Raw genomic sequence first — 56,731 nt, 5'->3', positions numbered from 1 at the left:
GCACCGAGGAGCTGCTCGCGGAGATGGACGGGCTGCTCACGCGCAACCGCATCTTCGTGGACCGCACCAAGGGCACCGGCGTCATCAGCGCCGAGGACGCCATCGACTACGGGTGGACGGGCCCCGCGCTGCGCGCCTGCGGCGTGGACCACGACCTGCGCCGGGTGCAGCCGTACTGGGTCTACGACCGCTTCGACTTCGAGGTCGTGGTGGGCCAGCACGGCGACAACTACGACCGCTACCTCGTGCGCCTGGAGGAGATGCGGCAGTCCATCAAGATCATCCGCCAGGCCCTCGACACCATCCCCGCGGGCCCCATCATCGTGGACGACTGGCGCATCGCGCTGCCGCCCAAGCCCGAGGTGTACGGCACCATCGAAGGCGTGATGGCCCACTTCAAGCTGGTGATGGAGGGCATCCAGGTTCCGCCCGGTGAAATCTACGACGCGACGGAAGCGTCCAACGGCGAGCTGGGCTGGTACCTGGTGAGCGACGGCCGCGGCCGTCCGTACAAGGTCCACGTGCGTGCCCCGGGCTTCCCGGTGCTGTCGGCGCTGCCGCACATCATCCAGGGCAAGATGATCGCGGACCTCGTTCCCACCTTTGACACCATCAACATGATCGGCGGCGAGGTCGAGCAGTGAGCGACAACGACACGAAGAAGCCCACCGGTGACGCGCAGACGCCCCCCAAGGGCGCGCCCACCGACACGCCCGCGGCCAAGGTCGGCCCGGAGCCGTCCAACCCGCCCGCCGGCGCGAAGCTGGACTCGCCGCCCGCGGCGCACAGCGGCCCCACCGGCACGCCTCCGCCCAAGCCGGCGGCGCCCGCCGGCGGCCCTCCGCCCAAGCCGCAGCCCAAGAACCCGGGCTTCGTGACGGCGGTCATCGACGGCAAGGAAGTCGTGGTGAAGCCGGGGACCAACATGATCGAGGCGGCCAAGACGGTCGGCTCGGAGATCCCCTACTACTGCTACCACCCGCGCCTCTCCATCGCGGCCAACTGCCGCATCTGCCTCATCGAGGCCTCCAACGCGCCCAAGCTCGTCCCCGCGTGCCAGACGCCCATGGCCGAGGGTCAGGTCATCAAGACCACGACCCCCAAGGTCAAGGAGCAGCAGCGCGCGGTGATGGAGTTCCTGCTGCTGAACCACCCGGTCGACTGCTCCATCTGCGACCAGGCCGGTGAGTGCAAGCTGCAGGACTACTACATGAAGTACGACTACAAGCCCTCGCGGCTGGAGGGCACCAAGGCCCTCAAGCACAAGCGCAAGGTGCTGGGGCCCCGCGTCGTGCTGGACCAGGAGCGCTGCATCATCTGCACGCGCTGCGTCCGCTTCATGAATGAAATCCCGAAGGAGCCGCAGCTGGGCGTCTTCGGCCGTGGCAGCCACGAGCGCATCGACGTCTTCCCGGGCAACGAGCTGGACAGCAACTACTCGCTGAACACCGTGGACGTGTGCCCGGTGGGCGCGCTCTTGTCGCGCGACTTCCGCTTCAAGGCCCGCTCCTGGTTCCTGTCCGCCACGCCGTCCGTCTGCACGGGCTGCTCGCGCGGCTGCAACATCTCCGCGGACTGGATGTCCCAGGACACCTACCGCTACCGCCCGCGTGAGAACGAGGCCATCAACAAGAGCTGGATGTGCGACCAGGGCCGCCTGTCGTACAAGGACCTGAACGTGGGCCGCGTGCTGTCCGCCCGCGTGGGCCGCGGCCTGCAGGCCGCCGGCACGGTGCAGCCGGTCCTCACGCGCAAGGACGCCGTCGCCGGCGCCCTCAAGGCGCTCAAGCCGCTGGCGGGCTCCAAGCAGCTGGCCGTGCTGGCCTCGCCGCTCGCGTCCAACGAGGACCTGCTCGCGGGCCTGACGTTCGCCAAGAAGGTGCTGGGCGTGACGTCCGTGTTCGCCGGTGGCCGGCCGCAGGGCAAGGCGGACCACTACCTGATGACGGCGGACAAGAACCCCAACCGCCAGGGCCTGGCGCTCATCGCCAAGGGCCTGGGGCTGTCACTCAAGGGCTTCGACGAGCTCACCCCCGCCATCAAGGCCGGCCAGGTGAAGGCGCTCTACGCGCTGGGCACGGAGGTCCCCACGGACGCGGCCGCGTTCGCGGAGGTCGCCGCGTCGCTGGAGGTGTTCGTCGCCCAGGCGCAGAACGAGTCCCCCGTGACGGCGCAGGCCACGGTGCTGCTGCCGGCTTCGGCGCACATCGAGGACGAGGGCACGTTCACGCAAGCGGACGGCATCACCCAGCGCTTCCGCAAGGCGTACCCCTCCAAGGGGGACGCGGTGCCGCACTGGAAGTGGGCCACGGAGCTGACGCGCGAGCTGGGCGGCGAGGCCGCCGCGGCGTCCGCGCGTGACGTGTGGCGCGCGCTCTCGGGCCAGGTGTCCGAGTTCGCCGAGTTCAACTGGGACAAGGCCTCTCCGCCGGACCGGGAGAAGCCGGGCATCAATCCGCTGCCGTCGGGAGCCGACGGCCGTCCGCCGGGCTACCGCGAGTTCGGCGCGCCGCGCGTGAGGGGCATCTGACCATGAGCCGCATCCTGAACATGCTGTTCGCCATGGCCTTCATCGTCTTCGCCGTCGCCGGCGGAGTGGCCTCGGCGTATCTGGTGGGCTACCTGGCGGAGGAGTACCTCTTCGAGGGCGCCAGCCGCCTGACGAACATCATCTTCCTGATTCTCGTCTTCGTGATGATCACCGCGACGCTGCTGACGCTCGCGGAGCGCAAGTGGTCCGCGTTCATGCAGGACCGCGTGGGTCCCAACCGCGCGCGCCTGTCCGCCATCCCGGGCCTGGGCAACCGCTCCCTGGGCGGCATCCCGCACATCATCACCGACGTGCTGAAGATGCTGACCAAGGAGGACTTCGTCCCCGGTCAGGCCAACCGCTTCCTGTTCAACCTGGGCCCCATCCTCGCCTTCGCCCCGGTGTTCGCGCTGTTCGCGGTGGTGCCCGCCGGCCCCACGGTGAACGTGTTCGGCAAGACGGTGGACATGGTGGTCGCCACGCCGGACTTCGGCATGCTGTACCTGCTGGCCATCGCGTCGCTCGCCGTCTACGGCACGTCGCTGGCCGGCTGGTCCTCCAACAACAAGTTCGCGCTCTTGGGCGGCGTGCGCGCCTCCGCGCAGATGATCAGCTACGAGGTGGCGCTGGGCCTGTCGCTCGTGGGCCTGTTCCTGGCGTTCTCCTCCGTGCAGCTGCCCGTGCTGGTGGGTGACGTGGGCAACGCGCTCGTGTCCGGCACCGGCCAGGCGAAGTACCTGTGGCGCACGGACGGCGGCTTCGACCTGGGCCTGCCGGCGTGGGGCATCTTCATCCAGCCCCTGGGCTTCATCGCCTTCTTCGTGGCGTCCTTCGCGGAGACCAAGCGCGCCCCGTTCGACGCTCCGGAAGGCGAGTCCGAAATCATCGGCTACTTCGTGGAGTACTCCGGCATGAAGTTCGGCATGTTCATGATCTCCGAGTTCGTGGAGGTCGTGGTGCTGGCCGGCGTGACGACGTCGCTCTTCTTCGGCGGTCACCACCTGCCCTTCGGCGGCGAGTGGCTGGCGGCGCAGCCCTTCTTCCAGGAGCACGGCTGGGTGTACGGCACGCTCTTGGGCACGGTGTTCTGGATCAAGGTCATCCTGCTCATCTGGGTGCAGCTGGTGATCCGCTGGACCTTCCCGCGCTTCCGTTACGATCAGATCCAGAACCTGGGCTGGAAGATCCTCCTGCCCGCGGGCCTGGCCAACGTGTTCATCAGCGGCGCGCTGGTGCTGTGGGATCCGTCCCTCCGCGCGCTGGGCGTGGTGGGCCTCCTGGAGATCGGCTTCGTGGTCGCCCTGACGATGACCGCGGGCACGAAGCCGGCGCACGCGCACGACGCCGCGCATGGCCACGGGCACGACGCGCATGGCCACGGACACGATGCGCACGGTCTGTCGGCGCACGCGGACCCCCACTCCCATTCCCCGGCGGGCGCGCACTAGCGCGGTCCGGAAGCGAGACAAGTCACCATGGCGTTCAATGCCTCCCAGGATCCGCGCACGGACCTCCGCGAGCGGATGTACATCCCGGAGCTGCTGCGCGGTCTGGCCATCACGACCAAGCACTTCTTCCGCAACATGTTCGGCACGCGCGACCCCAACCCCCAGGTGGTGGACCGCACGGGCACGAGCCTGATGACCACGGTGGAGTACCCGGAAGAGAAGCCCATCTATCCGGAGGGCTACCGCGGTCTGCACCGGCTGGTCCCGCGCGACGACGGCAAGCCGCGCTGCGTGGCCTGCTACATGTGCGCGACCATCTGCCCGGCGCAGTGCATCTACATCGAGGCGGGTGAGTACGAGCGCGAGGGCACCGACAGCGAGTCGGCGGTCATCGAGAAGTACCCCACCCAGTTCGTCATCGACGAGCTGCGCTGCATCGTGTGCGGCCTGTGCGTGGAGGCGTGCCCCAAGGACGCCATCCGCATGGACACGTACATGCACACGCCGTCCGAGTACAACCGGCAGAACTTCGTCTACGACATCCCGAAGCTGCTCAAGGGCCCGCCGGTGTCGCACCCGTCCGACCCGTGGAACAAGCGCGACAGCTCCAAGGAGCCGGCCCACGTCCACAAGGAGGCGCACACGCGCATCGGCGAGGGACACGAGGGCCACGACGCCCACGGCCACGCGAAGCAGCTGGGCGCGGGCCACGGCCACGCCAAGGCGGGCGCCGGGCACGCGGTGGTGACGCAGCAGGGTCCCATCCAGGTGACGAAGTTCATCAAGTAGTCCGCTGTTTCGTCCTGCGACGGGCGGGGCTCCACCTCCGCCCTCCGCACGCATCCCGGCCCGCCTCCTTCCCGCCGCTTCCGGGGAAGGGCGGGCCGGAGCCTTTTCCGGGGGCATGTGGTGATGCTGCACCTCTTCAATGCGCATGGTGCCGGCCTGGCACGGGGAGCCCCGCCGTGAAGCGCTACCGGATGTCGGTGTGCAAGGGCTCCAGCTGCCGCGCGGGCGGCTCGGACGCGGTGCACGTGGCCGCGCGTGAGGCGCTGGCGGACAAGGGCCTGCAGGCGCGCTGCGAGCTGTACCGCGGCGGCTGCTACGGCTTCTGCCACATGGGGCCCAACGTGGTGGTGCGCGAGGACACGGGCCGCAAGCGAGACCCGCTGTCACCGGAGGACTACCAGCTCATGGGGTGGCCCGGAGAGGTGTACTACTCCGACATGACGGCGGAGAAGATGCGCCGCGTGGTGGCCGAGCACATCCAGGACGACGTGCCGGTGCGTGAGCTCTTCGGCCAGCCGGACTCCGGCGACGACGACTGACATGCTTCGCGCCTCCCCTGCCCTGCTGGGCCTGCTGCTGCTCGGCGCGTGTTCGCGGCCCGTGGCTCCGGCGTCCCCGAAGGTGCTCGGGGCGCATGCGGACGCGGACAGCCCCCGCGTCGTGGGCGCGGCGCTCGTGCGGGACGGCGGTTCGCGTGAGGAGCTGCTGCGGCGCCATCCCCGCGTCGAACCCGATGCCGCGCTGAAGGCCACCCTGACGGACCTCCTCGCGGACGGCGGGCAGCACCTGCGCTGGAGCGCCGCGCCCGTCGAGGACCTCGCGTGTGACAACGGCGGCGTGCGCTTCCGCATCCAGGTGCGCACGCCGCCCGCGTGCCGGGAGCGCACGTGTCCCGTGCTCGCCTTCTACACGACGGGCTGCCCCCGGCCGGGCTACCACTGGCGCCCGGAGTTCTTCCTGCGCGCGGGCTTCATCTACGCGGAGCCCGCGGTGCGGGGCACCGCCTGCTCGGAGGACTGGGCCCGCGCGGACAACGGCCCCCTGCGCGTGGAGGCGGCCACGGACCTGGAGGCCGCCAGCCGCTGCCTGCGCCAGCGCTTCACCCGTGAGGGCGTGGTCCCCAAGCTGGGCATCCTCGGGTGGAGCTACGGAGGCAACCAGACGCTGGTGGGCATGACGCGCTTCGCGGGCAGCTACGACGCGGGCTTCGCGCTCGCGGCCAAGACGGACCTGGGCTCGTTCCTCGCGCAGCAGACGCCGGAGGTGCGACGCGCGCGGGCCGACGAGTACGGAGACCCGGAGCGGGACGCGGAGCGGCTTCGCGCCATCTCACCCGTGACGTGGGTGGACCGGGTGAATGCCCCCATCGCCGTGATGCTGGGCGCGAGGGACCCCAAGGTGTCGCTGTCGGACGCGCACGTCTTCGTGCGCAAGCTCCAGGCCCGGGGCCAGGACGCGACGCTGATGATCATCCCCGAGCACGCGCACCTCACGGAGCGCCCGGAGGAGATCGCGTTCGAGCACGCCCACCTCCTCCAGTTCTTCACCTCGCGCTTCGCCCTGCCCCTGCGCGTCGACACGCGCCCCTGAACTAGCGGGAGTCCGTGCTGCGCCGGCCCCAGCGGATGACGCCGTCCCAGTCCGCGGGCGGCGGCGTCTGGATGAGGCTCTGGCAACGCTGGACGTAGACGCGGGCCACCGGGTCGCCGTGCTCCACGGTGCAGCGGCGGAACAGCTCCTGGGCCAGGATGAACTCGCGGCCGTAGTAGGCGGTGAGGGCCTTCTCGTAGAGGGCCATGCCCGCCTGCTTCTCCTGGGAGAACTCGCCCCGCCGGCCCAGCAGCTCGTGCACGCGCACGGGCTGGGGCTTGTCGCGCAGGAGCACGCGGTCCACCTCGCGGAAGACGTAGGCGTCGCTGGCGAGCTGCGCGGTGGTCTGCCCCACCAGCACCTGGGTGCCGTACTGCTTGTTGGCCGCCTCCAGCCGCCCGGCCATGCTCACCGCGTCGCCCATGACGGTGTAGTGGGACTTGAGCTCGCTGCCCATGTCGCCCACCAGCAGGTCGCCCGTGTCGATGCCGGCTCTCACCGACAGCCGGTGGCCGAACTGCTTCTCCCAGAGGGGCTGCTTCTGCGCGAGCGCCGCCTGGAGCTTCAGCGCGGCTTCACAGGCCAGGTGCGCGTGGCGGTCCGTGCGCACGGGCGCGCCCCAGAAGGCCATCACCGAGTCGCCCATGTACTTGTCCACCTGCCCCACCGTGGCGCGCACCACGGCGGTCATCTCCGTGAGGAAGGTGTTGAGCAGCGGCACCAGCTGCTCGGGCGGCAGCGCTTCGGACAGGCGCGTGAAGCCCTCGATGTCGCAGAGGTACACGGTCATCTGCCGGCGCTCCGGCTTCATCAGGCTCACGTCGCGCGCCACCAGCCGCGCCACCTCCGGGCTCACGTAGCGGCCCAGCGCGCTGTGGACGAACTCGCGCACGTCCTGTTCGGTGCGGAAGGCGTAGAGCGTCGTCACCAGGAACGCGAGCCCGCCGGACCACAGCGGCCCCGCCACGGCGATCCACAGCTTGTCGTGGACGAAGACGTACCCCGCCGCGCCCACGTAGCCCGCCCCGGCCGCCACGGCCACGCAGACGAAGAGGAACGCGCCGCCCACGGAGCGCAGCAGCCAGCTGCAGGACAGCGCCAGGAACGCGCCAATGAACGCGAGCGCCATGGTGGCGAGCATGTCCACCTTGGGCGGCGCGCGGGTGATGCCGTCCGACGCGAGGATGTTGGCGAGCGCCTGGCCCAGCACGGCGCCGTTGGCGATGCCCGGGCCAATGGGCGTCACCCGCCGCTCCGGGGCGTAGCTGCTGGTGTTGGTGAGGATGACGGCGCGGCCGTCCAGGTCGTGGTCGAAGCGGGCGGGCCGCGCCTCCTGCGAGTCGAAGAGGTTGAGCAGCACGTTCCACGCGCGGATGGAGCGGGCCAGCGGGCCGCGAGCGCCCCGGGTGGCGGACGGGGCCTCCCAGCGCAGGAGCGTGTAGCCGGACGCGTCCATGGGCACGGAGTACTTGTCGCCGATGTAGAGCCGCCCGTCCGCGTACCGCAGCTTCTGCGTACCCGCGAGCCGCATGGCGGCGGCCAGGGGCAGCGAGGGCAGGATGTAGCGCTCGCCGCCGCGCGGGCTGTACGCGACGAGGTGGGGCACGCCGCGCACCACGCCGTCGGTGTCCGCGGGCAGCGTGGTGGCGCCGTAGCCGCTGGCCGGGCTGAGCAGCGGCGTCACCGGATGTTGGAGCTGGCGGACCTCCAGCAGCTTCTCTGGATCCAACCCCTGCACCTGCACGGAGGCCAGGGCGAGGAACAGGTCCGACGGGGCGACGCGGAAGGCGTCATCCGCGGCGCGGCGCTCCTGGATGGCCGCGGCGGCGGCGCCCAGCTGGTCGCCCAGGCTGCGGCCCTCGCCCTCGTCCGCGACGCCGGCCCAGACCTCCAGGGCCTTGCCGGCGGGGATGACGAACGCGGGGCGCTGGAGGGCGAGGACGGACTGCGCGCGGGCGCGGGCCTCGGTGATGCCGGGGTAGCTGCCCAGGCGGACCCGGTAGGGCCACAGGCGGCCGGTGGGGGGCAGCGTGCGGGTGCCCTCGGCGCCCCAGCGGAAGGCGAGCACGGAGTGGCCGGGGTCCTGGTCCAGGAGGGCCCGGAGCGCGTCGTCGTCCTGGGACAGGGCGCCGCGGCCCGAGCGCGTGGGGGTGACGCAGGCGCGGGGGCTGAGCTCCGGGTAGGCGAAGTCCAGCATCACCACGGAGGCGCCCTCCTCCACCAGCCGGTGGACCATGCCGCCCATCACCTGGCGCGGCCACGGGTACGCGGCGATGTCCGCGCGGGGGCCCTGCTGGGCCTCGGCGAGCGTGTCGTCGTCGATGGAGACGAGCACGACGCGGTCGGAGCGCTCGGAGACCTCCCCCAGCTGGCGGATGCGCCAGTCGTAGAAGGCGCGCTCGCCGCCGTCGAGCGCGTGGGAGATGGCGTCGATGAAGCCGGAGGGCGACAGCAGGGGGGCGGGCGTGTCGTCCGGCCGCGAGGGACGGGTGACGCGCTGGGAGACGAGCAGGCCCAGCAGGCAGCCGAACAGGGCCGCCATGACGAGCGAGAAGCCGAGCCGGTGGAGGAAGCGGCGGCCGGAGGAGTGGATGCGGAGGCGTTGCACGAGCGGCGTGCAGGATACCTCGACAGGGCCTCGCGCCCACCTGCAACACGCGGGGTATGGTTGGCCGCCGTCACCCGTGCCCCGTTCAAGAGAGTGCCCATGAAACGCCTGTTGCTGTCCGCCCTGGCCACCGTGTCCCTGCTGTCGCCGCTCGCCTGTGACCTGGAGAAGACGACGAACCAGCTCACGGCGGACCACGTGATGGTGGGCACGCTGCTCGCCACGCCGCAGGTGGACGTGTCCGCGTCCGCGATGGCGGGGTACGACGCGGGGACCTTCGGAGGGCCGGACGGCGGGGACGTGGTGAGCTTCCCCGGGCAGACGGCGGCCTTCGTCTTCTTCGGGACGAAGAAGGGGGAGAACGCGCAGCCGGAGGGGCTGAGCGGGGCCACCGTGACGTTGCGCGCCGGGAGCGCGGCGGGCGTGCCGCTCAACGGCCAGGGTGGCGGCAGCTACGGCGTGACGAGCGACTCCACGGACGACCTGAAGTACACGTCCGGCGAGACGTATTCGTTCTTCGCGGAGCAGAACGGGACGAAGTACGAGGCGCGCGTGGAGGACTCGCCGACGAAGGAGGCCATCCCGGCGTTCCACCCGGCGGAGGGCTTCGTGCGCATCAACGCGAACACGGAGTTCGGCTTCGACCGGCCGGCGCCTCCGGCGAACCAGGACCGCACGCTGGGCTTCGTGACGGTGGTTCCGCTGGGTGCGAACGGAGAGAAGGGCCAGGCCACCTATTCGAACGTGCCGACGTCGCCGGTGGAGTTCCTGCAGCTGGCGGCGACGCCCGCGACGTTCCGGTCCGCGCGCGTGACGATTCCGGGCACGGCGTTCCCGAACCCGAAGCAGACCTACCTGATCATCTTCCAGGCCGTGCGCATGGGAGGCCCGGAGTCCGACAACCTCTTCCTGGGCAGCGTCGTCCTGGCGGGCACGGCGGAAGTGGGCATCGTGCGGACGAACTGAGTGGGCTTTAGCCGGCCTCGATGTCGAGGCCGATGCGCTCCTCCAGCTTGAGGCGCAGGATGTGGCCCGCGAAGCGTTCCGACTCTTCGCGGGAGAGGATGCTGCGGAAGGCCGGACCGTCCGCGATCTCCACCTCCATCACGGCGCCTCGCTGGAGGAGGCGGAAGAAGTCCTCCCCTCCCCCGGGCCTGGGCACGCGCAGGGGGATGAAGCCCTTGAGCGGGACGACATCCGTGCTGGCGTCGATGACGCGCAGCAGGCCGGGGGCGTCCGGGCGGATGGCGTCGGAGGCGACGGACTCCTCGGCGTAGAGGGGCGCGGGTGGGAGGGACAGGTCCTCGGTGGAGTCGTCGAAGAGGAAGCCGTAGCGGGAGGGCACTCGCTGCGTGAGGAGGTAGCAGAGCAGCACGGCTTCATCCGGCTGCACGCGCGCGACATGGAGGATGGAGCGCTCCGCGCCGACGCGGCGAAGGAGCAGCGTGAGGTGGGGCCGGCTGCGCTGGAGGTAGCGCTGGACGCGGTCCAGGAGCGTGGTCCGGACCTCCGTGAACGCGGCCTGGTAGCGGGCTTCACTCTCCGCTTCGCGCTGGGCGACAGCGTCACGGGCCTTGGCGAGCTTGGCTTCCGCGTCGCGAAGGAAGTCACTGGCGGCGCCCTGCTGCTGGAGGCCCGGGGTGGTGGAGCTGGAGTCCATGCCTGCGGCGCGCACAGCGCCCAGGAGGAAAGAGCCCTGCTGCGTGAGCCGGGCCTGTTCCTCGCGGAACTGGATGACGGAAGCCGCGTGCCCGCGCTTCAGTTCCTCCCAGGCTTCGTAAGCGGACTCCAGTGTTTCGAGCGCACGCAGCTGTCCCAGCGCGCCCTCGGGACCGGAGGCCAGTCCGGTCCACGGCGTGTCTGTGTTTCGCGCGGGAAGCGCGGGGAGTCCGTCCACAGGGGTGTCGTGACGCATCGACCGTGCATCATGCTTCGATGCGCCCAGCGGCGGGGGACGTTTCTTCGTCACTGCGGCCACCCTGGATAGTGGGTGACTTGACCAAACCGACCTACAGCCCAGATGTCATCGGGTCGATTGCCAGCAATCCCGTAAACCGACGCAGCGCAACGCACCACCCTCCAAGACGCACCGTCGTAACGATAAATACACCCATCATCACTGGTGACGTAGATTGAGTGGGTTCCGAAAGCCAGCACGCCCGTCAGATTCGCGTCGGGTGAATTAAACCCTGAAACAGGAGACCAGGCTCCATTCCACCGAAGAAGCGTGCCTCGGGTTCCAACAGCATAGGCCAGTTTGGGATTCACGACATGGACCGCATTCAAGCTCGCACCGGAGGGCGCGGTCCCATCCGCTCTCCAGAACCCAAGGTCAGGATCATAGCGGTAGATAGATGACGACACGGACCCTCCGACCGCGAACATGACCTGGGGAGAAATCCCGTAGACACCGCGAAACTGGGTCGTGTTGATGGTCTTGATCGATATGGTCGTGAGCCCCCCATTCCACAGGAAGGTGCCCCCATTGCCCTTCGCGGTATCTGTCACCACGCCGTGGATGTCGACCCCTCCATCCGCAAGGACCCCTTGAAGCCCCATGACCGTTGCACTCGATGAAGAAAGCAAAGTTCGTGGGGTGCAATTCGCACTCTCGGGCGTCTGCACAATCAGCTTTCCTTGATCGCGACCGATAAATGCGACACCTGTCTGAGGATGAGCCCAAACGCTCAAGAGCGACTGGGGACTCGCGCCATCCGTGCACGCACCGGGAAGCACAGAAAACACTTTCGACCCTGGCGTTTTGACCATGCGAGTTGAATCCTCTCCCACGACCCAGACCCCACCATCCCCATACACCGAAGCGGCATGAAGACTTATTCCATCCCCTGCTGGCACCCGAGTATCCCAGCTCGGAACACCACCTACGCACACGCCATTCTCATCAACCAGGCTATCGCAGTTATTGTCCTGTTCGTCGCACAGCTCGGGCGCACTGACATGGATGAAGGGATTGCCGTCATCACAGTCGCCACTTTGCGGCACGAAGCCTTCGTCCGGCCTCGCACATGACGCAATGCCGCCATCCGGCGCGCCGTAGGAATCCAGGTCGTCGTCCGGATACCACGTGGGCGGAGCACTATTGGGTTTGCAGTAGGTCCTATTTCCCGAGGGGTCGCACTCAAACAATCCCACGCACTGCGTCTGGGAGTCGGCGCATACGGTGCCCACGTTGAAGCCTTCGTCCGTGTCTCCCGAGCAGTTGTCATCCATGCGGTTGCAGAGTTCCGGCAACCCGGGATGCACGGAAGCCCGGCTGTCATCGCAGTCGTTATGCGGTGCGGAGAGCGGGAGCCGGTTCGAGGGCAACTCGGTCGTGCACACCGGCACCTGTCCCCGCGACGTATCTCCATACCCATCCTGGTCCTCGTCCGCCCAGGCGTACTGCACGATGGGTCCCGCGAAACACACCACGGCTCCATTTTCGCCGCAGGTGTTGCTACCCGTGCACCCGTTGCTGGCGATGCACGTCTCTCCCACGGGTATCCCCTCGTCACGCACGCCGTTACAGTTGTCATCCTGGAAGTTGCAGAGCTCCGTGGCTGCGGGATTTATCGCTGGATTCGCGTCATCGCAGTCCGAGCCGTGCGTCGCCGCGCTGACGAAGCCATCCCCGTCCGCATCCGTCGCCCTCAGCAAGAACGCCAGGTCGGAGATGTCCCCTTCACGCAGTACGAATCCCAGCTGCTGATTCGCCACGGCTGCCCCGTCACAGCCCTGCTCGAATCCATCGACCGTCACCGTCACGCCGAGCCCCCAGTCCTTCGGCGGAGAGAACCCCTGCGTCAGCGTCCGGCCCGCCCGCTCCGTCCCCCTGTAAGGAATCGACATCGAGAGCACCGCGTCGCGGTCACCGTCCCGCGCCGTGATGCGCAGACACCCCGGCACGAACCCCTGTGCATCCACCCGGATGCGCAACATGCCGCAGTCTTCATCCCCCACCGCGCAGAACCCCTTCTCCCTCCAGAGGTCCTCCAGCGACGGCACGGTGCACCGCACCAGGCCCAACCCCAGCAATGCCACCCAAAGCAGACGGAAACGGGACATGGCCGGAAATCCTACGCCATTCCCCTCTCACCTCGCGCAAACACGAAGGCCCCTCCCCGCGGTCAGCGGGAAGAGGCCCGTGTGCGAATCAAGGCACTGCGCCTGGAATCAGGTCGTGCGCTGACCCGGCGGCACCGTGGAGCCCGCGCCCTGCTGGCTGTCGCCGCGCGCGTTGTTGATGGCCGTGGTCAGCTTGTCCTGGCCGCCCTGGATGCGCTGGCGCAGGTCGCCGCGCAGCTGCTGTCCCGGCTTGTCCGCCATGAGCAGGCCCACGCCCACGCCCACCAGCAGGCCCGCCGCGAAGATGCCCAGCGCCGGCAGCGCCGTCTCCGCCGTCGTGCGGCGCGTCTCCAGGCCGATGAGGTCCAGCACGTCGTCCCTGTCCAGCTTCTTCAAGTCCTTCAGGCTCAGCATGTCCGACTCCGGGGAAATGACTTCGGGGAAAGACGCGGGGTGCTACTTCAATCCTAGACGCTGCCCGAGGGCGGCGTGCCCCGGCCCGTCTGATAGCCCTGGAAGGCCGACTCCGCCATGCCCAGCAGCTCATCCTTCACGAAGGGCAGCGCCGCCAGCCGCACGCCCAGCTTGAGGATGCGGCCCGTCAGCGGCGTGAAGAGACCGCCGCCCAGCACGTAGCCCACGCCCACTGCGATGGCCAGCGTGCCATAGGGGTTGCGCTCCACGCGCCCCTTCAGGTCCAGCGTCTGCCCCAGGTCCGACACCGCGCTGCGCGCGTTGTCGATGAACTGCTGCGCGTCCGAGCCCAGCTGATCCACGCGCTGACCAAAGCCCGCGTCCTCGCCGTGCCCCGTGCCGTTGCCCGTCGTGCCCGAGTAGTTCGTCATGTCCGTGCTCCCTCTTTCAGGCAACCGGTTAGCGGGACGCGATGCGGCCCACGATGAAGCCCACCGCGATGGCACCCAGAAGGCACGTGCCGGGGTTGGCCTTGATGAACCCGACGACCTGACGGTTCAGGTCCACCAGGTTCTGCCGCGCCTCGTCCATGTCCGGCAGCTGCTCCTGAAGCTGCCGCGCCCGGTCTGCCATCTGCTGCGGATTGATTTCCATGGAAGCCCTCTGCTTTTTCGTTTTCCGATTGCGTCTTGAACTGTGTGCATCCAGGCCCGGCCGCGCACTGCTTCAGCGCCGCGAGCCCACCAGGTAACCGACGAGGAAGGCGGTCCCCACGCAGGCGTAGGGATGCTTGCGCACCCACTGGCGCCAGTCCGTGACTTCCGCCACCTCCACCCGGAGCGCGCTCACCGACGTGGCCAGGTCGGCCCGGGTGCGCTCGATTTCCTCGCGAAGCGCCGCGCTCGTGCGCGGCAGGTGTCCATTGCTAGCGGCCATCCCGCGGCTCCTTGAAAGCCATTCCCGTCGTGTCCTTCAGCGTGTTCACCCCGGGCGCCGCCACCGGGACCCGCGGAGGGGCCGAGGTGAGCGCCGCCATGCTGCGCGACAGCTCGCTCACGCTGTCATCCATCATCTGGCGTGACTTCATCCGCTTCACCGCGCGAAGGATGCCCAGGCCACCGCCCACCAGGTTCACCGCGCCCACGATGGCCAGCGCCCCCGCCCACCCCGTCCACGGGGCGAGCACGGCCGCCAGCGCCCCGCAGACGAAGGCGTAGCCCACGAGCAGGAAGGGCACGAACACGGCGATGCTCGCCACGTCCAGGCCCATGGCCTTCGCGTCCTCCGCCAGCTCCACGCGCGCCAGCTGCAGGTGCTGCGTCACCAGGCGACTGAAGCCGTCCGCCATGCGCCCGACGAGCGCGGCCACGCCGCGATCCGTCTGTTCACTGCCCACGTGCATGCGCTCTCCGGCCGACGCTCACGTCCCTGTGCGCGTGGGCGCCAACCTAGGCACCCCCCTTCCCCGCGACAACCACGGCGCGAGGAATTTGTCCGGCGTTCGCCAGCGTCGGCCACTCAACGCGAGAAACCACCGGACTCGCGTCGCAGTCTATCGCAAGGCCGCACTCCTAGCCGATCAGCTGCACCGGCGGTGCGACCGGCGGCTGCACGGAGATGGGCGCCTCGAAGCGCATCACCAGCGGCAGGTGGTCCGACGCCACACGGCTCAAGGGCGAGCGGTGCGGCGTCACCGACACCGGCCTCACGCCCGAGTCCACGTAGATGCGATCCAACCGGAACAGCGGCAGCCGCGTGGGGTACGTGCGCGCGGCGGCGCCCAGTTCGAACGCGGCGTCGTGGATGGCCTCCCGCACCAGCGAGGACACCGGCCCGTTGCCCCAGGAGTTGAAGTCTCCACACACCACCATGGGGTCCTTGCGGGCCGCGTCTCGCAGGAGGTCCGCGGACAGGAGCAGCGCCTCCTGCCTGCGCCGTTCACTCACGGACAGGCCCAGGTGGAGGCAGAAGACGTGCAGCTGCTGGCCTCCGCCCAGGTCCAGGTCGCACCTCAGCGCGCCCCGGGGTTCGCGGCGCGGCACGCTCAAGTCGTAGTTCTTCGACTTGAGCACCGGCAGCCGGCTGAGGATGGCGTTGCCATACCGGCGGCCATTGCGGACCACGTTGGGTCCGAAGGCCATGTGCATCCCGAGCATCTGGGCCAGGTGCTCGGGCTGGTCCTCCCGGGGCGTCTTGCCCCGGAAGTCCCCCACCTCCTGCAGCGCGATGATGTCCGCGTTCACCTCCCGCAGGACCGCGCCCACGCGCTCCAGGTCGAAGGCTCCGTCCACCCCGATGCCGGAGTGGATGTTGTAGGAGACCAGGGTCAGCTCCACGCGTCGTCCACCCTCTTTCGTCAGGCCGGGATGATGCGGCGGGCCGCCAGGCGCACCGCCTCCAGGGGCAGCAGCGCCAGCCGCTGCATCGCCGTCGCGACGTCACCCACGCCGGACTGGATGGCCTTGAGCTGCCGGCGCGCCTCGTCGATGAGGTCCGGCAGACGGCCCTGCTCCACCGGGCGCTCCTGGGTGGGCGGCAGCGCGCCAATGGGCGCCGTCGTCCCGATGACGGGCGACGCGGCCGCCTTGCGCTGCTTCTTCGCGGCCCCGCTCACCTTCGACACCGGCCCGTGGGAGAACTTGGCGTCCGCCTCCGGGCGGGCCAGCTCCTCCAGCTGGAGCTCCATCTTGCGCGCGTTGAGGATCTCCTCCGTCTGCGCGTGGCTCTTGCCATAGTGGATGCCCTCGTGTTCGTCCACCGACACCCGCGACGACTGGGCGAACTGCGCCTTGTCGCGCTGGCGCAGGCTGCGCTTCTGCACGGGCAGCGTCTTGGGCACCTGGAAGTGGTCGAAGCTGTAGGAGCGAGGCATTCGCGCTCTCCCTTTCGAAATTGATGTGCTGCGTTGATGTGGGAAAGCTAGGGAGCCCCTCGCCGTCCGTAACGCCTTGACGCGAGGGGAACTGGCACGGCTGCCTGCTTCACGTCCGGCCAGGAACACCGTTTCGCCTCCGAGGGCACCCAAGTACCGGCAATGGCACACTTCTGGCCCCTGCTCGCAGGCCGGACGGCCCGCCGTCATCCAGCGGGCATCCAGCCAGGCCCTTCCGGGCAGAGAAGCAGACAGCCAACACGGCTGACGCTGGTCCGGGAAGGTTCCGCGCTCGCGTGGTGTAAAGAACGGCCCATGCCCGCCCGGACCCCTTCCGCCGCCCTCGTCCTCTCCCTGCTCGCCACCGGAACCCCGGCCCTCGCCGCCACGCCCGCCCCGGCCACGCCTGGCGTTCGTGCCCCGGGCGCCGTGCTCCCGGGAGAGCTGGCGCCGCTGAAGGTGGCGCCGGTGGACAGGCCGCACCTGTCGCTCCAGCCCGCGAACCCCAAGCCGGGAGACCCGGTGCTGGTGACGGTGCGCGGCGCGTCCGCGCTGCCCACGGGCACTGTCGCGGGCCGGCCCCTGCGCTTCTTCGCGTGGAACAACGGCTACGCGGCCCTCACCAGCCTCCCGGTGGAGCAGACCGAGGGCAGCGTGCCGGTGGACGTCACCGCCGTCGGGCGCGGCCTCCCGGTGCTGCTGTCCGGCGCGCTCACCGTGGGCGCTCCGGGCTTCCGTGAGCGCGAGCTGAAGGTGGCCAACAAGTACGTGTCGCCGCCCAAGGCGGTGAAGGCGCGCATGGAGGCGGACCGCAAGGCGTTCGCCGCGGCGTTCGCGCAGCCCTTCCAGGCCCCGCTGTTCGGCCAGAACTTCGCCTGGCCGCGCGAGGCCACGGTGACGGCGCCCTTCGGCGACCGCCGCTCGTTCAACGGCAAGCTGCAGACGCAGCACTTCGGCGTGGACCTGGATGGCGCCACGGGCTCGCCGGTGGTCGCCGCCAATGACGGCACGGTGGTGATGTCGCGCGACAACTACGCGTCCGGCAACACGGTGCTCGTGCACCACGGCGCGGGGCTCTTCACCGCGTACTTCCACCTGTCGCGCATCGACGTGAAGGAGGGCGCGAAGGTGAAGCAGGGCGAAGCGCTGGGCCTCGTCGGCAGCACCGGCCGCGTCACCGGCCCGCACCTCCACTGGGGCGTGAAGGCGGATGACCGCTGGGTGGATGGCCAGACGCTGCTCAAGCTGGACTTCACCGGCGCCCCGGAGACGCCGGGCGTGGCCACCAACGCCCCCGGCCTGGGCTCCCCGTAGTCAGGGCCTCAGCCGCGCTTGGGGGCCCGGGCCCTGGGCGCGGCCTTCTCGCGCTTGAGCGGCGCTTCGTCCTGGAGCTGGGGGGCCTCTTCCTTCGCGGGGCTCAGCAGCACGCCGTGGAGGAACGAGTCGGCGATCTGCGCCTTGGCCCGCTCCAGCATCGCGGTATCGCGCGCGTCCGCCAGACCCACCACGAACGCGGTGAGCCCCATTTCGATGGAGCCGAAGAGCAGCGCGGACGCGAGCAGCGGATCCACGTCCGGCCGCAGCTCCCCCGCCTCCTTCGCGCGGGTGAACATCTGCGCGCTCAGCCGGATGACGTCCACGAAGGCCGTCTGGCGGTTGATGCGGGCCCCGGCCGGTGAGCGGGCAATCTCCAGGATCAACACCTTCACCGCGCGGGGATCCACGCGGTAGGCCTCGAAGGCCACGTCCGCGATGCGGTGGACCTTCTCCACCAGCGGGCCCTCGCTCTCCGCGACGGCGCGCGCACGCGCGATGAAGCCGCTCCAGCCCGTCTCGAAGACGGTCTCCAGCAGCTCATCCTTGTTCTTGAAGTAGTGGTAGACGAGCCCGTACGCGACGCCCGCCTCCTTGGCGACGTCCGCGATGCGGCAGCCGTGGTAGCCCTTGCGGGCGAACACGTCGATGGCGGCCCGCAGGATGGTGCGGCGGCGCTCGCTCTCCCGCGTCCCGTTCTCCGGCGCCGTCTTCTGCTGGCCCACGCGTCCTCCCACGGCTGGTTGATTCAAGAATCAGCCAGCCACGCTATGGACGCGGGGCTCCGGGGTCAATCCTTACGTACGTGGGGCCCTCCGCCACGCCGAGGGGGAGGCGGGCGGAAGGGGAACACCCGGGGAAGGTCCTTCCCCGGAAGGGGCTCAGGCCGCCGAGCCGTTGAACATCACGCGGGCCACACCCAGCAAACGGTCCACGTCGCGGGCGTTGAGGCCGCGAGCGCGAGCGAAGTCCGACAGGGGACGCAGCAGGTCCTCCGTCTGGGCGGGCGTCTGCTCGGTGCCCGTGAAGAGCTCACCGAGGCTGACGCTGAGGGCGTTGGAAAGGGCCGCCAGTGTCTCCACGTGGGGCACACGCTCGCCGCGTTCGATCATGGACAGGAAGGACACGCTGATCTGCGCGCGCTCCGCGAGCTCCTCCTGCGTCCACCGCTCCGGGCGCTGCGTGCGAAGCTCGCGAATGCGCTGGCCAATTCTTTTTCCGAGATCCGACACGAAGTACTTCTCCTCTGGGGGATGTTGCGAGGTGAGTGCAACGCTCGCGTACGCCGGGTGATTCCTATCCTCCCGACCCAAAGGATCCGAATCCGGCCACACTCAAATTCACACCGGCGAATTCCGGTGTCTGATTGCGCCGCAGGATCACCACCCCCTCGATGCGCCAGCAGTCACAGGCGGGTCCGTACGACACGCCGAAGGTCTGCTGTGCAAGGGGCTGACTTTCCAGGGTATTCGAATCCTTATAAAGCGGTTGCACCAACGCTTCGTATCGCAACCCGAGTCCGAATCCGAGCTTGATTCGCGTACCAACAGTGAGTGCCTGTGCCCGTTCGGTCGGAGAGGGATCGACCTGATCGGTGTGGGACGGCAAGGGACGAGGTGCGTCTCCCACCAGCATATCGGTGCCGCGACGGACAAAGTCAGGTCCTTGTGCCAGAGGATCGAACCCACGATCAATTGACATTTGTTTCACGGCCAGCAGGTCGTCGTAGCGGGCGTACAACGCATTGCCTTTGCCATTGTCGATGGTGAAGTCGGCGGACAGCTGGGTGATGTCGAGCGTGGTGGGGTCCATGCGCACGAGCCCGCCCGCGGTGATGACGCCAGCGCTGGCGGACAGGCGCGCGAAGGTGTCGCGAAGGACGCTGCCCTGCACGGTGTCCCGGCCCGAGACGGGCGCGACGCGCGACAGGTCGAAGCCCTGGCCGATGCGCAGGCGCAGCGGTTCGCGGGTGGTGGGCCCCTTGCGGACGCGCAACGTGTTGTCCACGGCGACCACGGCGTGGAGGAAGCCGCGCACGCTGCCGTCGGACTGGAGCGGCACGGCGGCGTCCCACTCGTCGTAGATGAGCGGCACGGTGCCGGTGCCGCTGCTGTTGAGCGCGGTGAGCCCGTGGCCCCAGCCGCCGGGCACGTAGCGCAGGGCCACCGACGGGGACAGCGTGTGCCGGTAGAGCGTGTCCCCGTCCGCGAAAGTGCGCGCCAGCTGCGAGTCCAGCACCAGATCCGCCAGCGCGTAGCCGCGCGCGGCGGTGCGGCCGGAGACCTCGCCCACGGACACGTCCTGGCGCAAGCCTAGGGATGGCGTCAGCCGGGCCCAGTCGCCCAGCCCGTAGGACGTGGACAGCTGGGGGGCCAGCGACACGCGGTCGCGGCCTTCACGCTCGGAGGGATCCAGGCGGCCATTGCCTTCGAGGTCGTCGATGGGCAGGGCATCCACGGGGGTGGGCAGCGGTGTGCCCTCGGGGCGCCACTTGCCGGCGAGCGAGAAGAGACCGTCGGCTCCGTCATCGGCGAAACCGCCGCTGCGCAGGGGCGCGAGCCGGCTGTACTCCACCTGCATCCCTCCCATCACGCGCCCGCCGAAGAGGGGCCGCTGGGGCAGGGCCAGGGTGATGCCGGGCAGGCGCTGGAATGTCGTCGGGCCGTGAGGCTCCGTGGTGACGTTCGCGAGAGTGGCTTCAGCGGGGATGGTGTTCTTCTGGAAGAAGCGGAAGGGGTAGCGCAGGTCCTGGCGGAGCGACACGTCCAGGCCCAGGTAGCGTTCGTCGCGGCGCTGGTACACGACGGCGGTGCTGCGCAGATAGTTGTAGTTCTGCACCAGCAGGTCCGCGGTGAGGTCGCGGGTGTAGTAGCCGTCCGACACGAAGTACGCGTCGACGCGGTCGTGCCAGCCGTCGCCCAGCTCCTGCGTGTGCTGCCAGGACGCCTCGCCGCGCAGGCCCCGCTTCTCGTCGACGATCTCCGAGGTGTAGTCGCGCTCGCCCTTAGGACCGATCCCGTCGCGGTAGACGCGCATGAAGTCCAGGGTGACGGGGTTGAGCCGGGGACGCAGGTCGTAGAGGAAGCCCAGCGTGGCCCGGCCGCGCGTGCGGTCGCTGGGGACGTAGCGGAACTCGGTGAGCAGGCGCGGTCCCTTCACGCCGTTGGTGCGCGGCTCGCGGATCTCGACGCCCTCGCGGCTGGTGAACCAGGCGTTCGTGACGTCGCCGCTACCCGTATAGATGCCCGGGGTGAACGTCAGGTCGTAGCTCTCCCCCAGCGTGACGAAGACGGGCACGTCCAGCGCGAAGCCGTTGAGGCCGGAGTTGGACGGACGGGGAATCAGCAGGCCGCTGCGGCGCTCGGCCAGGGGCAGGTACAGCCACGGCAGCGCGAACACCGGCACCGAGCGCACGTACACCACCGGCCACGTGAGGATGGCGCGCTCGCCCATCTTCACGTTGGCCTCCTTCGCCTCCACGCGCCAGCTGGGCTCACCGGGGCCGCACTGGCACGGGGTGAAGGCCAGGCCATCCACGGAGAAGGCCGTCTCCCCGGTGCGCCGGATGCGCGTGCCGCTCATCAGGACGGGCGTCTCCCCCAGCTTGCGCAGCTCGTCCGGTGTCTTGGCGGCCTGGAGCGCTTCGGGCGTGACGCCCTTCTTCTGCATGAAGAGGCCGCCCTTCACGTTGGCCTCGTTGGAGCGCAGGTCCACGCGCACGTCGTCCGCGATGGCGGCCATCAGGCCGCTCACGAACATCACGTTGCCGGTGGCGGTGGCCACCTGCGTGGCCTCGCTGTACGTGACTTCGTCCGCGCGAAGGACGTTGGGGCCGCTGCGCAGCTCGCAGTGGCCCCGGGCGGTGAGGACGTCGTTCTCGTAGACGACGTAGTCGGCCGCAAGCTCCACGACCTCGCCGGTGGGAAGTTCCACCTGCGTGGCCAGCGGAATCTGGGCCGACACCCAGAGCGTCAGGACGACCGGGGCAAGGAAGGTCATGCGGGAGGCGTGGGCGGGGGGCGCCGTGCCGGCAACGGCGCCCGTCCCGTCCTACCGGCCCGGGCGCGGGAAGTCGAGGGTGATGAGGCCGCCTTCCTGGCGTGTCTCATAGCGAACCCCCTGCTTCAGCTGGATGACGACGCGCACCGTCTGGCCCGACCCGGCGAAGGCCTCCACCCGCGACACGGCCGACGGGAAGAAGTGCGTGTCCAGCGGCAGCGTGTTGTTGGACTCCACCACGCGCGTGTTCTCCAGCTCCAGCACCACCTGGTTGCCGGAGCCGCCCACCGTGTAGCGCACGGGCTCGTTGGTGCGCACGAAGACGCGCGAGCTGTCCGGCTGCTGCTGGAAGCCAATCAGCGTCATCGTCTTGCGGCGCGACGACACCGAGCCCCCGCCGCTCTCGCGCGGCTCGGAGGCGGCGCTGCCCTGGCTGGGACGGGCGCGCGACTCACGGGCCGCCACGGCCTGCTCGCGGCGCTCCCGGGCCTCCGCCGCCCGCTGGCGCTTCTCGTCGGCGGCGGCCTCACGGGCCGCCTGCTGCTCCTCGCGGCGGGCCTGCGCGGCGGCCTTGCGCTCCTCCGCGGCCGTCTGGGCGGCGGCCCGCTTCTTCTCCGCGGCCGTCTTCGCGGCCGCCATGCGCTCCTCGGCGGCGGCCTGGGCCGCGGCCTTCTTCTCGTCGGCGGCGGCCTGCGCGGCGGCGCGCTTCGCCTCGGCGGCGGACTTCGCCTCCTCCTCCCGCTGGCGCTTCTGGTCCGCGGCGGCCTGCGCGGTGGCGCGGCGCTCATCCTCGGCGCGCTTCGCCGAGGCCTGGGCCTCCTCCTCCTGACGCTTGCGCTCCTGGGCGGCGGCCTCCTCGGACTTGCGGCGCTCCTCGTCCTGACGCTGCGCGGCGACCCGGGCCTCCTCCTGGCGCTTGAGCTGCGCGTCCGAGTCCGCCTTGGCGCGAGCGGCGGCCTCGGCGGCGGCCTTCTCCTGGGCCTCGCGCTCCGCCCGGGCGGCGTCCGCGGCGGCCTTCACGGCCTTCTCCTGCGCCTCCCGGTCCGACGCGGCGGCGCGGGCCGCGTCCTGCGCGCTGGCTCCGGCCGGCGTGTTGGCCGCGGTGGCGGGGGTCCCCTGCGCCGCCGTCCCCTGCCCTTCCGGCGAAGGCGTCACCTGCGCCACGACGGCGCCGCCCCCGCCCAGCACCTTCACCACCAGCTTGTTGCCGGAGGACTGGATGTCCGTCTCCACCTCGCGCTCATAGCCGATGAGGATGCGCGCGATGGACGCGGACTCCGTGCCGTAGGTGGCGGTGCGGATGCCGGTGACGGTGCCGTTGCCCACCGGCTGCTCCTCCGCCACGCCCTGGAACACGGCGCCGGACACGTCGATGACGAGCCGGGGCGGATCCGTCATGGTGAAGCTGTTGAAGTCCGGCTTCTTGCTGCCGGTGATCTCCACCGTTCCGCCGCTCACGGAGATGGCCGTGATGGTGTTGAGGTCCGCCGGCTGCTGCGCCAGCGCCACCCACGGCACAAGCCACAATCCCAGCAGCGACACCGCGAAGCCCTTCATCGACCACTCCCGTGACATGCGTCAGAAGACAGACGCGCGCGAAATTATCACGCACCCGGGAGGCACCAACTTTTCAGTCTGGCCGGAACGTCCGCGCTTCAACGCAAGCGCGGCATGGACGGCGAGCGCGTGCGGTGCGTGCGGGTGTATTCGATGAGGTTCTTGATGTCGTAGCAGATCTGCCGGATGTCGTGCCCCATGGTGAGCTCGACGTGGCTGTTGCCCTTCACCGGCCGCCACAGCAGGTACTCGCTCTTCGCCGCGCGGTAGACGCTGCGCGTGGATTCCACGGAAGCCAGCGGATCCATGTCCCCGAAGATGATGGCCATGGGGATTTCAATCTTCCCGAAGCCGCGCTTGAAGTCGTAGTCCGTGCGGTAGCAGACCATCTCGCCCCGGCGGATCCACCGGGCGAACTGTTCAATCACCTTGCGAGGCTCGCGCTCGCCGCCCTCGCGCAGGAGCCACCGGATGTCGTCGCGGCTGACGCGCTCCGTGTTGATGAGCCGGTTCAGCTTGCGCGTGAAGCGCTGATACAGCGCGGACTCGTCCGCGTGCGACAGCTGGCGCTCCACCCACTTGAGCACCACGTCCACCGGCACCGCGTTGAACACGAGCGGCTTGCCCGGGTCCGGATCCAGGCGCTTCTGGAGCGCGGGGCTGAAGGCGCCCGCCCCCTTCGCCAGCAGCGACCGGCCCAGCGAGGACGCGCGGCGGTTCAGGTTCAGCCCGCCCAGCGTCATGTCCACCGCGCTCGCGACCAGCGGCGAGCCGTGCGCCAGCATGCGCAGGAGCATGAAGCCTCGCCCCAGGTCCGCGGGCGACCCGATGGTGATGAGCCCCTCGAAGTCGTCGTGGATGCCGGCGTAGCCGTAGCCCAGCATGCCGCCCATGGAGTGGCCGCAGTAGAAGACGCGCTCGCGCCGGGTGATGCGCTTGACGCCGGAGACGGCCGCCGGCAGGTCGTAGAGGAAGTAGCTGTCCAGGTCCCAGCCGTAATCCAGGTCCTGCGGCAGCGGGCGCTTGAAGCGCTCGGCGCGCTCCTTCTGGAAGGCGATGGAGCTCTTGCCGTGTCCGCGCAGCTCCAGGATGTGGATGTCCACCCCGAAGAAGAGCAGGTTCTTGACGAACTGCCCGCTCGTCCACGTGTGCCGGTTCTGGGAGAAGCCGTGAACCAGCAAAAGCGGCTCACCGAACAGCGGCTGCGCGAACGCCTGTTTCACCGGCCGGTAGCGCGTGATGACGAGCGACCAGCCGTCCGCCGTCTCCACCACGTAGTTCGTTTTCGAATACAGCGCCCGGAAGTCGACCTCATCCACAGTGGGCATCGGAGGTCCCGGAAGCGCTGATCTCCAGTCCGGCAGGCGCATGTCGCAAAGTTACTGCTGCTGCCGCGTCGCGCCAAGGCTTCGGTCAACCCATCGCTTCACGGCGCCCACCAGGAACAGTGAGCCTGTAGCCAGCACGACGCCGTCCGGGCGACCCACTGCATCGGCCCTCGCTCCGGCAAGGGCCTCTTCCAGGGAGGCGTGCGCGACGACCCGCGGACACAGAACCCGTGCTTCATCGATGTATCGCTCCGGGGCAAGCGAGCGCGGCGTGTCCAGGGGCGTCAGGTGCACGGAGGCCGCCAGCGGAAACAGGGCCTGCATCATCGGCCCCCGGTCCTTGTCCGCCACCACACCGAACACAAGGTGCAGCGGCCGCCCTGCGTAGAGCGAGTCCAGTGCCTCCAGCAGCACCGCCACGCCCGCCGGGTTGTGGGCGCCATCCACCACGACGACTGGGGATTGGGCGACCTCCTCCAGCCGCCCCGGCCAGCGCGCGGTGGCCAGGCCCTCGCGCGCGGCCTCCGGTGTCACTTTCACGCCCCGGTCGCGGAGGGCTGCCAGGCAGGCCAGGGCCACCGCCGCGTTCTGGTGCTGATACGGACCGCGCAGCGCGAGCGTGACCCCGTCGAGTGACCAACCGGATCCCCGGTATGAAAGCGTCCCATCGGACCCGGGGACGATGCCGAAGTCGCGGCCCTCCACCTGGACGGGCACGGACAGCTGCTCCGCGCGGCGCAGGAGCGACTCCAGGGCCTCCGGCTCCTGCCGGGACAGCACCACCGGCACTCCGAACTTGAAGATGCCGGCCTTCTCCCAGGCGATTTCGCGGAGCGTGTGGCCCAGGTACTCCATGTGATCAAACGACACGGGGGTGACGCACGTCACCACGGGGTTCGCGGCGGTGGTGGCGTCCAGCCGGCCGCCCAGGCCCGTCTCCAGCACGGCCACGTCCACGCGCTCGCGGGAGAAGTGCCAGAGCGCCACCACGGTGCCGAACTCGAAGTACGTCATCGGATCCGACAGCGCGGAGGGATAGCGCTCCAGCACTTCCAAGATGCGCTGCCCGAAGACGGCGTCCAGGATGTCCTCGCCACGGACGCGGATCCGCTCGTTGACGCGCACCAGGTGCGGGGACGTGTAGAGCCCCACGCGGTGGCCGGCGGCCTCCAGCGCGCGCGCCACGAAGGCGCAGGTGCTGCCCTTGCCGTTGGTGCCGGCGACGTGCAGCGCCGGGTAGTCGCGCTCGGGATGGCCGAGCGCGGCGAGCGCGTCCTTCACCCGCTCCAGCCCCAGCTTGATGCCGGAGGGGTTGAGCGCCTGGAAGAAGCGCAGGGCGTCTTCCGGAGTGCGCGGCGCGTCCATGGGGTGGAGGCCCGCCGCCCTACCCCAGCATGCCGAGGATCTGCCCCAGCTTCGCGCGCAGGTCCTTGCGGTGGACGATGGCGTCGATCATCCCGTGCTCCAGCAGGAACTCCGAGCGCTGGAAGCCCTCCGGCAGCTTCTGGCGGATGGTCTGCTCGATCACGCGCGGGCCGGCGAAGCCGATGAGGGCCTTGGGCTCCGCGAGGATGATGTCGCCCAGCCAGGAGAAGGACGCGGCCACGCCGCCCGTGGTGGGGTTGAGCATCACGGAGACGTACGGCTTGCCGCTGTTGCGGAAGCGGGCAATCGCCGCGGACGTCTTGGCCATCTGCATGAGGGAGAAGATGCCCTCCTGCATGCGCGCGCCGCCGGAGGCGGAGAACACCACCGCGGGGCACTTGAGCTCGAAGGCGCGCTCGAACACGCGCGTGACCTTCTCACCGACCACGGAGCCCATGGAGCCGCCCATGAACTCGAAGACGAACGAGCCGATGGAGACGGGGTGTCCCTCGATGCGGCCCACGCCGGAGATGAACGCGTCGTTCTCCTCCAGGTTCTTGCGCGTGGACTTCAGCCGGTCCTTGTACTTCTTGGAGTCCGTGAAGCCGAGCGGGTCCTGGGGCTCCAGCTCCTTGTCGAACTCCTCGAAGGAGTCCGGATCCAGCGTGGCCGCCAGCCGAGCGCGAGCCGTCCAGGCGTGGTGGTGCTCGCAGTGCATGCACACCATCCAGTTCTTCTCGAGCTCCTGGCGGTAGATGATCTCGTCGCACTGCTCGCACTTGGCCCAGAGGCCCTGCATGCGGGAGGGCTGGGGCTCGGCGGCTTTCTCGGAATCAGCGGCGACGGCAATGCGGGGCTTCTTGGAGAACCAGGCCATGAGGCCCGGGGGTTAATCCGGCCGCCGCGAACCGTCAATACCCGCGTACGCCGCGCCGCGGCACGCCCCTAGAAGTGGAACGTCTCGCCCAGCTCCAGGACGTTCACGGGCAGCGGGGCCAGCTCCTTCTTGAGCTGGGTCACGAAGGCGGGCTTCAGGTGGTAGAGCATCACCTGGGCGCCGTTCCGGTCGAACTTGCGCAGCTCCGAGCCCACCGTCGCGGGCGTCAGGTGGCCGGAGATGTCCGCCAGGGCCTGGAGGCTGTTGGGGAAGCTGGTCTCCAACAGCAGCGCCTTGAGGTTCTTCGTGGCGTTGAGCGCCTTCCACAGCTTGTCCGTGGGGCCGGTGTCACCGCTCATGGCCAGCGACGACTTGCCGTCGCTGATGATGAAGGCGCAGGACTCCACGGGGTGGCTCACCGGCACGCTCTTCACGGTGTAGGGGCCTACCTGGAAGGTGCTGCCGGCGCGGAAGGTCTTGATGGCCAGGACGGGCTTGTGGCGCGTGGGGATGCGCGTGAAGTCCGGCCAGAGCGCGTTGTTGAACATGTTCTCGCGCAGCGCTTTGGCGCACTCGCGGGAGGCATGGATGGTGACGGGCCTGTCCCTGCGGCCAATGACCAGGTCGGCCAGGAGCGGCAGGTCCTTCACGTGGTCGAAGTGGCTGTGGCCGACGAGGATGTCGTCCACCTTGCAGAGCTGCTCCAGCGAGAGCGTGCCCGTGAGTGCGCCCGCGTCGAGCGCGAGCACGTCGTCCACGAGGAAGCAGGTGCTCCTGCACGTGGGAAGCTCGCCGCCGTGGCACCCGAGGACTTGCAGCTTCACGCTAGAGGTCTCCGAACTTCCACTTCATCTCGAGGTAGTTGAGGAAGTCGTGCAGCCGGGCCGTGTCGTACACGGTGATGCGGTCCCCGCTGCGCTCGATGAGGCCCGCGCGCTCCAGGCGCTCCAGCATGCTGCGTACGGCGGGCTCGCCCACGCCAATCTGCCGGGGCATCTCCCGGACGGCGAAGTCCACCTCCACGCCCTCCTCCAGCGGCCGGCCGCGCGTCTGGCAGGCCTGGAGGATCTGGTGGACGACGCGGCTGGCCGGGTCGCCGTGGAGCAGGTTCTCAATCTGGGCGTCCGCCTCGGAGAGGCGCTCGGCCAGCTTCTTGATCATCCGCACGGCGATCTCCGCGTTGCCGCGGATCATCGCCTCGAAGGTCTTGGGGTCGATGACGAGCAGCTTCGCGTCGTCATGCACCACGGCGGAGGCGTTCCGGGGCTTGTTGGAGATGATGGCCATCTCGCCGAAGAATTCGCCCGGGCCCAGCACGGCGAGGACCTTCTCCACGTCGCGCACGCGCTTGGAGATGGCGATCTTCCCGGACTGGATGACGAACATCTCCTTGCCGATCTCTCCCTCGCGGAAGAGCTCGGTGCCCTTGGGGAACTCCTTGCCAAAACGTTGAAAGAGGGTTTCCTCGGCGCCCATCTGGCCCGCGAGTCAATCAGCCCCCACCGCACCGGTCAAATATCCCTGACCGATATCGCCTCCGTGCCCGAGGGCGGCCCTGCGCCGCAAACCCGACACGGCCGTTCCGAGGCCCGAGACAGGGGCTTTTAGGAGGGATACAAGGCCGGCCCGTGGGAACGACCTACAAGCAGTCCGGAGTAGACATCGAGGCCGGCGACGCGTTCGTCGAGAAGATCAAGCCCCATGCCGCGCGCACCACGCGCCCTGAAGTCCTGGGCGGAGTGGGCGGGTTCGGCGGCCTGTTCGCACTGCCGCCCGGCAAGTACCAGGCGCCGGTGCTGGTGGCGGGCACGGACGGGGTGGGCACCAAGCTGAAGGTGGCCTTCCTCGCCGGGCGCCACGACACGGTGGGCATCGACCTGGTGGCCATGTCGGTGAACGACATCCTCACCTGTGGCGCGGAGCCGCTGTTCTTCCTGGACTACTTCGCCACGGGGAAGCTGGAGGTGGACGCCGCGGCGGAGGTGGTCAAGGGCATCGCCCTGGGCTGCGAGCAGGCGGGGTGCGCGCTCCTGGGCGGGGAGACGGCGGAGATGCCGGGCTTCTACGCGCGGGGCGAGTACGACGTCGCGGGCTTCTGCGTGGGCGTGGTGGAGCGCTCGGCCATCATCGACGGCAAGACGGTGAAGCCGGGGGACGCGCTCATCGGCCTGACGTCATCGGGGCTGCATAGCAACGGCTACTCACTGGCGCGCAAGGTGCTGCTGGACGACGCGAAGCTGCCCCTGGACATGACGCCGCCGGGGCTGGACCGGCCGCTGGGTGACGCGCTCCTGGAGCCCACGCGCATCTACGTGAAGGACGCGCTCGCGCTGTGCCAGGCGGTGAAGGTGAAGGGCATGGCGCACATCACCGGCAGCGGCATCCCGGGCAACCTGCCCCGCTGCCTGCCGGACGGGACGCGCGCGGTGCTGCAAGAGTCCACGTGGAAGAAGCCGGCCATCTTCGACCTCATCGCGAAGACGGGCGGCGTGGCGCGCGACGAGATGTTCAGCACGTTCAACATGGGCCTGGGCCTCATCGTCGTGGTGGCGAAGGAGGACGTGGCGAAGGCGCTGGAGGTGCTGCGCGCCCGGGGCGTGGAGGCGTCCGAGGTGGGCCGGGTGGAAGCGGGCCAGGGCGAGGCCACGGCGGTCATCGACCCATGAGCGCCAGGCGGGCGCGGCTGGGGGTGCTCGTCAGCGGCGGCGGGAGCAACCTGCAGGCGCTGCTCGACGCGGCCGGGCAGGCGGACTACCCGGCCGAGGTGGCGTGCGTGCTGTCGAACGTGCCCACGGCGTTCGCGCTGGAGCGCGCCCGGAAGGCGGGCGTGCGCGCGGAGGTGGTGGACCACAAGGGCTTCGGGTCGAAGGCGGACTTCGAGGCGGCGGTGCTCGGCGTGCTGGCGGACGCGGGCGTGGAGTGGGTGTGTCTGGCGGGCTTCATGCGGCTGGTGAGCGCGGACTTCCTGAAGCGCTTTCCGGGGCGCGTGCTCAACATCCACCCTTCCCTGCTGCCCGCGTTCCCGGGCCTGCATGCGCAGAAGCAGGCGCTGGAGCGCGGCGTGAAGGTGGCCGGGTGCACGGTGCACTACGTGGACGCGGGCACGGACACGGGCCCCATCATCGCGCAGGCGGCCGTCCCCGTGCTGCCGGAGGACGATGAAGCGAGCCTGAGCGCGCGCATCCTCGCGGAGGAGCACCGGCTGTATCCGCTGGCCGTGCGGCTGGCGGTGACGGGCGCGGTGACGCTGGACGGGACGCGCACGAAGGTGGACGCGCGGGTGACCGGTGACGGCACGGCGCTTCGCAGCCCGGGTGCCCCGAGGTGACGAAGCCGGTGGAGCCGTCGGATCCAAGCGAGGCGTCAGCCCGTGATGCTCGCCGGGAGGCCCTGCGCGCGGCACCCACGGTGCTGGTCAGCGCGTGTCTCCTGGGCGAGGCGTGCCGCTACGACGGGCGCTCACAGCGTTCGGAGCGCGTGCTGGCGGCGCTGGAGGGAAAGGCCGTCATCCCCATGTGCCCGGAGGCCGCCGCGGGCCTGGGCATTCCACGGCCTCCCGTGGACCTGGCGGGCGGCACGGGCGTGGACGTCTGGGCCGGCCGTGCACGGGCCCTCACGCGGGAGACGCGCGAGGACCGCACCCCCGAGTTCCAGGACGGTGCTCGTCAGGCGCTGGAGGCCGCACAGCGTTTCGACGCCACGGTGGCGCTCCTGAAGGAGAAGAGCCCGTCGTGCGGCAGCCAGCGCGTCTACGAGTCAGGCGTGCTGCGCCCCGGTGAAGGCATCACCACCGCGCTGCTGCGCGCGGATGGGCGCACTGTCGTGAGCGACGAGGATCTGTAGTCAGCCCAGTGTGGGCAACTCCAGCTCGTCACCCGGCCGGGGCGCGAAGCACGCCTCCACCTCCGCGTCGCTCACCTCCGCGAGCGTGGCCGGGCTCCAGCGCGGCTTCTGATCCTTGTCCACCAGCACCGCGCGGATCCCCTCCTGGAAGTCGGGCCGCTGCGTCAGCGCCTGGCTCAACCGGTACTCCATGCGCGCCGTCGCGTCGTAGTCCTGCCCACGCCCGATGCGCAGCTGCCGCAGCGTCACCCGCAGGCTCGTGGGCGACATGCGCAGCAGCGTCGCGCGGGTCTCCTCCGCCCACGCCGTCCCCTCGCGCTCCAGCGCCGCGAGGATGTCCTCCACGCGGTCCCCCTGGAAGCACCGGTCGATGACCTCCGCACGCGCCGCGAGCCCCGAAGCCCCCGCGTCCTGATGGAAGCCCTGGAGCACCCGCGCCGCCACGTCGCGCCCCGGCCCGCTCCAATCCGCGGCCACCAGCGCGCCCACCACGTCCTCCAGCCTCGACGAGTCCACCCGATGTGTCGCGTAGCCCAGCCACAGCGCATCCGCTGCGTCACACCGCGCGCCGGTGAGCCCCAGGTACGTCCCCGCCTCGCCCGGGAAGCGTGGCAGGAACCAGCCGCCACCCACGTCCGGGAAGATGCCGATGGCCGTCTCCGGCATCGCGAGCAGCAGCTTCTCCGTCACCGCGCGGAAGGCCCCGTGCACGGACAGCCCCAACCCGCCGCCCATGCAGATGCCGTCCACCAGCGCGATGAACGGCTTCGGGAAGTGGTGGATCCGATGGTTGAGCGCGTACTCGGCGAGGAAGAACTCGCGCGACAGCGACGGATCCGAGCGTGCGACCGAAGCAGCCACCGCGCGCACGTCCCCTCCCGCGCAGAAGGCACGGCCGCCTGCGCCCTGGATCACCACCGCCTTCACCGACGGATCCGCCGCCCAGCTGTCCAGCCGGGGATGCAGCGTCCGGCACATCTCCAGGGAGAGCGCGTTGAGGGCCTTCGGCCGGTTGAGGGTGACCACTCCCACCGCGCCCCGCGTCTCCAGCAGCACGTCGTCGCTCATGACGTGGGGGATATCAGTCTGGAAGGGGCTCGCACGGGAGATTCAGGGGTGACATGGCGTCGGAAATCGGTATTGGGAAGAACATGACTCCCGCAGCCGCCCCCCTGCTCGCCGCCGTCTTCGACATGGACGGCACGCTCGTCGACAACATGGACTTCCACAACCGCGCGTGGGTGACGCTCGCCCGCAAGCTCGGGCTGGAGGGACTGACGGCGGAACGGTTCCAGAACGAGTTCGCCGGCAAGAAGAACGAAGAGATCCTGCCGCAGCTGCTGGGCCGCAATCTCTCCGTCGCGGAGCTGGACGCGCTCGCCGAGGAGAAGGAGTCCCACTACCGCGCCATCTACCGGCCCTACCTGGCGCTGCACCGGGGCGCGGAGGGCTTCCTCCACCGCCTGCGAGACGCGAGCCTGCCTTTGGCCGTGGCCACCGCCGCGCCGCAGGGCAACCGCGAGCTGGTGCTGGACGGGCTCGCCGTGCGGCCCCTCTTCACCACCATCGTCGGCGCCGAACAGGTGACGCGCGGCAAGCCCGCGCCGGACATCTTCCTGGCCGCGGCGAAGGCGCTGCAGGTGCCCCCGGAGTCGTGCCTCGCCTTCGAGGACGCCATCAACGGCGTGCTGTCCGCGCGCGCCGCCGGCATGGTCACCGTGGGCATCACCACCACCACGACCGCGGAGGCGCTGAAGCAGGCCGGAGCCCACTACACCGCGCCGGACTTCGACTCGCTGCCCCCGGAGCTGCTGGCGCGCCTGTTCAGCTCCAGGGCCTGAGGGGGGCTCGCGCGCCCCACCCCGCCAGGCCGCCCCCCTGGAAGCCGGGGCGCCAAAAGGGCGCCAGACGCGGTGACGTTGTGTAGTGTTCGGCGGCCATGTCGACGTCCGCCGCCAAACTCAAGCTCCCCTCGGGCCCGTCCCGGCACGTGTACGACGTCATCGTGCTGGGCAGCCAGGTCGGAGGCGCGCTCGCCGCCGCGCTCCTGGCGAAGCGCAACCACCGCGTGTTGCTGGTGGAGCACGACGGCATGGGGCCCGGCTACGAGCACGACGGCTTCGTGCTGCCCTACGCCCCCTTCGTCGCGCCGCCCCTCAAGGCGATGCCCGCCGTGGACGAGGCCCTCAACGAGCTGGGCCTGTCCACCGCCATCGGCCGCGCGCTGCGCCCCCACGCGCCGGAGCTGCAGCTGGTGCTGCCCAAAAACCGGGTGGACCTGGTGGGAGACGCCGCCCGCCGCCGCGCGGAGCTGACGCGCGAGTTCGGCGAGGCCGGCGAGGGCATCCAGGGCGCGCTCGCGGGCAGCGCCGCGCAGCACGAGGCCACCGACGCCTTCTTCAAGGAAGGCCCCCAGCTGCCGCCCGACGGCTTCTTCGAGGGCTGGAAGCTCAAGGGGCAGATCAAGGAGCACCCGGGCCTGGACGCCACGCCCCGGCTCGCTGGGGAAGAACCGGCGCTGTCGCTGGTGCGCGGCCTCTTGCCCTTCCTCGTCCACCTGGAGAAACCCACCGCGCCCCTGGCGCACACGCGCGCGCTGTCCCAGGTGCTCACCGGGCCGTCCACGTACCCCGGCGGCATGGACGCCCTGCGCGACGTGCTCACCCGGCGGCTGACGGAGCTGGGCGGCGACGTGCTGGGCCGCGACAACCCGGCGGGCTTCATCGTCGAGGAGCTGGCGTTCGACGGCAGCAAGTTCTCCGGCGTGAAGCTCGTCCGCTCGGACACGCTGTACCGCGCGTCGTGCCTGGTGACGGCCACGGACTCCGGGGCGCTGCGCCGGCTGGTGACGGACAAGAAGCACAACCGGGGCCTGCTGGAGCACCTGGATCAGTCCAACATCAAGTCGCTGCTCTTCAGCGTGAACTGGGTCGTGCCGGAGGCGGCGCTCCCGCGCGGCATGGGCGAGCTGGTGCTCGTGGACACGCAGGACGCGGAGCTGGGCCCGCTGCTCGTGCAGCAGCACCCGGCGCGCACCACCGGGGGCTCGGGCCAGAAGGACATGGAGGGCGTGCGCGTGGTGTGCGCGGGCGCCTTCGTCCCGGCCACCGCGCGCGAAGAGGGCGAGGAGCACCTCCGGGCGCTGGCCGCGCGCATCGACGAGCACCTGGACCGGCTGATGCCCTTCACGAAGCAGCACCGCGCGCTGCGCTCGGTCCCCTATCTGGACGCCGGGGGAGTGCGCGGCAGCCGGCTCATGCCCCACCCGCTCTACAGCTTCGAAACGGAAGCCTTCCTGGGCGTCACGGGGTTGAAGCAGCGCACGCCGGCGAAGAACGTGATCCTGGCCGGCCGCGAGGTCCTGCCCGGATTGGGCCTGGAGGGCGAGCTGCTGGCGGGGATGCGCGCCGCGAAGCTGGTGCAGGACATGTTGAAGAAGAAGGATCCGCTCAAGGGATAGGTCCCGGGTCGGATCCGGCTGGATTTCCGGCCTGTTTCTGGTAGGGTCCGCCGCTCTTTTATGGGCTGCTGTCGAACGCCCCAGTTTTCAAGGAGTTAGCAGTCATGGCGTGGAAGTGCGACCTCTGTGGGAAGCGTCCGCTGGTGGGTAACAACGTCAGCCACGCGAACAACAAGACCAAGAAGCGGACCCTGCCGAACCTGCAGAAGGTGCGCGCGAACGTGAGCGGCAGCATCGAGCGCGTCCTGGCCTGCACCCGCTGCATCAAGGCGGGCAAGGTGACCAAGGCCGCCTGAAGTCCGGGAGCCATCCGGTGGGCATGTCGCGCGCTCGAAAGTCCGCGCTTCCGCCCACCGAACGGCTCCATCCCCGCGCGGATGACCTGGACCTCCTCCCTGTCGAGGCGGTCGTCCGACGGTTGCATCAAGAAGACCTGATCGCGCTGCGCGCGGTCCGTGAGGCCTTGCCGTCCATCGCGGCGGCGGCCCGGGCCGTGGCGGAAGCGCTGCGCGCTGGCGGCCGGCTGCTCTACGTGGGCGCGGGCACCAGCGGCAGGCTCGGCGTGCTCGACGCGAGCGAATGTCCCCCCACCTTCGGTGTCCCGGCGACGCGGATCCAGGCGGCCATCGCGGGCGGCCGGAAGGCCCTGACGCGCGCCGTGGAGGGCGCCGAGGACGACGCCGGCGCGGGAGCCCGGGCCGTACGGGCCTTCCGGGCGACGGCGCGGGACGTGGTGTGCGGCATCTCCGCGTCCGCCTCCACGCCGTACGTCCGGGGCGCGCTGGACGAGGCCCGCGAGCGTGGGGCGCGCACGGTGCTGGTGTGCTGCAACCCGCCCAGGCCGGGCATGCGCGCGGACACGGTGGTGCTGGCGCTCACGGGGCCGGAGGTGGTGGCGGGCTCGACGCGGCTGAAGGCGGGCACGGCGACGAAGCTGGTGCTCAACGCCATCACCACCGCGGCCTTCGTGTCGCTGGGCCACGTGTACCGGGGGCGCATGGTGGACGTGCGCCCCACGAACACGAAGCTGCGGGCCCGCGCGGCGCGGATGGTCTCGGAGCTGACGGACCTGCCTCCGGCGAAAGCGGAGGCGCTGCTCCAGGCCGCGGGGGACAACGTGAAGCTGGCGCTGGCCATGCACTTCACGGGGCTTCCAGCGGCCCAGGCGCGGCGCCGGTTGAAGGATGCGGGCCTGCGAGGGCTCGAACGTCCGAAAGCCAGGCGGACGTCCTCCTGACGGCGTCGTTTCCGGACACATGGACTGCCCTCCAGGCCGGGTCCCGGCGGGCGTGGGGGCTGGCCTTTAGACTTGGGGCATGCGCCCCGCCACGCCACCCTCCCCCTCCCTGCCGCCCCGGCTGTGCGTGGGCGTGCTGTCCGGCACCAGCGTGGACGCGGCGGACGCGGCGCTGTGCCGCGTGGAGGGCACCGGCGCGGACGTGAAGGTCCAGCTGCTCGCGCATGTCTCCCACCCCTTCCCGGCGGACCTCGTCGCGCGGGTGCTGGGCCCGCAGGATTCCCGCAGCCTCTGCGCGCTCAACTTCGAACTGGGGGAGCGCTTCGCCGACGCGGTCCTCGCCGTCATCGCGCGCGCGGGCGTGAAGCCGGAGGACATCCACGTCATCGGCTCGCACGGCCAGACGATGGCCCACCTGCCCTCGGACCTGTCCCCCATCGCCTCCACGCTCCAGATTGGCGAGGCGGACGTCATCGCCGAGCGCACCGGCCTGCCCGTCGTCAGCGACTTCCGCACCCGTGACATGGCGGTGGGCGGCCAGGGCGCGCCGCTCGTGCCGTACCTCGACTGGGCCGTGTTCCGGAACCGCGAGCGGCCGGATGTCACCCGCGCGTTCCTCAACCTGGGCGGCATCGCCAACATCAGCGTCGTGGGCGAGCACGTGGACGACACGCTGGCCTTCGACACCGGGCCCGCGAACATGGTGCTGGACGGCCTGGCGCGCCGGGTGACGAATGGCGAGCTCGCGTGCGACCGGGACGGGAGCCTGTCCTCGCGCGGGCAGGTGATTCCGGCGCTCCTGGAGGAGCTGCTCGCGCACCCGTTCCTCGCGAAGCCTCCCCCGCGCAGCGCGGGCCGCGAAGGCTTTGGCGAGCCGCTGGTGGACCGGCTCTGGGCGGCGGCCCCGGAGCGGCCCCACGACTTGATGGCCACCGCGCGCGCCTTCACCGTGGAGGCCACCGCGCGCGCCTTCGACACGTGGATCCGGCCCCGCTTTCCCCGGCTGGAGGCGGTGTATGTCTCCGGCGGCGGGACGCGAAACCCGGTGCTCATGGCGGACCTGAGGGCGCGGCTGGCCCCGGTGCCGCTGGAGCGGCTGGACGTGCTGGGTTTCCCCGAGGAGGCGAAGGAGGCGGCCCTCTTCGCCCTGCTCGCGGCCGAGCACCGGGCCGGGACGCCCGCGAATGTTCGCCCCGCAACTGGCGCGAGGCGCCGAGTCGTTCTAGGTAAGCTGACACCGTGAGCAGCGTGAACCTGATGGCCCGCGAAGTGGCCGCGAAGATCGTCTTCTACGGCCCCGGCCTGTCGGGGAAGACGACGACCCTGCGAAAGGTCTACGAGACCGTTCGCCCGGCCCACCGCGGAGAGATGATGTCCATCGCCACCGAGGGCGACCGGACGCTCTTCTTCGACTTCCTGCCGGTGAAGGTGGAGCGCGTGGGCGACTGCTCCGTGCGCCTGGCCCTCTACACCGTGCCCGGACAGGTCTTCTACAACGCCACCCGCAAGCTGGTGCTCCAGGGCGCGGACGGCGTCGTGTTCGTGGCGGACTCGCAGGCGGAGGCGATGGATGCCAACCGCGAGTCGCTGGCCAACCTGGAGGAGAACCTCCTGGAGAACGGCATCCGGCTGGAGAACTTCCCGCTGGTGATGCAGTGGAACAAGCGGGACCTGGACAACATCCTCTCCGTGGAGGAGCTGCGCCGGGAGCTCAACCCGCGCGGCGTCCCCGACTTCGAGACGGCCGCCGCCAACGGCCGCGGCGTGATGGACGCGCTCAAGACCATCACCCGGCTGGTCATCAAGGACCTGCGCGCCAAGCGCATCGTCCCGCCGCCCCGCACCGCCGCGCCGGCGGGCACGGCCCCCGCGGGCCTGGAGGCGCAGCTCTCCCAGCACCTGCACCACCGCCAGCCACCGGCCGTCGCGGCTCCGGCCACGGGCCCCACGGCCGCCACCATCGCCGCCACGCCCGTGCCGCGCCCCCTGAAGACGCCCGCGCCGCCCCGCGTGGAGCCCGCCGCCGTCGTGCCCGCTGTCGCGCCGGCCACGGGCGGCAAGCTCCTGGGCCCCACGAGCGCGCTGGCACCGGGGGACCTCTTCGACCACGCGCGGGCCGCGGAGGCCGCCTTCACCGCCGGGGACTACACCACCTGCGTCACCGCCTGCACGGACGCGGTCCGCCGCGCCATGGCGTTCGCGGGTGAGGGCTCCCTGGCCCAGCAGGCGTTCCTGCTGCACGTGGACGGCTCGGACCTGCTGCGTCTGCAGGGCCTGGCCACGCTGCCGCAGCTGCGCGTGGACGACGCGGCCTTCGCGCTCTACGTGCTCATGCAGGTCTTCGTGCGGCTCAACGCAGTAGGCCTGCCGACCGCCGGGTGACTCACCGCGGGAGCGCGAGCTCCAGCAGTCCCATCCGGTGCAGCTTCGCCAGCGTCTTGAGCGTCTCCAGCTCCCGCGCGGGGCTGGCCAGCACCAGCGTGGACACGTCCCACGTGCCGCTGACCAGCCCGGCGATCTGCCGCTCCTCCGGCTTGAGCATCACCATGGCCTGCGGGGACTGGATGAGCCGCGGCACCACCAACGGCGGCAGGTCCGCGTAGAGCGCGGCCACGTGCTCGCGCTGCACCAGGCGCGCGAACTCGCGCACGCGCCGGTCCGCGGGGTCGCTCGCCAGGAGGGACGCGCAGACGATGCCGGCCGCGTCGTACTGGCCCTCGCGCATCAGCACCGCGCCCTTCTCCAGCATCTCCGCCACCGGATCCGCTTCCACCTGCGGCGCGCCGTCCACCTCCACCAGCTTCGCGCGCAACAGCTCGTGCACCCGGCGCGTCACCGACGAGCGCGACACGCCCATGGACAGCCGCAGCCGCCCCAGGTTCTGCGGCGTCGTCGTCAGCGCCAGGATGATCCGGTGCATCAAGGGCTGGCTGGGGCTGGGCGGTGCCAGCGCCTTCACGCTCAGCGCGTCGATGGGCAGCGCCTTGTCCACGTCCCCCTGCTCGTCCACCCAGCGCAGGGACTCGAAGAGCAGCTCGCGGATGCTCATGTCGGACGGCACCCAGTCCTCACCGGTGCGGTCCGCGTCCTCCGTCCAGTGGAACGTGCCCTGCCCCGCGATGGTCAGGTCCGTCATCGCCGCGAACAGCTCCTCGCGGCCCAGATCCCTCACCCACCGGGCCTGCACGCCATGCGCGTCGAAGGCCGCGTCCACGTCCGGCGTGCGCGCCAGCTCGTCGAACGCCGCCAGCACGCGCGTGCCCGCCGCCAGCTTCGGCAGCGACAGCAGGCGGGCCACCCGGCCGCGCAGGCCTTCACTCGCGGTGGCGCCGACCTGGCCGGACAGGAGGAACAACTTGCGCTCGCCCGCCTCCCACGACAGCTGGAGCGTCCCCGTCTTGCGGGAGCTGTCCAGCCATTGAAGGAACTCGGGGAGCGGGTAGCTGAAGAGGTCGCCGTGGATGGCCATGCGTGTCGGATTCGAGGATACAGTTCCAGGCCGTGCGCGTCGCGGTCCTGTTCATCGACGGGGTGGGCATCGGGCGGAAGGACCCCGCCGTGAACCCGCTCGCGGACCGCGACCACCTCCTGGCGTGGTTCCAGGACGCCCCCGCCCCCACCCTGCCCCACGGCGGCGTGGGCCTGGCGGTGGACCCCACCTTCGGCGTGCCCGGCCGGCCCCAGTCCGCCTCCAACCAGACGGCCATCCTCACCGGAGACCCGGCCCCCGTCCTCGTGGGCGGCCACGTGCTGGGCTACCCCAACACCGCCCTCAAGGACTTGCTCGCGGAGCGCAGCATCGTCCGGCGACTCAAGGCCGCGGGCCGCACCGCCACCTTCGCCAACGCGTACCCCGCGCCGTACCTGGACGCGCTCGGAGTGCCACGGCGCCCGTCCACGTCGCCGCCGGAGTTCACCCTGTCCGAACGCGCCGCGCGCAAGGTGCGCCCCTCCGCCGCCAAGCTCGCCTTCGCCGCGGGCCAGGAGCGCCTGCGCACCCTGGACGACGCGCGCGCCGATGACGGGCTCACCCACGACATCACCGGCGCCGCTGCCCGCGCGCACGGGCTGGACGTGCCCCACCGGACGCCCCAGGAGGCCGCGGCCCTCTTCTGGCGCATCGCGGGAGGAGCGGACTTCACCTTCTTCGAGCACTACCTCGCCGACGAGGCCGGCCACGCCCAGGACTTCCAGGCGGCCCGCCTGGCGCTCGACACCTTCGACGCCTTCCTTCGCGCCGTGGCGGACCACCGGCCACACGATGCGCGCGTGTTGGTGTGCAGTGACCACGGCAACGTGGAGGACCTGTCGGTTCGAGGACACACCGTGCACGCCGTGCCCATGCTCTACTTCGGCCCCTCCGCCCCGGAGGTAGCGTCGTTCTCCACCGTCGCGGACGTGGGCCGCGCGGTGATCCGTTGGCTCGGGGCCAGCTAGAGGGACGGAAGGATGCGGGTGGGCGGTACCGGACCATGGAGCCTGCTGCCCCCGCTGCTCGCGGCGCTGCTCCTGTCCGCGTGCGCCGCCGCCCCGAAGAAGTCCGTGGACCCCGCCGCCACGCTGGCGCTGCCCGGCGGTGAGTTCCGCTTCGAGCACTCCGCCAGGGACGCCCCGGCCGCGGACATGGTCCGCCGCGCCGTGAGCAACGCCGCGCCCCGCCTGGCCCGCTGGGGCACCTTCCAGGAGCCCGTCACCCTGGTCATCCACCCCAACCACGCCGCCCTGGAGCGCGCCGCCCACCGCGACGGCTACGACTTCCTGCGCGCCTGGGCCCGCTTCGAGCAGGTGGAGGTCCAGAGCCCCCGCACCTGGACGCGCGCAGGCGCCACCCAGAAGCAGGTGGACGAGGTGCTGCTGCACGAGCTCACCCACAGCCTCATGTGGCAGGCGTCCGCCACCGTGTCGGACTGGACGAAGAAGGGCATCCCGCTGTGGTTCAGCGAGGGCATGGCCTCGTACACCGCCGGCCAGGGCTACCGCGTCCCCAGCCTGGAGGACCTGTCCCGCTTCCTCCACCAGTTCCCCCAGGAGGACCCGCTGGCCCGCGCCGAGTCCCTCTACGAGACCCAGAACGCCACCGTCTACGGCGCCGCCCACCACGCCTTCACCTTCCTCGTGGAGCGCTACGGCGAGGCGCGCGTCCGGGGCGTGCTCGCCGCCATGCGCCGGGGACAGGACTTCACGGGTGGCTTCGGTGAGGCCATCGGACTGCCCGTGGACGCCTTCCTCCGCGACTTCCGCCGCTACGTGTTCCTGCGCGGCTTCAAGGGGGGCCGGCTGACCCCGCCCAGGCCCGTTCCACGCCCGGAAGGGCGCGGATTTCCTGGGAATCCGAAGCTCCCGCCGTCGTCCACCCCACATTCGCCCACTTCAGCGCCACCGGAGACAACTCCGGAGGCCCCTGGCCCGACAAGTTGAGCACGCCCGCTATGCGTGGGCCGCCGGAGGATTGCCCCGTGACTGATTCCAAAATCAACCGCCCGACCCGCACCTCGACCCCCGCCACGGGCAACACCCCCACGGACGCCGCCTCGCTGGCGGAACGGCAGAAGGCCGCCGCCGCGAAGGCCGCCGCCGCGAAGCGCAACCAGTCCGGCTTCGAGTCCACGCCGTCCACCGGCACCCGCGCCCCGGTGGCCGGCACCGGCAACCTGGCCCGCTCCGCCCACGCGAGCGCGCTGTTGGGCGCCGCGCCCATGTCCGCGGTGAAGAACGGCGCGACGGTGGCGAACCCCACCACCCGCACCATCACGTTCACCTACGACGCAGGCCCGCACGCGTCGCTCACCAACCCCAAGCTCAAGGGCAGCTGGGACGCGGAGGGACGCTTCGACGCGCAGTGGTCCTCCGGCGGCATCCCCATGAAGCCGCTGGGCAACGGCAAGTACGAGGCCACGGTGAAGGTGGCGGACGACGGCCTGCCCCGCAACTGGGAGTGGGGCGTCAGCGTGGACGGCCCGTCCGGGAAGGACCAGTGGGCGGTGATGGGCGAGGGCAACCTCAAGCTGGACCTCTCCAAGCCCACTGCGTCGTACTCGCCCACGACGTACCACTCCATGGGCGGGCAGCGCTCCGGCCAGGACGTGAACTTCAAGTTCTGGGCGCCGGACGCGCGCGCCGTGCAGGTGAAGGTGACGGACAAGGAGGGCCGCGAGCAGCGCATCCCCATGGCGCGCGACGAGGGCGGCAACTGGACCGCGCAGGCCAAGGGCGCGTGGAACCAGATGGAGGGCAAGGCCTACGTCTACGAAGTGGTGGACTCCACGGGCGCCGTGAGCGACCGGCCGGACCCGTACGCGCGCCGGATGATGGGCGAGCAGCGCGGCATCGACCGGCTGTACCTGGACCCCACGCGCGGCAAGGAGGTGGACCGCTACTTCACCGGCGCCACCGGCCTGATGCGCTTCGACGTGGACGACGCGGAGGACGCGGACAGCGCGTACCTGGTGCTCAAGGACGGCGAGGGCAACCCGCTCAACAAGCAGCAGCTCCAGGAGCGCCTGGGCGGGTTCGACGACACGCTCATCGACAAGCTGCGCGGCGGGAAGTTCAACGACTTCTGGTCGCGCAATGTCACCGACGATGGCCGCATCAAGATGACGAACCAGGGCGGCGCCTGGACGACGCTCGTCAACGACCCGGACAAGCTGGCGGGCCTGCGCTACGAGTTCCAGGTGTTCGACAAGGACGCGCAGGGGAAGCTGCACCTGCGCGACGACGTGAACAACGACGGCAAGCTGTCCGACGTGGAGCGCCGCGCGTCGTCTGAGAACGACCCCTGGAGCGACCTGATCACGAAGGGCAGCGGCGTGGACTTCCGCGGCTCCATCCTCACGGACCCCACGAAGTTCCAGTTCAAGAACGACCACGTCCCGCGTGAGAAGGACCCGTCGAAGTGGGTGGTGTACCAGCTGCACGTGGGCAGCTTCCTGGGCGAGGCGGGCAACTCCAACCGCTCCACCATGGAGGACCTGATCAAGAAGCTGGATTACTTCAAGGAGCTGGGCGTCACCACGCTGGAGCTGCTGCCCACCAACGAGGTGGAGGGCCCGCGCAACTGGGGCTACCTGGGCGTCAACAGCCTGGCCTCGGAGAGTTCCTTCGGCTTCGAGGACGAAAGCGGCCAGTGGGTGGAGGGCGACGAGGCGCTGAAGCGCTTCATCGACGAGGCGCACGGCAAGGGCCTCAACGTGGTGTCGGACGTCGTCTACAACCACGTCTTCGGCGACCACAACGGCCTGTGGAACGTGGGCGGCCCCAGCAACCCGTACTTCAACTGGGCCAAGGAGCCCGGCAAGTTCGAGCAGCGCGACACCCCGTGGGGCGCCGTGCCCGCGTACAACACGCCGCAGGTGAAGCAGCTCTTCGTCGACCACGCCGTTCAGCAGATCGCCGAGCTGAAGTTCGACGGCCTGCGCTTCGACTTCACGGAGCCCATCAAGGGCACGGGCGGCAAGGACGGCTGGGACATGCTCCGGGAGATCAACCGCCAGGTGCACTTCATCAACCCCAACGCGTGGACCGTGGCGGAGCAGTTCGACTACGAGCCGGACATCTCGCGCCCCGCGAAGTCGGACGGCACGGGCGGCGGCTTCGACGCCCAGTGGTACACGGAGTTCCAGCACCGGCTGGTGCGCGACAACAGCAAGCCGGGCCTCATCCAGGCCGCCTCGCGCGGGATGAAGACGGACGTGGACGCGTTCGTGGACCTGATGACGAACCCGCGCGGCCTGGACGGCTGGAAGCACGCGCTGTCCATCATCAGCAACCACGACGAAGTGGGTAACGCCGAGCGCACGATGGACACCGCCGAGGGCGCGGACCCCACCGACTTCCCGGAGGACTGGGCGCGCGGCGCCGCCCGCTTCGCCGCCGGCATCGGCATGGCCGGCCCCGGCATCCCCATGTTCTTCCAGGGTGACGAGTTCGGCGCCCAGAACCCCTTCAAGTGGGGCAACCCCTCCACCTGGGACAGCGACTGGAGCTGGCAGGACGTGGGCAAGGGCGTGGACTTCGGCAAGGTGACGTTCAACGACACCACCAAGGCCACCTACGAGCGCCTGTTCAACCTGTCCCCGGACGCGCGCGCGAAGGACAGCGCGTACAAGGCCTTCTCCGCGGACGACAAGAAGCTGTTCGCGGAAGTCGCCGCCAGGCCCGCCTCCGAGCGCAAGGACGCGATGCTGGACATCACCCGCCGGCAGTCCTTCAACTTCTACAAGGACGCCATCGGCCTCAGGAACAGCAGCGGCGCCTTCAGCGCGGCGGCGGAGGTGAAGCGCGTCTACACCCACAACGACGACAGCGTGATGGCCTTCACGCGCAAGTCGGGCAACGAGGAGTTCCTCGTGGTGGGCAGCCTCAACAAGAAGAACCTGGAGGGCTACTCGCTGCCCCTGCCCCCGGGCCAGTGGAAGGAAGTGCTGAACAGCGACGCCGCGGTGTACGGCGGCGGCAACTTCGGCAACTACGGCGCCACGCTCAACGGCGGGAACACCCCGGTGAACATCCCCGCCGCCGGCTACGTGGTGCTGAAGAAGGTCGGCTAGTCCTTCTTCGCCTCCGGTCCGGCCGACCCCTTCTGCGGGGCGGCCGGGCTGGGCAGCAGCGGCGGCCGGTCCTTGCCCTCCATGGTGCGCTGCAGCTCCAGCTCCTGGAGCAGCACCGCGGGCGCCACGGTGGACACGGGCACGTTGCCGCTCTCCGCGCCGCAGAAGCCGTTGAACACGCCCAGGCGCTGGCCGGTGGCGAGGATGCGGTTCACGGACGACAGCGGCGTGCCGACGATTTCGACGCCGCGCACCAGCGTCTCCTCACCCGTCTTCACGTCCACGCGGAACACCATGCGCGGCACGCCCTTGAAGGCCTGGTAGCCGTAGCTGGACGTGTTGGTGTTGCCGCCGGTGATGTCTCGGATGATGAGGCCATAGGGCTTGCCCTGCCGCTTCGCCTCCGCGATCAGCAGCTTCTTCAGCTCCGCGTCGCTCACCTGCTTCGTGCTGTCCACCAGGAGGTTCGCCATGCGCGCCACCGGCTGGAGCGTGCCCTGGCCGCGCCCGTGGCCGTTGGATTTGGGGAAGCCCTCCACCGGGTGACGGCTCATCAGGTAGCCCTTGAGCACGCCCTTCTCCACCAGGCTCACCGGCTGCCCCTTCACGCCCTCTTCGTCGTAGAGGTAGTAGCCGTTGAGCGGTTCGCCGTTCACCTCGCGCCTGGACGGATCATCCCGCAGCGACAGGAACGCCGGGAGGATCTGCTTGCCCTCCTGTCCCTTGAACGTCTTGCCGTCGGTGTCGCCGTCCTGCCGGTCCGCCTCCAGCCGGTGGCCCAGCGTCTCGTGGAAGAGCACGCCCGCGGCCTCCGGCGCCAGGATGGCCGGGCCCGCGTACGGCGTGATGGCCGGCGCCTGGCGCAGCGCGAGCAATTCGTCGATGACCTTCTGCGCGGCCTCGTGCACGCGCGCCTCGCTGGGCATCCCCGCTTCCGTGGGCAGGTAGAAGCTGCGCGAGTCGTCCAAGAGCTGCCCGTCCGGCGCGCGCGTCACCGCGGAGACGTGGAACGCGTACAGCGTCTCCTCCGTGATGAGGCGCGTGCCCTCGGACGACACGAACAGCCGCGTGGCCTTGTCCGCGGTGACGCGAACTTCCGAGTCGAACAGCTCCGGGTGCGCGGTGAAGCGCGCGGACACCTCGCGGGCCACGCGGCGCCACTTCTCGCGGTCGAAGGGGAAGGCCACCGGCGGCTGCACGTAGGTGGCGGGCGTCTCCTTGGAGAAGGACGCGGGGCGCTTCGGGTCCTCCACCGTGTAGACGTCTTCCCCCTTCTTCTTCAGGTACTGGAAGAGCGCGGCCTTGTACTTCTCATCCGTCACCAGCCACAGCGACGTGCGCAGCGCGAGCGGCGAGTCGTCCAGCGGCCCGTCCTTGCGCGCGGTGAAGCTGGAGCCCTTGCTGGTGCTGAAGCCGAAGTCCAACGAGTCCGCCACGGAGCTGTCGTAGTCGTAGCTGCCCACGCGCACGTCCACGCCCAGCTTGCGCTCGCGGTAGTCGTCGTCCTGGAACAGCGCTCCGTAGCGCGCGATGATCAGCCGCGACTCGTAGTCCTTCACGCCGTAGCTCAGGAAGTACGGCGCCTCATGGCCCGTCACCTTGAGCTGCTGCTGGTTGCGCTGGAGCTCCGCGCTCATCGCGTCCAGCAACCGGGCGCGGGGATCAGCGGCGGGAGATGCGCCCATCAGCAGGGACGCGGCCACGGACAGCGGGAACAGGGTTCGGAAGGCGCGGGTCACGGCGACGCACTGTAGCCAGAAACGCGGCGAGGGCCCTCCCCTCACGCACCATGGCGTGAAGCGAGGACCCTCCTGCCCGCATGCTGTGGTGGCTACAGGCTTACGCCTTGACGATCTTCTCGCGGCCCTGGGTGACGTTCTTGGTCGCGTTGCGCGTGTCGACGACGATGTTCGAGCGCTGGACCAGCTCGTTGTAGTCGATGTGCGAGTGGTCCGTGAGGATCATCACCGCGTCGTACTGGTTGAGCGTCTCCGGGTCGAGCGGGACGGACTTCATCTCCATGTTGAAGCCGTGGCCCTTGTGCAGCTCCTTCACGAACGGGTCGTGGTAGGCGATCTCCGCGCCCTTCTCCTTGAGGAGCGTCATCACGCGCAGCGACGGGGATTCGCGGTGGTCGTCGATGTCCTTCTTGTACGCCGCGCCGATGCAGAGGACCTTCGCGCCGTTGAGCACCTTCTTGTTCTGGTTGAGCGCCTCCATCGTGCGCTGCACCACGTAGTAGGGCATCTGCCAGTTCACCTCACCGGCCAGCTCGATGAACTTGGTGTGGAACTCGAACTCGCGCGCCTTCCACGTCAGGTAGAACGGGTCGATGGGGATGCAGTGCCCGCCCAGGCCGGGGCCCGGGTAGAACGGCTGGAAGCCGAAGGGCTTGGTGCTGGCGGCCTGGATGACCTCCCACACGTCCACGTTCATGCGGTCGCAGAGCATCTTCATCTCGTTGACCATGGCGATGTTCACGCAGCGGTAGATGTTCTCCAGCAGCTTGGCCAGCTCCGCCACGCGCGTGGAGGACACCGGGACGACTTCCTTCAGCGCGCTGCCGTAGAGGGCGACCGCCACCTCGAGGCACGCGGGCGAGTAGCCGCCGACGACCTTCGGAATCGTCTTCGTGTTGAAGCCCTTGTTGCCCGGGTCCTCGCGCTCGGGGCTGAAGGCCAGGAAGAAGTCCACGCCCGCCTTGAGGCCGTTCTTCTCCAGCAGCGGCTTGAGCACTTCCTCCGTGGTGCCCGGGTAGGTGGTGGACTCCAGGATGAAGAGCTGGCCGGGGCGCACGTACGGCGCCAGGGCCTCGCCCGTCTGGATGATGAAGGTCATGTCCGGCTCACGCGACGCGGTGAGCGGCGTGGGCACGCAGATGACCACGCAGTCCAGCTCGCGGGACTTCGCGAAGTCGTTGGTCGCCTTGAGCTTGCCGGCGTTGGTGAGCTCCGCCAGCGGCGCGCTGGGGATGTGCTTGATGTAGCTCTCACCCTTGGCGATCTTGTCGATCTTGCGCTGGTCGACGTCCAGCCCCGTGACAGGGAACCCGGCTTCCGCGAACGCCATGCCCAGCGGAAGACCGACGTACCCCAGACCCACCACGCCCACCTTCGCTTCCCGATTCTGAATCCGACCCAGCAACGGGTTGCCAACCATCACGCGCATTGTCGTTACTCCCAGCAGTTGACGTGCGGCCTCGCCGGCTCACACGTCCCGACCCACACCAATCACCTGAAGACGAACACCCACCCCAACCATGCCGGAGGCGTCAGCTGCCTCCGGAACTCCACCGACACCGCCGGCACCACGCGCCCATATCCAGGCGAGTAGTGGGACGGCACGAGCAGGGTCTCCAACCCCTGCCCGAAGAGCACCCAACCCGCGGGGGCATCCGCCGGACCAATCTCCAGGGCGCGTGCATCGAAGGCCTCCGGGCCCTCCTTCACGCGCCCCGCCCGCGCCAACACTTCCGCCGCGGGCTGGCACCACCGCGCCTGCGCATCCGGCAGGTGCAAACGTCCGACCACCTCATGACGGCCCGTTCCGACGAGCCGGTCCCCCACGGCCAGCGCGCGCACGTGCCGGTCGAGGAAGAAAGTCCTCTCAATCCCTACCGGGGCCGGCAGGTGGCGGTAGCCGTCGTGGCGCACCACCAACCGGTCATGCTTCGAGCCGGGCTGGAAGGCCACGACGCGAGCCCGGGCATCCTCCGGCAGCGCGAACAGCCGCGCCGGATCCAACGGGGCCTGCTCCGCCCCATCCACCTGAAGCGTGTTGTGCGCCGCGGTGCTCCGCATCGCGTTGCGCAGGGCCGGATCCCGCGTGTACGAACCCGTGCCTGAATCGACGATGACGGGGCGGCCGGCGAGGTGAAGCTCGAAGGAAAGCTTGTCGTTGTGGCTGTGTCCTCCGACGCCCCGCTGCCCCTGTTTTCCGGCCGAGACGGTGAGCACGACCCCTTCGCCGCGCAAGATGTGAAATCCACCTTCCGCGAAGCTGACCGACGTGGGCGCGGAAGCCGCGGGCAGCGCGTGGAAGCGCACGAAGCCCGCGTCGCCCAGGAGCCACGCCGCCTCGTCCGGGAACACGCCGCCGCCCAGGCCCGCGTCGCTGAAGAGCGCCGCGCCCAGCCCGGCCAGGTAGCTGTGATCGCCATCCTCGCGGTCCTGGAACGGGAACACGCGGCCGCTGTCGTTGTCGCCAATCTGCGGCGCCAGGCCGGACTCGGAGGACCACGCGCGGGCCGCGACGAACATCAATCGCAGACGCGCTTCATACGCGGGCCCCAGCGACACGCCCGCGCCGCGAGCGACGAGGAAGGCCAGCGTGAACAGCTCCACCGACAGACGGTGGTAGGGAATGGAGCCCTCGAAGGACGTGCCCTCGGGGTGGACCTGCGCGTCCATCTGCGTGCGCAGGCCGTTGGCCGCGAGCGCCACCTGACGGGGCGCGCCGGGCAGCTCCGGGAAGAGCAGCCCCACCACCGCCAGCCCCACGTAGTTGGAGACCAGGTGGTTGTTGGGCACCGCGCTGGTGTCCTCCAGGTGGGCCTCCACCCACGCGCAGTGCTCCGCGAGCGCGCCCAGCACGGGCACCAGGAACTCCGGACGGCGCACCTCCGGCGCGTCCGCGAACATCGCCAGCGCCTGCGCGAGGTTCGCCGCGCGCAAGGAAATCTCCATGGGGCACGTCCAGTGGACGCCCATGCCCACGGGGTTGGCCTGCAGGAAGTCCAGCGTCTGGTGGACGAACGCGGTGGCGAAGCGCGAGCGCTCGGCCTTCCTGTCCGCCACCCACGCGCCCTGGGCCAGGGCCACCACGCTGTCCAGGCGGCCCATCACCCACGGGTACTTCGGATCCATGCCCGTCACGTGCAGCGGCATGCGCTCCACGGGATCCATGGGAAAGCGCCGGCCGCTCACCGGATCCAGGGACCAGTCCACCGGCTTGCCTTCACCGAAGGAGACCGGCGTGCCGAAGACGTCCCACTCCTGACGCAGCGCTCGTTCGGCGCGAAGGACAGTACGTGCCTTCGCGCCCGGAACACTCTGGATGGCGGCGCGAGCGGACTTGCGCTGCGACACCTCACACCAGGCCCTCGAGGTGCGCTGATCCAGCGCGAGCGTCACCAGGTCCTCGGCTCGGGTGGCGCCGAAGGACTCCAGCAGCTGCGCCTCGTCCACCTGCTCGCGGCGGCGGTACAGCGCCTGCCGCGCGACCTTCTGGACCCGGCGGACCGCGCTCTTCGCGAGCGCCCCAGGCGCCATCCGAGCCATCGTCGCGTAGTAATCGAGAGTACCCATCCGCCCCTTCCCGCCCAGCCTGACGTGGGCAGGTGATAGCAAGCGGCTGGCCAAAACCTTTTCCCAGCAAGAGCAAGGGTTTGGCGTGAGCCCCCTGCCCGGACTTCGGTAAAAATGTCCGCCCGGCCTGATCCACGTGGGTAAAGGATTGCTGCCGGGTGCGGAACGGAAGTGCTCCCTGGTGGAGCCGTTGCGCCTCTTGACGGGCATGGCCATTCCTTGGCGCGTGCGGGCTGGGGCTTGGATGGGGCGGCGCATCGAGGACGACCTCGATGCCAGGATGGAAACGACGCTGACGGCGGTGGCCGAGCAGGCGCTGCGCGGAGGAACGCGCGCGGGCCTGGAGGCTCTCCTGAAGGCGTCCTTGCGGCTGACCGGAGCGACCGGCGCGGCCCTCTATGAAGGACGCGTGTGCGTGATGAAGGTGGGGAACGTCCCCGCCCGTCGCGCGGAAGGCACGAAGCGGCCCTCTATCTTGGAGGTATGGCCCGCGCCGCTGACGACGTCGCAGCGCAGCGTGGTGGCGCGCTTCAGCGCGTTCGCTCCGGCGCTGCTCGCCGCGCATGCGCGCGAGGTGGCCCAGGGCGCCCGGCAGGCCCGGCTGCTGGAAGAAAAGCTGCGCCTGGAGCGCACCGTCGCCATGCAGGACAAGCGGCGCTCCCGCGCGGCGCACGACCTGCGCACGCCCCTGATGGTCATCAAGGGCTACGTGGACATGATGATCAAGGGCACCGGGGGACCGCTGGGCGCGCAGGCGCAGCGCTACCTGGAGCGGATCGCCAAGGTCGCCGCGGATCAGAAGGAGCTCATCGACCGGCGCCTGTCGCCGCCCGCGCCGGGCCTGGACGACCTGCGCCCGGTGCTGACGCACGCCTTCGCGCCCAGGCAGGGCCGCGCCGCCCCCACCCTGTCACTGCCCGCCGAGCGGACCGTGCCGGTGCGCGGCGCCCGGGCGGACTGGGAGCTTTTGGCGCGCACCCTGGCGAAGGGCACCGTGGGCGCCGTGGCCGTGGACGTCCACCTGGGGCCGGCCCCGGAGGCCTCCCACTGGCTGCTGCGCGTCCGGGCGTGCCCTGGCGCGGCCCTGACGGCGCGCACGGAGGCCGTGCTCCGGCAGCTCGCGAGGCGCCTGGGAGGCACGCTGGCCGTGGCCGTGGAGCCCCGGCTGGAGGTCACCCTGGTGGTGCCAGGGGATGACGCCTTCCCCGTCCCTGCCCACCGGTAGGGACGGGCATCTCCAGCCGGCGCTGCTTCTTCAGCCCGGCAGCAGCTGACGCACGAGCTCCAGGAGCTTGCCGCGCTCCACCTCGCGCTTGACGAGGTAGCCGTCCGCGCCCGCCTCCAGGCCGGCCGCGCGGTCCTCGTTGCTGTCCAGCGACGTGACCAGGATGATGGGCGTGCGCCGGAACATGGGGTGGCCCTTGATGCGCCGGGCCAGGCCCACGCCGTCCAGCCGGGGCATCTGCCAGTCGCTGACCACCAGGTGGCAGTGCACGCGCTCCAGCACCTGCCACGCCTCCTCGCCGTCGGACGCCGTCACCACCGGGTAGCCGGCGATCTCCAGCAGGGACTTCATCGCGAAGCGCGTGGTGAGCGAGTCGTCGCAGACCAGGATGCGCGGCAGCTTGGATTCACCCGAGGCCGCGCGCGTGTCCGGCTTGGCCGCGCGCAACAGCTCCGGCGCGTTGAGCACCGGCACCACGCGGCCGTCGTCCAGCACCGCCGCGCCCGCCAGGTGCGTGACGTCCCGCAGGTGCTTGCCCAGCGAGCGCACCACCAGCTCCTGCTGCCCCACCACCTCGTCGATGGCGTACAGCACGCGCTCCTCACCCAGGGACAGCAGCACCGCCGTCTGCCGCCGGCCCGACTCCAGCGCCAGCGGCATGCGCGGCAGCCCGATGGCCTCCGACAGCGACAGGAACGTCAGCTGCTCGCCGTCCAGCCGCGCCACCACGCGCCCGGCCACCGTGCCCACGTCGTCCGCGTCCAGCCGCAGCACGCGCTTCACGGTGTCGGAGGGGATGGCGGTGATGGTGGTGCCGGTGCGCACCAGCAGGCCCAGCGCCGCGGCCAGCGTCAGCGGCAGGTCCACGATGAAGCGCGTGCCCCTGCCCGGGGTGTACTCCACGTCCACGCTGCCCTGCAGCCGCTGCGCGGTGGCCAGCACCACGTCCAGGCCCACGCCACGGCCTGACGTGGACGTCACCTCGTCGCGCGTGGAGAAGCCCGGCTGGAAGATGAGCCGCGCGGCCTGCGCGTCCGACAGCTTGTCCGCCGCCTCCTGGTTCATCAGGCCCCGGCGCACCGCCGTCGCGCGCACGCGCACCGGGTCCAGGCCCGCGCCGTCATCCTCCACGATGACGCCAATGCGCGTGCCCCGCGCCTCCACCCGAACCACCAGCCGGCCCGTCTCCTGCTTGCCCGCCGCCCTGCGCACCGCGGGCATCTCCAGCCCGTGGTCGATGGCGTTGCGCACCAGGTGCACCAGCGGATCCTTCAGCGCGTCCACGATGCGCCGGTCGAGCCGCACGTCGGTGCCGCCCAGCTCCAGCGCCACCTCCTTGCCCAGCCGGGACGCCGTCTCGCGCACCGTGCGCCGCAGCGGCTCCAGCACCTGCGAGGCCGGCACCATGCGCAGGTCGCGCAGGTCGTCGCGGATGACCTGCGCCACCAGCGCCTGCTGCTCGCCGTCGCGGTGCGACTCCTTGGCCTGCTCCAGGAGGCGCTTCTGCATCATGCGCATCAGGCCCACGCCCGTGCGCAGCGGCTCCAGCGCGGAGCCTCCGCCGGACATGGCCAGCTGGGACGCGGCGCGCTCCAGGTGCAGCAGCACCTCGTGCGCCTGATCCGTCAGCGAGCGGAAGCCCTCCGTCCGCCGCCCCTGCTGCGCCCGCCCCGACACCAGGTGCTCCACCTGGAGCGCCAGCGAATCCAGCGTCTTCACCGACACGCGCACCGCGCGGTCCACCGAGCCGGCGCGGCCCTCCGGAGCCGCCACCGCGCGGGCCGCGGGCTTCGCGGTGGGAGCGGCCGGCACGGGCTTCACGGGCGCGGGCTCATGGGCCGCTCCCGCGTCCTCCGCCACGCTCAGCGCCGAGCGCAGGTCCACCAGCGCGCCCGCCACCTCCGACGCCGCCTGCCCCGCCGCGTCGCCGCCCTCCTCCATGCGCGTGAAGCCCAGCGCCGCGGCCTCCGCCAGCGCGGCCACCGCCTCCGCGTTGACGGCCTCCGCGGCCTGGCGCAGGGCGTGCGCCTGGTCCACCGCCGCGCGCACCGCGCCCGCCCGGTCCTCCACCTTGGGGGACACCAGCGTGCTCAGCGCCTCCTCCAGCGCCGTCAGCGCCTTGAGCCCGTCCTCGCCCAGCGGGCCGGAGCCCGCGGCGTCGTCGGCCCCGGAGGCGGCCGGCTCCTCGTGGCCCAGGGCCTTGAGCAGCGAGGCCACGCCGTCCACCACGGGCTGTTCGCCCGCGTCACCCCGGTTGATGGCGTTCTCGATGGCGGACAGGCCCCGGAGCATCGCCTCCACGGCGCCGCGGGAGATGGGCTGGTCCACGTCGACGTGGGACAGCCCGTCCTCGATGGCGTGGACGATGCGTTCGATGTCGTCCAGCCCCAGGCTCGCCGCGGAGCCCTTGAGGCTGTGCACCACGCGCTTGAGCGACGGCAGCAGGTCCGCGTCGCGGGCGCTGGCGGGCTGCTCCAGCCCCAGCACCTTCGACCCGATGGCCTGAATCTGCTCGCGCGTCTCCGCGGCGAACACCGGCCAGATGCTGCGCAGCAACTGCGGATCCATGAAACCCAGTCCCCTCTAGCCGCGCCGTGCGGCCGCCGGGTTGCCCAGCTGTGTGAGGTCCAGCACCGTGAGCCGGTCCGGTGTCAGGTGCAGGAACGGGCCCGGCGGCGGCTGGGACAGCTCCGCGCGCGGCAACTCCAGCCGTCCGTCCACGACCTCCGCCGCCAGCCCGAACGCCTCGTCCTCCACTTCCACCACCACGACCTTGCTCAGGTCGGACATGCCCCCGCCCTCCAGCCCCAACAGCTGCCGCAGGTCCAGCACCGGCACGATGCGCGAGCGCGACAGCAGCGCCCCCAGCACGTGGCGCGGCGCCCCCGGCAGCGAGCACATCCCGCGCGACTCCAGCACGTGGTCCACCGCGTCGATCTTCACCGCGTAGCGCTCGCCGCCCACGTGGAAGGCGAGCACCGTGACGACCTCCTGGCGCGTCTCATGGCGCGAGTTCGCCAGCGCCACCGCGCGCTGGTGCAGCACCTCGCGCCGCTTGTGGGCGCTCACCACGGTGGCGCCTTCAAGCAGCATCTGGGCCGCGTCGAGCGAGGCCTTCAGCTCGTCGAAGTCGATGGGTTGGAACTTGCGTTCTTCGTTGGCCATGGACGGACGGAGCTCAGTACTTCGTGGCCGGCAGCTTGAGGATGTCCCGCACCTTGGAGCGCAGGTCGTCCACGGACACCGGCTTGTTGAGGAACGCGCTCGCGCCCACGAGCTTGCCCTTCTGCCGGCTCGCGTCGTCCTTCAGCGACGTGAGCAGCATGAAGGGCGTGTCGTGCAGCTTCGGGTCGCCCCGGATGGCCGCGCACAGCGCGAAGCCGTCCATCTCCGGCATCTGCACGTCGGAGATGATGAGGTCCGGCTTCTGCTCACGCGCCCGCTTCAGTCCCACCGCGCCGTTGGGCGCGTCCATGAAGTCCAGCCCCCACCCCATCAGGTAGACCTGCAGGAGGTTGGTGATGGTCTTCGTGTCCTCCACGATGAGCACCTTCGCCGCCTTGCGTGCCCCACCCGTCACGTTGCTGTTCATAGCTGGTACCTGCCTACAAGTTCAGAGAAGCGCTTCGACAAGATGGAGAGGTTGCCGGCCACCTGCTCGATGCGCCGCGTGCCCTCCACTGAATCACTCATGGCGGACGTCAGCTCGCCCATCGCCGTGGCGATCTGCTCCACGCCAATGGTCTGCTGCCGCGTGTTGCCGGCAATCTGCCGCGCCGCCCCCGAAGACTCGCGGATGACCTCCGAAAGTCCCAGGATGGTGGAGCCCGCGGCGCGCGCCATCTCCATGGCCGCCTGCGCCCGCCGGCTGCCCTCGTCCGTCGTCGTCACGGCCACGCGGGTGCCCTTCTGCACCTCACCCAGGAGCACGCGCACCTGGTCCGCCGCCATGCGGGACTGCTCCGCCAGCGTGCGCATCTCCGTGGCCACCACGGCGAAGCCGCGTCCGTGCTCGCCCGCCTTCGCCGCCTCGATGGAGGCGTTGAGGGCCAGCAGGTTGGACTGCTCCGCCACGTCCTTCACCTGACCGATGATGTCGCTGATCTGCAGCGTGCGCTCGTTCAGGTCGGTGATGGCCAGGGCAATGGCCTTCACCTGCTCGCCCAGCTTCTCCATGCCCTCCACGCTCTCGGTGACGACCTTCTGTCCCTGCGTGCTGAGCGACTCCGACTTCTGCGTCTGCGCGATGACCGCGTCCGCGTAGGACGTGGCCTGCTTGGAGGTCTGGGCGATCTCCGCCACCGTGGTGCTCGTCTCGTTGATGGCGGACGCCTGCTGGTGCGCCATCGCGGACTGCTGGGTGGACGTGGCCAGCACACCCGCGGCCTCGTGCTCCAGGTCCGTGGCCGCGCCGCGCAGGTCGTGCAGCAGGTGCACCAGCGCGTCCGCCATGGTGGCGAAGCTGCTCGCCAGTTCGCCAATCTCGTCCGTGCCGGTGGTGTCGATCTGCTGGCGCAGGTCCCCCGCCGCGATGCCCACCGCCGCGCGGGCCAGCCGCTCCAGCGGCACGATGAAGAGGCTGGCCATGCCGGCCGCCGCCAAGAGGCCCAGCACCAGCACCAGGATGCCCAGGCCCGCCGTGCGCCAGGTGCTGGAGGACAGCGAGTCCGCCAGCGCCTCGCGGTCCAGCGCCAGCTGCACGGTGCCCACGCGCTTGAGCGTTCCACCCGGCGTGCCGAAGACGATGGGCGCCGTCGTCTCCACCACGGGCAGCGTGCCCACCGTCAACAGGCGGTCCACCACCCCATCGCCGTCCGCGGGCTCCACGGCGGCGGCGGTGGTGAAGTGCTCACTCGCGGAGCGCGCCAGCACCTTGCCGCTGGCGTCGCGGATCACGATGTACGCGAGGTCCGCCACGCTCTTGAGGGCGGCGTCGGTGCCCGCCTGGAGCATGGCCGCGTCGCTCGACGCCGCGGACGGGGCCACGGCGAACGCCATGCCAATGCTCACCGCGCGCGCGCGCTTGGTGAGCTCATCCAGCAGGCTGTCGCTCATCTGCATCCAGAACGCGACGGTCAGGATGCCGACCAGCACGATGCCGAAGATGCCCGTGCCCCCGAGGATCTTCGTCCGCAGGCTGAGCCTGGTCGAAGCCGACCCTTCAGGCGACGCCACCTTCAAACCTTTCGCTTCCACGTTGTCCCCACCTCACGTGTACCGGCGCGCTCCAGCATTTCAGCGCGCGCCCTGCCAGCCCATCTGCGAAGAGCGGGGGGCCAGCGCCTGCCGCAAGCCTCCCGCAGTCATCATCTCCACGCCTCGCAGCGGGTGCTCGTCATCCAATCCATCCAACGCACGGAGCGCGTTCTGCCGCGCGCGCTCCGCGTCCTCGCGCCGGTCCAGGCGGCTGTAGAGCGCCACCAGCGTCGCATGTCCCAGCGCCAGCTGCGGCTCCAGGTACAACGCCTTGCGCACCGCCTCCACCGCCGCGTCCAGATCGTTCCGCGATTCGGCCACCATCGCCAGGAGCAGGTAGGCCTCCGGGGACAGCGCCCGCGCCGCCTCGCGCGCCAGCGCCTCCGCCTCCTCGAAGTGGCCCGCGTGCGCCGCCTCCAGCGCCCGCGTCAACAGGCCCGCGTCCTGGGCCGCGCGCGCGGCGGGCGTGGGAGCCGGGGCTCGAGGGGCCTCCGGGGCCGGAGCCGGCCGGGACATCCGGGGCGTGAAGGCCGGCATGGAGCCGGACGGCGGACGGCGGGGCTCCACGCGCAGGCTGCCCGGCACCGGCGTCACGGCGCGAGGCTCCAGCCGCAGGCTGCCCGGCACCGGCGTCTCCCGGCGGAGCGCGGCGGCGGACGCGCTCTCCACCAGGGCCCACGACGGCTCCAGGGGCAGGCGCAGGACGGGGGTGCCCTCCACGTCCAGCGTCTCCAGGCCCATGCCGTTGGTGAGCGGCACCTCCGCGGGCGACACGAAGAGCAGCCCGCCCGGCGCGAGCGCGCTCACCAGCCGGCTCAGCACCGCGCGCACCAGCTCCGGCGTGAAGTAGATGAGGACGTTGCGGCAGAAGATGGCGTGGAAGCCCATGGACGGCACCGCGTCCGTGGCCAGGTTGTGGCGGCGGAAGTCCACCGTGCGCACGACCTCCGGGGCCACCGCGTGCTGCCCGTCCTGTCCCGGCGCACCTGGCTGCGGCACGAGGAAGCGCTTCTCCAGGTCCGGCTCGATGCGCCGCAGCGACCAGGGGCTGTACACCGCCGCCTTCGCGCGCAGCAGCGCCCGGCCGGACACGTCCGTGGCCAGCACGCGGAAGCGCCCGCCGTTGCCCAGCCCCGCGGCCATCAGCGCCATGGCGATG

The 56,731-nt window shown here is 70.4% G+C and carries 50 protein-coding genes (2 of these 50 running past the window's edge); 21 read left to right on the top strand and 29 right to left on the bottom strand.

The window, feature by feature from the left end; genetic code table 11:
• The 6 genes from nuoD to D7X96_RS01495 form a co-directional block, all read left to right on the top strand.
• Positions 1 to 644: the 3' portion of an NADH dehydrogenase (quinone) subunit D gene (nuoD, locus tag D7X96_RS01520; RefSeq protein ID WP_121768786.1), read on the top strand. It extends 616 nt beyond the left edge of the window; the window shows 644 of its 1,260 coding nt (coding positions 617-1,260); its start codon lies off the left edge, out of view; the stop codon is at positions 642 to 644.
• Positions 641 to 2,530, top strand: a complete 1,890-nt coding sequence (locus D7X96_RS01515) for an NADH-quinone oxidoreductase subunit G (RefSeq protein WP_120549974.1) — start codon at positions 641 to 643, stop codon at positions 2,528 to 2,530. The genes nuoD and D7X96_RS01515 overlap by 4 nt, the downstream gene beginning before the upstream one ends.
• 2 nt (positions 2,531 to 2,532) lie before the next feature.
• On the top strand, positions 2,533 to 3,978 hold the full coding sequence (locus D7X96_RS01510) for a complex I subunit 1/NuoH family protein (protein WP_121768785.1): 1,446 nt from the start codon (positions 2,533 to 2,535) through the stop codon (positions 3,976 to 3,978).
• 27 nt (positions 3,979 to 4,005) lie between these two features.
• A complete protein-coding gene (locus D7X96_RS01505) occupies positions 4,006 to 4,767 on the top strand; it encodes a NuoI/complex I 23 kDa subunit family protein (RefSeq protein WP_120549972.1) in 762 nt (253 codons plus the stop codon).
• A 176-nt stretch (positions 4,768 to 4,943) separates the two neighbouring features.
• Positions 4,944 to 5,306, top strand: coding sequence for a (2Fe-2S) ferredoxin domain-containing protein (locus tag D7X96_RS01500; protein ID WP_121768784.1), 363 nt, complete (start codon positions 4,944 to 4,946; stop codon positions 5,304 to 5,306).
• A gap of 1 nt (position 5,307) precedes the next feature.
• A complete protein-coding gene (locus D7X96_RS01495) occupies positions 5,308 to 6,357 on the top strand; it encodes an alpha/beta hydrolase family protein (protein ID WP_121768783.1) in 1,050 nt (349 codons plus the stop codon).
• A gap of 1 nt (position 6,358) precedes the next feature.
• Here the strand turns inward: D7X96_RS01495 and D7X96_RS01490 are convergent, their stop codons facing one another.
• Positions 6,359 to 8,965 carry an adenylate/guanylate cyclase domain-containing protein gene (locus D7X96_RS01490; protein WP_306449484.1) on the bottom strand — a complete coding sequence of 869 codons (2,607 nt, stop codon included), beginning with the start codon at positions 8,963 to 8,965 and terminating at the stop codon, positions 6,359 to 6,361.
• A gap of 99 nt (positions 8,966 to 9,064) precedes the next feature.
• Here D7X96_RS01490 and D7X96_RS01485 point away from each other — a divergent pair, with 99 nt between their 5' ends.
• Positions 9,065 to 9,931: a hypothetical protein gene (locus tag D7X96_RS01485; protein WP_121768782.1), complete on the top strand. Its 867-nt coding sequence runs from the start codon at positions 9,065 to 9,067 to the stop codon at positions 9,929 to 9,931.
• Between the two features lie 7 nt (positions 9,932 to 9,938).
• Here the strand turns inward: D7X96_RS01485 and D7X96_RS01480 are convergent, their stop codons facing one another.
• The 9 genes from D7X96_RS01480 to D7X96_RS01440 all read right to left on the bottom strand — a co-directional run bounded on the left by D7X96_RS01480 (position 9,939) and on the right by D7X96_RS01440 (position 16,316).
• Entirely contained in the window at positions 9,939 to 10,880 is a 942-nt protein-coding gene (locus tag D7X96_RS01480) for a hypothetical protein (RefSeq protein ID WP_244219409.1), read from the bottom strand.
• A gap of 50 nt (positions 10,881 to 10,930) precedes the next feature.
• Positions 10,931 to 13,030 carry a putative metal-binding motif-containing protein gene (locus D7X96_RS01475; RefSeq protein WP_121768781.1) on the bottom strand — a complete coding sequence of 700 codons (2,100 nt, stop codon included), beginning with the start codon at positions 13,028 to 13,030 and terminating at the stop codon, positions 10,931 to 10,933.
• Between the two features lie 108 nt (positions 13,031 to 13,138).
• Positions 13,139 to 13,444, bottom strand: a complete 306-nt coding sequence (locus D7X96_RS01470; protein WP_121768780.1) for a YtxH domain-containing protein — start codon at positions 13,442 to 13,444, stop codon at positions 13,139 to 13,141.
• Between the two features lie 53 nt (positions 13,445 to 13,497).
• A complete protein-coding gene (locus D7X96_RS01465; protein ID WP_120549966.1) occupies positions 13,498 to 13,875 on the bottom strand; it encodes a hypothetical protein in 378 nt (125 codons plus the stop codon).
• A gap of 28 nt (positions 13,876 to 13,903) precedes the next feature.
• Positions 13,904 to 14,098: a hypothetical protein gene (locus tag D7X96_RS01460; RefSeq protein WP_120549965.1), complete on the bottom strand. Its 195-nt coding sequence runs from the start codon at positions 14,096 to 14,098 to the stop codon at positions 13,904 to 13,906.
• A gap of 72 nt (positions 14,099 to 14,170) precedes the next feature.
• Positions 14,171 to 14,380 carry a DUF3618 domain-containing protein gene (locus D7X96_RS01455; RefSeq protein WP_120549964.1) on the bottom strand — a complete coding sequence of 70 codons (210 nt, stop codon included), beginning with the start codon at positions 14,378 to 14,380 and terminating at the stop codon, positions 14,171 to 14,173.
• The gene (locus D7X96_RS01450; RefSeq protein WP_121768779.1) at positions 14,370 to 14,846 is read right to left on the bottom strand and encodes a phage holin family protein; all 477 of its coding nucleotides are present in this window, start codon (positions 14,844 to 14,846) and stop codon (positions 14,370 to 14,372) included. Before D7X96_RS01450 ends, D7X96_RS01455 begins: the two co-directional genes overlap by 11 nt.
• A 169-nt stretch (positions 14,847 to 15,015) precedes the next feature.
• Positions 15,016 to 15,780 (bottom strand): endonuclease/exonuclease/phosphatase family protein, encoded by a 765-nt coding sequence (locus D7X96_RS01445; RefSeq protein ID WP_120549962.1) that lies wholly within the window; start codon positions 15,778 to 15,780, stop codon positions 15,016 to 15,018.
• A gap of 20 nt (positions 15,781 to 15,800) precedes the next feature.
• Entirely contained in the window at positions 15,801 to 16,316 is a 516-nt protein-coding gene (locus D7X96_RS01440) for a hypothetical protein (RefSeq protein ID WP_120549961.1), read from the bottom strand.
• Between the two features lie 315 nt (positions 16,317 to 16,631).
• On the opposite strand from D7X96_RS01440, the gene D7X96_RS01435 reads away from it, so the two are divergent.
• Positions 16,632 to 17,630 carry a M23 family metallopeptidase gene (locus D7X96_RS01435; RefSeq protein ID WP_121768778.1) on the top strand — a complete coding sequence of 333 codons (999 nt, stop codon included), beginning with the start codon at positions 16,632 to 16,634 and terminating at the stop codon, positions 17,628 to 17,630.
• Positions 17,631 to 17,638: 8 nt separating this feature from the next.
• Here the strand turns inward: D7X96_RS01435 and D7X96_RS01430 are convergent, their stop codons facing one another.
• The 9 genes from D7X96_RS01430 to D7X96_RS01390 all read right to left on the bottom strand — a co-directional run bounded on the left by D7X96_RS01430 (position 17,639) and on the right by D7X96_RS01390 (position 28,232).
• The gene (locus tag D7X96_RS01430) at positions 17,639 to 18,355 is read right to left on the bottom strand and encodes a TetR/AcrR family transcriptional regulator (protein WP_121725324.1); all 717 of its coding nucleotides are present in this window, start codon (positions 18,353 to 18,355) and stop codon (positions 17,639 to 17,641) included.
• Between the two features lie 156 nt (positions 18,356 to 18,511).
• Complete coding sequence (locus D7X96_RS01425) at positions 18,512 to 18,862, bottom strand: helix-turn-helix domain-containing protein (protein WP_014398120.1); 351 nt, start codon at positions 18,860 to 18,862, stop codon at positions 18,512 to 18,514.
• A 64-nt stretch (positions 18,863 to 18,926) separates the two neighbouring features.
• Positions 18,927 to 21,629 carry an LPS-assembly protein LptD gene (locus D7X96_RS01420; RefSeq protein WP_121768777.1) on the bottom strand — a complete coding sequence of 901 codons (2,703 nt, stop codon included), beginning with the start codon at positions 21,627 to 21,629 and terminating at the stop codon, positions 18,927 to 18,929.
• 51 nt (positions 21,630 to 21,680) lie between these two features.
• On the bottom strand, positions 21,681 to 23,186 hold the full coding sequence (locus tag D7X96_RS01415; protein WP_121768776.1) for an AMIN domain-containing protein: 1,506 nt from the start codon (positions 23,184 to 23,186) through the stop codon (positions 21,681 to 21,683).
• A 98-nt stretch (positions 23,187 to 23,284) separates the two neighbouring features.
• On the bottom strand, positions 23,285 to 24,556 hold the full coding sequence (locus D7X96_RS01410) for an alpha/beta fold hydrolase (protein WP_120549957.1): 1,272 nt from the start codon (positions 24,554 to 24,556) through the stop codon (positions 23,285 to 23,287).
• A gap of 9 nt (positions 24,557 to 24,565) precedes the next feature.
• Positions 24,566 to 25,879 carry a bifunctional folylpolyglutamate synthase/dihydrofolate synthase gene (locus D7X96_RS01405; RefSeq protein ID WP_208647252.1) on the bottom strand — a complete coding sequence of 438 codons (1,314 nt, stop codon included), beginning with the start codon at positions 25,877 to 25,879 and terminating at the stop codon, positions 24,566 to 24,568.
• Between the two features lie 19 nt (positions 25,880 to 25,898).
• A complete protein-coding gene (gene accD, locus D7X96_RS01400) occupies positions 25,899 to 26,756 on the bottom strand; it encodes an acetyl-CoA carboxylase, carboxyltransferase subunit beta (protein ID WP_120549956.1) in 858 nt (285 codons plus the stop codon).
• Positions 26,757 to 26,824: 68 nt separating this feature from the next.
• The gene (locus D7X96_RS01395) at positions 26,825 to 27,580 is read right to left on the bottom strand and encodes an MBL fold metallo-hydrolase (RefSeq protein ID WP_120549955.1); all 756 of its coding nucleotides are present in this window, start codon (positions 27,578 to 27,580) and stop codon (positions 26,825 to 26,827) included.
• Between the two features lies 1 nt (position 27,581).
• Positions 27,582 to 28,232 carry a Crp/Fnr family transcriptional regulator gene (locus tag D7X96_RS01390; RefSeq protein ID WP_120549954.1) on the bottom strand — a complete coding sequence of 217 codons (651 nt, stop codon included), beginning with the start codon at positions 28,230 to 28,232 and terminating at the stop codon, positions 27,582 to 27,584.
• Between the two features lie 152 nt (positions 28,233 to 28,384).
• Here D7X96_RS01390 and purM point away from each other — a divergent pair, with 152 nt between their 5' ends.
• Genes purM through D7X96_RS01375 form a run of 3 tightly spaced genes read left to right on the top strand, consistent with a single transcriptional unit; the run spans position 28,385 to position 30,599 of the window.
• The gene (purM, locus tag D7X96_RS01385; protein WP_120549953.1) at positions 28,385 to 29,422 is read left to right on the top strand and encodes a phosphoribosylformylglycinamidine cyclo-ligase; all 1,038 of its coding nucleotides are present in this window, start codon (positions 28,385 to 28,387) and stop codon (positions 29,420 to 29,422) included.
• Positions 29,419 to 30,084, top strand: a complete 666-nt coding sequence (purN, locus tag D7X96_RS01380; RefSeq protein WP_120549952.1) for a phosphoribosylglycinamide formyltransferase — start codon at positions 29,419 to 29,421, stop codon at positions 30,082 to 30,084. The genes purM and purN overlap by 4 nt, the downstream gene beginning before the upstream one ends.
• Positions 30,081 to 30,599: a 2-thiouracil desulfurase family protein gene (locus D7X96_RS01375; RefSeq protein ID WP_233610219.1), complete on the top strand. Its 519-nt coding sequence runs from the start codon at positions 30,081 to 30,083 to the stop codon at positions 30,597 to 30,599. The genes purN and D7X96_RS01375 overlap by 4 nt, the downstream gene beginning before the upstream one ends.
• On the opposite strand, the gene D7X96_RS01370 is transcribed toward D7X96_RS01375, so the two are convergent.
• On the bottom strand, positions 30,600 to 31,667 hold the full coding sequence (locus D7X96_RS01370; protein ID WP_121768775.1) for an enoyl-CoA hydratase/isomerase family protein: 1,068 nt from the start codon (positions 31,665 to 31,667) through the stop codon (positions 30,600 to 30,602).
• Between the two features lie 83 nt (positions 31,668 to 31,750).
• On the opposite strand from D7X96_RS01370, the gene D7X96_RS01365 reads away from it, so the two are divergent.
• From D7X96_RS01365 to D7X96_RS01340, 6 genes are all read left to right on the top strand, one after another.
• Positions 31,751 to 32,440 (top strand): HAD family hydrolase, encoded by a 690-nt coding sequence (locus tag D7X96_RS01365; RefSeq protein ID WP_121768795.1) that lies wholly within the window; start codon positions 31,751 to 31,753, stop codon positions 32,438 to 32,440.
• 98 nt (positions 32,441 to 32,538) lie between these two features.
• Positions 32,539 to 34,059: an NAD(P)-binding protein gene (locus D7X96_RS01360; RefSeq protein ID WP_121768774.1), complete on the top strand. Its 1,521-nt coding sequence runs from the start codon at positions 32,539 to 32,541 to the stop codon at positions 34,057 to 34,059.
• A 104-nt stretch (positions 34,060 to 34,163) separates the two neighbouring features.
• Positions 34,164 to 34,355 carry a 50S ribosomal protein L28 gene (rpmB, locus tag D7X96_RS01355; protein WP_014398134.1) on the top strand — a complete coding sequence of 64 codons (192 nt, stop codon included), beginning with the start codon at positions 34,164 to 34,166 and terminating at the stop codon, positions 34,353 to 34,355.
• A gap of 23 nt (positions 34,356 to 34,378) precedes the next feature.
• Positions 34,379 to 35,296 (top strand): N-acetylmuramic acid 6-phosphate etherase, encoded by a 918-nt coding sequence (gene murQ / locus D7X96_RS01350; protein ID WP_120549949.1) that lies wholly within the window; start codon positions 34,379 to 34,381, stop codon positions 35,294 to 35,296.
• A 79-nt stretch (positions 35,297 to 35,375) separates the two neighbouring features.
• Entirely contained in the window at positions 35,376 to 36,539 is a 1,164-nt protein-coding gene (locus D7X96_RS01345; RefSeq protein WP_121768773.1) for an anhydro-N-acetylmuramic acid kinase, read from the top strand.
• Positions 36,536 to 37,678, top strand: coding sequence for a GTP-binding protein (locus tag D7X96_RS01340; protein WP_120546739.1), 1,143 nt, complete (start codon positions 36,536 to 36,538; stop codon positions 37,676 to 37,678). Before D7X96_RS01345 ends, D7X96_RS01340 begins: the two co-directional genes overlap by 4 nt.
• Before the next feature lies 1 nt (position 37,679).
• Here the strand turns inward: D7X96_RS01340 and D7X96_RS01335 are convergent, their stop codons facing one another.
• Positions 37,680 to 38,765, bottom strand: a complete 1,086-nt coding sequence (locus D7X96_RS01335; RefSeq protein WP_120546740.1) for a DUF4388 domain-containing protein — start codon at positions 38,763 to 38,765, stop codon at positions 37,680 to 37,682.
• 32 nt (positions 38,766 to 38,797) lie between these two features.
• Here D7X96_RS01335 and D7X96_RS01330 point away from each other — a divergent pair, with 32 nt between their 5' ends.
• Genes D7X96_RS01330 through D7X96_RS01320 form a run of 3 tightly spaced genes read left to right on the top strand, consistent with a single transcriptional unit; the run spans position 38,798 to position 43,845 of the window.
• The gene (locus tag D7X96_RS01330; RefSeq protein ID WP_120546741.1) at positions 38,798 to 39,733 is read left to right on the top strand and encodes a metalloenzyme; all 936 of its coding nucleotides are present in this window, start codon (positions 38,798 to 38,800) and stop codon (positions 39,731 to 39,733) included.
• 12 nt (positions 39,734 to 39,745) lie between these two features.
• Positions 39,746 to 40,714, top strand: coding sequence for a gluzincin family metallopeptidase (locus D7X96_RS01325; protein WP_120546742.1), 969 nt, complete (start codon positions 39,746 to 39,748; stop codon positions 40,712 to 40,714).
• 38 nt (positions 40,715 to 40,752) lie between these two features.
• The gene (locus D7X96_RS01320; protein ID WP_120546743.1) at positions 40,753 to 43,845 is read left to right on the top strand and encodes an alpha amylase C-terminal domain-containing protein; all 3,093 of its coding nucleotides are present in this window, start codon (positions 40,753 to 40,755) and stop codon (positions 43,843 to 43,845) included.
• On the opposite strand, the gene D7X96_RS01315 is transcribed toward D7X96_RS01320, so the two are convergent.
• The 3 genes from D7X96_RS01315 to D7X96_RS01305 all read right to left on the bottom strand — a co-directional run bounded on the left by D7X96_RS01315 (position 43,842) and on the right by D7X96_RS01305 (position 49,151).
• Positions 43,842 to 45,530 carry a TldD/PmbA family protein gene (locus D7X96_RS01315; protein ID WP_120546808.1) on the bottom strand — a complete coding sequence of 563 codons (1,689 nt, stop codon included), beginning with the start codon at positions 45,528 to 45,530 and terminating at the stop codon, positions 43,842 to 43,844. The genes D7X96_RS01320 and D7X96_RS01315 overlap by 4 nt on opposite strands.
• Before the next feature lie 154 nt (positions 45,531 to 45,684).
• Positions 45,685 to 47,004: a nucleotide sugar dehydrogenase gene (locus D7X96_RS01310; protein ID WP_120546809.1), complete on the bottom strand. Its 1,320-nt coding sequence runs from the start codon at positions 47,002 to 47,004 to the stop codon at positions 45,685 to 45,687.
• A gap of 71 nt (positions 47,005 to 47,075) precedes the next feature.
• Positions 47,076 to 49,151, bottom strand: coding sequence for a heparinase II/III family protein (locus D7X96_RS01305; protein ID WP_208647251.1), 2,076 nt, complete (start codon positions 49,149 to 49,151; stop codon positions 47,076 to 47,078).
• A gap of 280 nt (positions 49,152 to 49,431) precedes the next feature.
• On the opposite strand from D7X96_RS01305, the gene D7X96_RS01300 reads away from it, so the two are divergent.
• Positions 49,432 to 50,376, top strand: coding sequence for a histidine kinase dimerization/phospho-acceptor domain-containing protein (locus D7X96_RS01300; protein ID WP_244219408.1), 945 nt, complete (start codon positions 49,432 to 49,434; stop codon positions 50,374 to 50,376).
• A 30-nt stretch (positions 50,377 to 50,406) separates the two neighbouring features.
• Here D7X96_RS01300 and D7X96_RS01295 read toward each other — a convergent pair whose 3' ends face one another.
• The 5 genes in view from D7X96_RS01295 to D7X96_RS01275 are tightly spaced (at most 39 nt apart) and all read right to left on the bottom strand, a layout consistent with a single transcriptional unit that may run on beyond the window.
• On the bottom strand, positions 50,407 to 52,944 hold the full coding sequence (locus D7X96_RS01295; protein WP_121768771.1) for a hybrid sensor histidine kinase/response regulator: 2,538 nt from the start codon (positions 52,942 to 52,944) through the stop codon (positions 50,407 to 50,409).
• 15 nt (positions 52,945 to 52,959) lie between these two features.
• Positions 52,960 to 53,541 (bottom strand): chemotaxis protein CheW, encoded by a 582-nt coding sequence (locus tag D7X96_RS01290; RefSeq protein WP_120546746.1) that lies wholly within the window; start codon positions 53,539 to 53,541, stop codon positions 52,960 to 52,962.
• A gap of 13 nt (positions 53,542 to 53,554) precedes the next feature.
• Positions 53,555 to 53,968 (bottom strand): response regulator, encoded by a 414-nt coding sequence (locus D7X96_RS01285; RefSeq protein ID WP_120546747.1) that lies wholly within the window; start codon positions 53,966 to 53,968, stop codon positions 53,555 to 53,557.
• Positions 53,965 to 55,572: a methyl-accepting chemotaxis protein gene (locus D7X96_RS01280; protein WP_120546748.1), complete on the bottom strand. Its 1,608-nt coding sequence runs from the start codon at positions 55,570 to 55,572 to the stop codon at positions 53,965 to 53,967. Before D7X96_RS01280 ends, D7X96_RS01285 begins: the two co-directional genes overlap by 4 nt.
• Before the next feature lie 39 nt (positions 55,573 to 55,611).
• Positions 55,612 to 56,731: the 3' portion of a CheR family methyltransferase gene (locus tag D7X96_RS01275; RefSeq protein ID WP_121768770.1), read on the bottom strand. 344 nt of this gene lie beyond the right edge of the window; the window shows 1,120 of its 1,464 coding nt (coding positions 345-1,464); the start codon falls outside the window, past its right edge; it ends in the stop codon at positions 55,612 to 55,614.

Origin of the sequence: Corallococcus interemptor, from assembly GCF_003668875.1 — a bacterium.
Taxonomy (GTDB): domain Bacteria; phylum Myxococcota; class Myxococcia; order Myxococcales; family Myxococcaceae; genus Corallococcus; species Corallococcus interemptor.
Note: the sequence above shows the minus strand (reverse complement) of the source record. Positions and strands in the feature narration are given on the sequence as shown.

Bases quoted from the DNA above. Each gene is read 5' to 3' on its own strand.
- D7X96_RS01510 (WP_121768785.1), top strand. From the start codon at position 2,533: ATGAGCCGCATCCTGAACATGCTGTTCGCCATGGCCTTCATCGTCTTC.
- D7X96_RS01505 (WP_120549972.1), top strand. From the start codon at position 4,006: ATGGCGTTCAATGCCTCCCAGGATCCGCGCACGGACCTCCGCGAGCGG.
- D7X96_RS01495 (WP_121768783.1), top strand. From the start codon at position 5,308: ATGCTTCGCGCCTCCCCTGCCCTGCTGGGCCTGCTGCTGCTCGGCGCG.
- D7X96_RS01485 (WP_121768782.1), top strand. From the start codon at position 9,065: ATGAAACGCCTGTTGCTGTCCGCCCTGGCCACCGTGTCCCTGCTGTCG.
- D7X96_RS01480 (WP_244219409.1), bottom strand. From the start codon at position 10,880: ATGCGTCACGACACCCCTGTGGACGGACTCCCCGCGCTTCCCGCGCGA.
- D7X96_RS01475 (WP_121768781.1), bottom strand. From the start codon at position 13,030: ATGTCCCGTTTCCGTCTGCTTTGGGTGGCATTGCTGGGGTTGGGCCTG.
- D7X96_RS01470 (WP_121768780.1), bottom strand. From the start codon at position 13,444: ATGCTGAGCCTGAAGGACTTGAAGAAGCTGGACAGGGACGACGTGCTG.
- D7X96_RS01465 (WP_120549966.1), bottom strand. From the start codon at position 13,875: ATGACGAACTACTCGGGCACGACGGGCAACGGCACGGGGCACGGCGAG.
- D7X96_RS01460 (WP_120549965.1), bottom strand. From the start codon at position 14,098: ATGGAAATCAATCCGCAGCAGATGGCAGACCGGGCGCGGCAGCTTCAG.
- D7X96_RS01455 (WP_120549964.1), bottom strand. From the start codon at position 14,380: ATGGCCGCTAGCAATGGACACCTGCCGCGCACGAGCGCGGCGCTTCGC.
- D7X96_RS01450 (WP_121768779.1), bottom strand. From the start codon at position 14,846: ATGCACGTGGGCAGTGAACAGACGGATCGCGGCGTGGCCGCGCTCGTC.
- D7X96_RS01440 (WP_120549961.1), bottom strand. From the start codon at position 16,316: ATGCCTCGCTCCTACAGCTTCGACCACTTCCAGGTGCCCAAGACGCTG.
- D7X96_RS01435 (WP_121768778.1), top strand. From the start codon at position 16,632: ATGCCCGCCCGGACCCCTTCCGCCGCCCTCGTCCTCTCCCTGCTCGCC.
- D7X96_RS01420 (WP_121768777.1), bottom strand. From the start codon at position 21,629: ATGACCTTCCTTGCCCCGGTCGTCCTGACGCTCTGGGTGTCGGCCCAG.
- D7X96_RS01415 (WP_121768776.1), bottom strand. From the start codon at position 23,186: ATGAAGGGCTTCGCGGTGTCGCTGCTGGGATTGTGGCTTGTGCCGTGG.
- D7X96_RS01410 (WP_120549957.1), bottom strand. From the start codon at position 24,556: ATGCGCCTGCCGGACTGGAGATCAGCGCTTCCGGGACCTCCGATGCCC.
- D7X96_RS01405 (WP_208647252.1), bottom strand. From the start codon at position 25,879: ATGGACGCGCCGCGCACTCCGGAAGACGCCCTGCGCTTCTTCCAGGCG.
- accD (WP_120549956.1), bottom strand. From the start codon at position 26,756: ATGGCCTGGTTCTCCAAGAAGCCCCGCATTGCCGTCGCCGCTGATTCC.
- D7X96_RS01390 (WP_120549954.1), bottom strand. From the start codon at position 28,232: ATGGGCGCCGAGGAAACCCTCTTTCAACGTTTTGGCAAGGAGTTCCCC.
- purN (WP_120549952.1), top strand. From the start codon at position 29,419: ATGAGCGCCAGGCGGGCGCGGCTGGGGGTGCTCGTCAGCGGCGGCGGG.
- D7X96_RS01370 (WP_121768775.1), bottom strand. From the start codon at position 31,667: ATGAGCGACGACGTGCTGCTGGAGACGCGGGGCGCGGTGGGAGTGGTC.
- D7X96_RS01365 (WP_121768795.1), top strand. From the start codon at position 31,751: ATGACTCCCGCAGCCGCCCCCCTGCTCGCCGCCGTCTTCGACATGGAC.
- D7X96_RS01360 (WP_121768774.1), top strand. From the start codon at position 32,539: ATGTCGACGTCCGCCGCCAAACTCAAGCTCCCCTCGGGCCCGTCCCGG.
- rpmB (WP_014398134.1), top strand. From the start codon at position 34,164: ATGGCGTGGAAGTGCGACCTCTGTGGGAAGCGTCCGCTGGTGGGTAAC.
- murQ (WP_120549949.1), top strand. From the start codon at position 34,379: ATGTCGCGCGCTCGAAAGTCCGCGCTTCCGCCCACCGAACGGCTCCAT.
- D7X96_RS01345 (WP_121768773.1), top strand. From the start codon at position 35,376: ATGCGCCCCGCCACGCCACCCTCCCCCTCCCTGCCGCCCCGGCTGTGC.
- D7X96_RS01335 (WP_120546740.1), bottom strand. From the start codon at position 38,765: ATGGCCATCCACGGCGACCTCTTCAGCTACCCGCTCCCCGAGTTCCTT.
- D7X96_RS01325 (WP_120546742.1), top strand. From the start codon at position 39,746: ATGCGGGTGGGCGGTACCGGACCATGGAGCCTGCTGCCCCCGCTGCTC.
- D7X96_RS01315 (WP_120546808.1), bottom strand. From the start codon at position 45,530: ATGGGCGCATCTCCCGCCGCTGATCCCCGCGCCCGGTTGCTGGACGCG.
- D7X96_RS01310 (WP_120546809.1), bottom strand. From the start codon at position 47,004: ATGGTTGGCAACCCGTTGCTGGGTCGGATTCAGAATCGGGAAGCGAAG.
- D7X96_RS01305 (WP_208647251.1), bottom strand. From the start codon at position 49,151: ATGGGTACTCTCGATTACTACGCGACGATGGCTCGGATGGCGCCTGGG.
- D7X96_RS01300 (WP_244219408.1), top strand. From the start codon at position 49,432: ATGGAAACGACGCTGACGGCGGTGGCCGAGCAGGCGCTGCGCGGAGGA.
- D7X96_RS01295 (WP_121768771.1), bottom strand. From the start codon at position 52,944: ATGGATCCGCAGTTGCTGCGCAGCATCTGGCCGGTGTTCGCCGCGGAG.
- D7X96_RS01290 (WP_120546746.1), bottom strand. From the start codon at position 53,541: ATGGCCAACGAAGAACGCAAGTTCCAACCCATCGACTTCGACGAGCTG.
- D7X96_RS01285 (WP_120546747.1), bottom strand. From the start codon at position 53,968: ATGAACAGCAACGTGACGGGTGGGGCACGCAAGGCGGCGAAGGTGCTC.